Here is a 44,884-nt window from a genome sequence, read left to right as displayed (position 1 = left end):
CGCCCCGCCGCCCCCCCCCCCCCCCGCGGGGGGGGGGGCGGGGGCGGCGCGCGGCGGCCCCCCGCGGGGCGCGGGGGGGCGGCCTGGCCCGCCCCCCCCCCCCCCCCCCCCTCCGGCGTTCCGCCGTCCGGCGCGCGCTCCGCCCGCGCGGGGTCAGGACCAGACGGCGACGAAGTAGCCCACTCCGTAGGGCGCGTCCTCGTAGAGGAGCCGTCCGCCGAGCCCGGCGCGGGCGCCCGCGCCCGCCAGTACCTGCCAGGGTGCGCGCCCGGCCGCCTTCAGCTCGTGGGCGAGGCCGGCGTCGAGGCCGGCCAGGGCGGCTGTGTCGGCGGCGCCCAGGGCGCCGGAGGCGGCCTCGTCGAAACCGGCCGCGCGCTCGTCGAGGTAGCCGGGCGCCTTCAGCGTGCGGCAGGCGCTGCCGTCGCCGAGGACGAGCAGCGCTACCCGCTGCGCCCGCGCCGCGAGGTCTTCGCCGGCGGCCAGGCACGAGCGGGGCTCCAGCTGTTCGGCGACGGCGAGTCCTTCGACGGGCCCGTCCGTCCAGCCGGCGCGCTCCAGGAGCCAGGCGCCGACCGCGAGCGACGCCGGGAGCCGTTCGGCGGTGGGCGCGGCCGGGCCGAGGCGTACCGAGAGGTCCACCCCGTACCCGGCGAACGACCCGGTCGCGCCCTCGCGGAACGCGGCGCCCTGCTCGGCCGGTCCGACGACCACCAGCAGGTCGGGGCGGGAGGCGGCGAGGACGCCGACGGCGTCGGCGCAGGCGTCACGGGCCGCGTCGAGTTCCGGCGCGGCGCCTGCGGCCACGTCGGGCACGAGGAGCGGCGGGCAGGGGCAGACAGCGGCGGCTACGAGCATGATCCGCAGCCTAGCCGCGTTCCCGGGCCCCGGCCCTGCCGCCCGCGCAATGCGGCGCCGCAGCCGCGGGGCGGGGCCGCCTCGACGAGCCGCCCGCCGACGGGTGGGGCGGCCAAGCCGTCACGCACGGGCCGAGGCCGACGGCCCAGCTGCCGGCAGGCACCACGACAGGGCCGTCGCGAGGCCGGACCGAACCGGGGCCGGGCCGGACCGGGACGGCACCGGAACCGGATCGGGGCCCGGCCGGGCCGTGCGCGGACCTACAGGACCGAGCAGCCGCCCGTGGGCTCGGGCAGCGGCGCGGGGGCGCCGATGGAGGGCAGGCCGAGCAGCACGCCGGCGGGCTTCTGCGCGGGAGCGGCGTTGCGCCTCTCCCAGGCGTCGCCCGCGCGGGTGCGGCGCACGGCGGTGGTGGGGCCCTCGGCGAGCAGGTGGTGCGGGGCCGCGTAGGTGACCTCGACGGTCACCACGTCGCCCGGGCGCACCTCCTGGTCTGGCTTGGTGAAGTGGACCAGGCGGTTGTCGGGGGCGCGGCCGGACAGGCGCCGGGTGGAGCCGTCCTTGCGGCCCTCGCCCTCGGCGACCATGACCTCGATGACCCGGCCGACCTGCTTCTTGTTCTCCTCCCAGGAGATCTCCTCCTGGAGGGCGGCCAGGCGCATGTAGCGCTCCTGCACGACCTCCTTGGGGACCTGTCCCTCCATGGTCGCCGCGGGCGTGCCGGGGCGCTTGGAGTACTGGAAGGTGAACGCGCTCGCGAAGCGGGCCTCGCGGACGGTGTGCAGGGTCTGCTCGAAGTCCTCCTCGGTCTCGCCGGGGAAGCCCACGATGATGTCGGTGGAGATGGCGGCGTGCGGGATCGCGGCGCGCACCTTCTCGATGATCCCGAGGAAGCGGTCCTGCCGGTAGGAGCGGCGCATCGCCTTGAGGACGGTGTCCGAGCCGGACTGCAGCGGCATGTGCAGCTGCGGCATCACGTTCGGCGTCTCGGCCATCGCGGCGATGACGTCGTCCGTGAAGTCGCGCGGGTGCGGGGAGGTGAAGCGGACCCGCTCCAGGCCCTCGACGGAGCCGCAGGCGCGCAGCAGCTTGCTGAAGGCCTCGCGGTCGCCGATGTCCGAGCCGTAGGCGTTGACGTTCTGCCCGAGCAGGGTGATCTCGCTGACGCCCTCGGCGACCAGTGCCTCGATCTCGGCGAGGATGTCGCCGGGACGGCGGTCCTTCTCCTTGCCGCGCAGCGCCGGGACGATGCAGAAGGTGCAGGTGTTGTTGCAGCCCACCGAGATGGACACCCACGCCGCGTAGGCGGACTCGCGGCGGGTCGGCAGCGTCGAGGGGAACGCCTCCAGGGACTCGGCGATCTCGACCTGCGCCTCCTCCTGGACGCGCGCCCGCTCCAGCAGCACCGGCAGCTTCCCGATGTTGTGCGTGCCGAAGACGACATCGACCCAGGGGGCCCGCTGCACGATGGTGTCGCGGTCCTTCTGGGCCAGGCAGCCGCCGACGGCGATCTGCATGCCGGGCCGCTTCGTCTTCATCGGCGCGAGCCGGCCGAGATTGCCGTACAGCTTGTTGTCGGCGTTCTCCCGCACCGCGCAGGTGTTGAAGACGACGACATCGGCATCCCCGTCGGCGCCCTCGGGCGCGCGGACGTAGCCGGCTCCCTCGAGGAGGCCGGACAGCCGCTCGGAGTCGTGGACGTTCATCTGGCACCCGTAGGTGCGCACCTCGTAAGTCTTCGCACTCATCTCGCCCCCCAGGGTACGGGGCCCACCACCCCCTGGTCCTCGCGGGCGGTGAACTGGCAGGATCCAGCCATGCTCCCCGCACTGTCCCGGCCCGCCCGCCGCCGCGCCCTGACGGCGGCCGCGGCCGTCCTGGCGGCCCTCGGGCTGCTCCTGTGGTGGCTGCTCCCGTTCGGCGGACCGGCCCCCACGGGGAAGATCGACTTCAGTACGGGCGTACGCACCGGGGTCTACCAGCGCTACGGCGAACTCCTCCAGCAGGCCCTGGCCGCCGACCTTCCGGACGTCCAGGTCAATCTGCGCACCAGTCAGGGCTCGCAGCAGAACCTCCAGCGCCTGGCCGACGGCGTCTCCGACTTCACCATCGCGACCGCGGACTCCGTCGACAAGTTCCGCAAGGACGGGGCGCCCGGCGCGGACCGGCTGCGCGGCTGCGCGCGGCTGTACGACGACTACGTCCAGCTGGTGGTGCCCCAGGGCTCCCCCGTGCGCTCGGCCGCCGACCTGCGCGGCAGGCGGGTCGCCGTCGGCCAGGACGGCTCGGGGGTGCGGCTGCTCGCCGACCGGCTGCTCCAGGCCGCGGGGCTCGACCCGCACAAGGACGTCAAGGCCGTGCCCACCGGCATCGACACCATGCCCGATCTGCTGCGCAACCAGCAGATCGACGCGTTCTTCTGGTCCGGCGGCCTGCCCACCAACGCCGTGCTCAAGCTGTCCGAGGCGTATCCGGTCCGGCTGGTCCCGCTGGCCGGCCTGGTGTCGGCGCTGCACCAGGCGGACGGCAGCACCGGTTACTACCGGGCGGCCACGATGCCCGCCGACGCCTACCCCAAGGCGCAGCGCGGCGTGCCCGTGCCGACGATCGCGGTGGCGAACCTGCTGGTGACCACGGACCGCACCGACACGGCGCTCACCGAGGGCTTCACCCGCACGGTGATCAACAGCCGGGACCGCATCGGGCGCGTGGTGCACGCGGCGCAGCTGGTCGATCTGCGTACCGCGATCTACACGGATCCGCTGCCGCTGCACGAGGGGGCGCGCGACTACTACCGCTCGGTGAAGCCGTAGCCTCCCGGGCCGCGGCCCTCAGCCCTCGGGCTGGGTGCGCGGCACCGTGACGGTCACGCTCAGGCCGCGCGGTGCGTGGTGGGCGTAGGCGATGGTGCCGCCGCCGGCCGCGAGCAGAGCGCGGGAGATGGACAGGCCGAGGCCCGAGCCCTTGACGTTCTGGTGGCGGCCCGCGCGCCAGAACCGGTCGCCGACGCGGCCCAGTTCCTCGTCGGAGAGCCCGGGGCCGCGGTCGGCGACCGTCACGCTGGTCCTGGGCCCGTCCACGCCGACGGTGACGCGGACCTCCTCGCCCTCGGGGGTGAACTTCAGCGCGTTGTCGATCACCGCGTCCAGGGCACTGGAGAGCGCCACCGGGTCCGCCCAGCCGGTGGCGGCCGCCATGCCGTCCGCGTACAGCCGTACGCCGCCGGCCTCGGCGAGGGGGCGCCAGGCCGCGACGCGCTCGGCGGCCAGCGCGCCGATGTCGGTGAGCTGGAGGTCGGCCGCGGCGTGTTCGGCGAGTGCGAGGCCGAGGAGGTCGTCGAGGACCTGCGCCAGGCGTTTGCCCTCGGTGCGTACGGAGGCGATCTCCTCGTTGCCCTCGGGGAGTTCGAGCGCGAGGAGTTCGATGCGCAGCAGCAGGGCGGACAGCGGGTTGCGCAGCTGGTGCGAGGCGTCGGCGACGAACGCCCGCTGCTGTTCGAGGACTTCCTCGACGTTGTCGGCCATCTCGTTGAACGAGCGGGCCAGCCTGCGCAGTTCGGGCGGCCCGCCGGCGGCGGCCACCCGGGACTTCATGCGTCCGGTGGCGATGTCATGGGTGACGGCGTCCAGGACGCGCACGGGACGCAGGACCCAGCCCGTCAGGCGGACCGCCGCGCCGACCGCCAGGAGCATCGCCGCCACCTCGCCCGCCCCGATCAGGAGCCAGCCGCGCAGGGTGCCCGAGCGCATGCGGCCGGTGGGCGAGTCGGTGACCACGACCGCGATCACGTCGCCCTCGCGCACCACGGGCGAGGCCACCACCAGACGGCCCTGCTGCCACGGCCAGACCTGGGCCGGGTCGTGGCTGCGGCGCCCGGCGAGCGCCTCGTTGAACGCCAGGATCCCCTGCCCCTTGGCGGGCACGCGCCAGCCGCGCGGGGCGCTCGCCATGGCGCTGCCGTTGCGGAAGAACACCCCCGCCCTGATCCCGTACAGCGAGGAGTAGCGCGACAGTTCCTCCTCCAAGGTGGTCAGGCGCTCCGCGCTGTTGGTGTCGTCGCCGTCGGGGGCGGTGACGAACTGGGCGAGGGCCGCGAAGCGGGCGGTGTCGTCGATGCGGTCGACCACGACGCGCTGCTGCTGAGCGTGGGCCACGCTCAGGGCGAGCGGGAACCCGAACGCGACCAGGACGAGCGCGAGCAGGAAGATGAGGAGGGGCAGGAGGCGGGTGCGCACCGGGCTGCTCGGGCCTCAGAGGGCGGCCGGCGCGACGAGCCGGTAGCCCACGCCGCGCACCGTCTCGATCAGTGCGGGCATGCGGAGTTTGGAGCGCAGCGAGGCGACGTGCACTTCGAGGGTGCGGCCGGTGCCTTCCCAACTGGTGCGCCACACCTCGCTGATGATCTGTTCGCGGCGGAAGACGACGCCGGGGCGCTGGGCGAGGAGCGCGAGCAGGTCGAACTCCTTGCGGGTCAGCTGCACGCCCTCGCCGTCCACGCTCACCCGGCGGGTGGGCAGCTCGATCTGCACGCGGCCCAGGCGCAGTTCGCTCTGCGCCGACTCGGGCCGGCCGCCGGGGGCGGGGCGCCGGATGACCGCGTGGATGCGGGCGATGAGCTCGCCGGTGTCGTACGGCTTGACCACGTAGTCGTCGGCGCCCAGGTTGAGGCCGTGGATGCGCGAGCGGACGTCCGCCCGGGCGGTCACCATGATCACGGGGATGGAGGTGCGCTTGCGGATCTTGCCGCACACCTCGTAGCCGTCCTGGTCGGGCAGTCCCAGGTCGAGCAGGACCACCCCGAAGGGGGGCCGGGCGCAGCGCTCGTCGGGCAGCAGGGCCTGGAGCGCCTCCTCGCCGTTGCGGGCGTGCTTCACCTCGAAGCCGTGCTTGGCGAGCACCGCGGACAGGGCGGCGGCCACGTGGTCGTCGTCCTCGACGAGCAGCAGTCTCATGACCCCCCTTCCCTGCGGGCGCCCCGTCCCCCGGGGTCCCGCGCACCGTGTGTCCACCGGCCGCATCACGGCACGTACCCCCGCATCCACGCCCATGGGCGCCACTTCGGTCAAGGGGGCGCCCGCCCTTGCGCATCATCCGTTACGGAGCCGGTATTGGGCCGGGGGGCGCGCTCACCCAGAGTGCTTCCGCGCAACCGGATCGTTATGCTCAAGTTCAGCTCAGATGTAATGACGCTGGTCACAACTCCCCACTACGTTCCTCCCCAACCGAGGAGGACGGAGCAAGAAGCCGATGAGCGGAGTATCAGTGGCCAAGGGGACCGAGGACGCCGTACCCGCGTCGGGTGACCTGGTCGTGCTGAACAACGTCAACAAGCACTTCGGCGCGCTGCATGTGCTCCAGGACATCGACCTGACCATCGCCCGCGGCGAGGTCGTCGTCGTCATCGGGCCCTCCGGGTCCGGGAAGTCCACGCTGTGCCGCACCATCAACCGCCTGGAGACGATCGATTCCGGGACGATCTCGATCGACGGCAGGCCGCTGCCCCAGGAGGGCAAGGAGCTGGCACGGCTGCGCGCCGACGTCGGCATGGTCTTCCAGTCGTTCAACCTCTTCGCCCACAAGACGGTGCTCGAGAACGTCATGCTGGGTCAGGTGAAGGTCCGCAAGACGGAGAAGCCTCTCGCCGCGGAGAAGGCCCATGCCCTGCTCGACCGGGTCGGTGTGGGCACCCAGGCCGACAAGTACCCGGCGCAGCTCTCCGGCGGCCAGCAGCAACGCGTGGCGATCGCACGGGCGTTGGCGATGGACCCGAAGGTGATGCTCTTCGACGAGCCCACCTCGGCGCTCGACCCGGAGATGATCAACGAGGTCCTCGAAGTCATGCAGCAGCTGGCGCGGGACGGCATGACGATGGTCGTGGTCACCCACGAGATGGGCTTCGCCCGTTCCGCGGCCAACCGGGTCGTCTTCATGGCCGACGGCAGGATCGTCGAGGAGGCCACGCCCGACCAGTTCTTCAGCAACCCGCGCAGCGACCGGGCCAAGGACTTCCTCTCGAAGATCCTGCACCACTGACGGCCAGGCGGCCCGCTCCGTCAACCCCCCGTGTTCCGCGGGCGGTTGAGGGTCCTTCGACGACGCCGTGACGCCCACCGACCAACGACGCAAGGAATGTTCGCCATGATGCTCCGCAAGTCCGCCGCCGTCGCGGCGATCGCCGTGTTCGCCCTGACCGCGACCGCCTGTGGCGGCAAGTCCGGCTCGGCCGGCGACAAGCAGTCCGCCCAGCCCGGCGCCAGCGGCGCGCCGCAGCTGCCGACGTACACCGTCGCCTCGAACGTCACGCTCGACTCGCCGACCTTCAAGGCGGCCAAGGCGCGCGGCAAGCTGATCATCGGCTCCAAGGCCGACCAGCCCTACCTCGGCTTCGAGGACCAGTCGACCAAGGAGCGCTCCGGCTTCGACGTCGAGATCGCCAAGATGATCGCGGCGGACCTGGGCTTCAAGGCCGACCAGATCGAGTGGAAGACCGTCGACTCCGGCGTGCGCGAGACCGCGATCTCCAAGGGCCAGGTCGACTACTACGTCGGCACCTACACGATCAACGACAAGCGCAAGAAGCAGGTCGGGTTCGCCGGTCCGTACTACAAGGCGGGCGCCGACCTGCTGATCCGCAAGGACGACACCTCCATCACGGGCAAGGACACGGTCAAGGGCAAGAAGGTCTGCTCGATCGTCGGCTCCACGCCGCTCCAGGAGATCAAGAAGCCCGAGTACGGCGCGTCCGTCGTCGAGCTCGCCAAGTACTCCGACTGCGTGCAGCAGCTCCTGTCCAAGCAGGTCGACGCGGTCACCACCGACGACGCGATCCTCAAGGGCTACGCGGCGAAGAACTCGGGCAAGCTCCACGTGGTCGGCAAGCCGTTCACCGAGGAGCCGTACGGCGTCGGCATGAACAAGGACGACAAGGCGCTGCGCGACTTCATCAACTCCTCGCTCGAAAAGCACGAGCAGGACGGCACCTACAAGAAGATCTACGACGCGACGCTCGGGCTGTCCGGCTCGACGTACCAGGCCCCGCCGGCCGTCGCGCGTTACTGACCGACGCCGCTCCGGGCGCCCCGTACCCGGTACGGGGCGCCCGGCCCCGCCCCACCCGACGCCCCAGCCGCTGCCCGCCGACGCGGAGACCCCATGAACGTACTGCTCGACCATTTCGCGGAGTTCCGCGACGGCTTCATAGGCACCGTGGAGATCACCGCCGTCAGTTCGGTCATCGCCCTGGTCCTCGGGCTGCTGCTCGCCGGATTCCGGGTCTCGCCCGTGCCGCCCCTGCGGTTCTTCGGCACCGCCTGGGTGACGCTGCTGCGCAACACCCCGCTGACGCTGCTCTTCCTGGTGTTCTTCTTCGTGGTCCCGGAGATCTTCTTCCCCGGTATGAGCCCGTTCCTGCTCGGCTCGCTGGCGCTCGGCTTCTACACCGCGTCGTTCGTGTGCGAGGCCGTCAGGTCCGGCATCAGCACGGTGCCGCTGGGGCAGGCGGAGGCGGCGCGTTCGCTCGGCATGTCCTTCCCGCAGACCCTGAGCCTGATCGTGCTGCCGCAGGCGACCCGGACGGTCATCCCGCCGCTGAGCTCGATCTTCATCGCGCTCACCAAGAACTCGGCGATCGCCGGTGCCTTCAGCGTGACCGAGATGTTCGGCTGGCAGAAGCTGATGAGCGAGGACGGCTACGACATCGTCCCGGTCTTCCTCTTCGTCGCCCTCGGCTACCTGGTCATCACGTTCGCCATGAGCGGTCTCTTCCGTCTCCTTGAGCGCCGCATGGAGGTCGCCCGATGAGTGCCAGCGTTCTGTTCGACGCGCCGGGCCCCCGGGCCGTCCTGCGCAACCGGATCTACGCCGCCGTCGGCTCCCTCGCCCTGCTCGCGCTGATCGCCGTGGCGGTCGTGCGGCTCGCGGACAAGGGCCACCTCGACTACGCGATGTGGGACATCTTCAACTACGCCGGCATCCGGCAGAACATCGCGGACGCGGTGCTCGCCACGCTCAAGGCGTTCGGTCTCGCCGCGGTCGGCTCGCTGGTCCTGGGCGTGCTGCTGGCCGTCGGCCGGCTGTCCGACCACAAGCCGGTGCGGTGGGCGGCGACCGCGTTCATCGAGCTGTTCCGCTCCATCCCGCTGCTCATCACGATCTACGCGGTCTGGGTCGGCTTCCTCACCGACTACTCGATGTGGGCGCTGGCGCTCGGTCTGTCGATCTACAACGGCTGTGTGCAGGCGGAGGTGCTGCGCGCCGGTGTCAACGCGGTGCCCAGGGGCCAGCGCGAGGCCGCGTACGCGCTCGGCATGAGCAAGACGCAGGTCATGATCAGCGTCCTGATGCCGCAGGCCGTCCGGGCGATGCTGCCGACGATCATCAGCCAGCTCGTCGTGACCCTCAAGGACACCTCGCTCGGCTTCATCATCCTGTACCCGGAACTGCTGCAGACGGCCCGTCTGATCGCGAGCAACACGCAGGTCAACGGCCAGTACCCGTATGTGTCGACGATCGTGGTGATCGGCACGATCTACGTGGCGATGTGCCTGCTGCTCTCGGCGCTCGCCACCTGGATCGAGAAGCGGGGGCGCCGGGCGAAGACCGGCATCGCCATGGGCACGGCCGCCGCGCCGATCACGGCCGACGGTCCGGCCGCGGTACGGGCCGAAACGGGGGCCGAAGGGCCGGACGGGGCGCCTGCCACCACGAACTGACGGCATATGAGGCAGTGACGTCCGCGTCGCTGCCTCCGTCACTTGACGCAAGCACGCGCAGTGGGTTGCATACGTTCTGTGATCGTGCACCGGGTTCCTCGCGCCACCTGCAAGCCGCCCCGACGCGTCTCGGGGGCCACGCCGTGGACCCGGTGATCGTCGTCGGCGCCGGTCCGGTGGGCCTGGCGCTCGCGCTGTCCCTCGCCGCGCAGGGCGTGCCGTCCGTCGTCCTGGACGAGGGGCCGGGCAACGAGGAGCCCCGAGCGGTGCGCACGGTCGTACTGCGCCCGGAGACGGCGTCGTTCGTGGCGCGCCTGGGCTGCCGCGCGGTGCGCGAGGAAGGGGCGCGCTGGGCGGGTCTGCGATCGATGCGGCGGGGCCGGCTGGTGCGCGAGGTCGCGTTCGGCGAGGGCCCCGCGGCGCAGCCGTCCCCCGTCCACCTGGCGCAGCACGCCCTGACCCGCGGGCTGCGCGAGGCGCTGGCCGCGTCGGGCCTGGTACGGATCGTGACGGACAGCCGCCTGGACGGCCTGGAGCAGGACGCGACGGGCGTCTCCGCGCACACCTCGGGACCGGGTGGAAGCTGGTGGCGCGGCAGCTTCGCGGTGGGCTGCGACGGTGCGCGCTCCACGGTCCGCAAACTCCTCGACATCCGTTTCACCGGCCGCACCGCGGTGGAGCGCCAGGCGGTGGTGGCCCTGCGCGCCGAACTGCCGTGGCCCGGCCACGAGGTGCTGCACCGGCTGCCGCCGTGGCGGGCGGGCGGCGACGAGGTGACGGCCCGGCCGCTCGGGGACGGAGCGTGGCGCGTGGACTGGCTGCTGCCGCCGCGCGCCGAACTGGTCACCCCCGACGCCCTGTTGGGGCGGGTCCGCGACACACTGGCGGGCTGGTGCGGCGAGGTCGTGCCGTACGAGCTGCTCGACACCGGTGTCCACACGGTGCACCACCGGCTGGCCAGGCGCTGGCGGGTGCGCCGCGCCTTCCTCGCCGGGGACGCCGCGCACCTGCTGGGCGCGCTCGGCACCCAGGCGCTCGACGAGGGGCTGCGCGACGCCCAGAACCTCGCCTGGAAGCTGGCCGCGGCCTGGCACCACGGGGCCTCGGAGGTCCTGCTCGACAGCTACCAGGAGGAACGGCGTTCCGCGGTCGCGGCCCGGCTGCGGGCGGCGGACCAGTCGCTGCCGATCCTGCGGGGCGGGGCGGGTGTGCGGGGGTGGGTGCCCGGGTCCGGCCGGGGCCATGACGCGCTGGTGACCGACGGGCACCTGGGGCGCGGTCCGCTCGGCGCGGCGCCCGCGTACGCCCGCTCACCGCTCGCCCCGGAGCCGGCCGCCTCGCACCTCACGGTGGGTACGGAGCCGGGCGCACCGGCGGCGGACGTGCCGGTCACCGCTCCGGACGGCTCGGCCGCGACGCTGTGGGGCCGGCTCGGCACGGGCCGGCTGCTGGTGGTCCTGGTGGCGCCGGGCACGGCGGTGTGGGACCGGCGCCACTGGCTGACGGCCGGGGTGATGCCCGCGCTGGACGAGGCGGTGTCCGGGCTCGCGCAGGACGCGGAACTCCTGGTGGCGGAGGACTACCCGGGCGCTCCGGCCCATGCGGTGCTGCTGGTACGCCCCGACGGCCATCTGGTGGCGGCGTTCAACGGCGTCCACCCGGCGGACCTGCGTGCGGCGGCGGACGCGTGCGGCGGGGGTGGCGGAGCGGGCGGGGCCGGGGCGGAGGACGACGGCGGGCGGCCGGAGACGGCGGAGCGGCTTCGGCCCACCGAGGTGGGCCGATAGGGGCCGGCGGGCCGGGGCCGGTCGGCCGGTGACGTCCATCATCTGAGATCTGTCAGCTGTGATCTGCCCTGTGCGAGGGGCCGATTGACCGTCGCGGGCGTCCATGGTCTACTCCGGAACGTGACCGACACCGATGTGCGCCTGTGGCGGAGGGTCCATATGGACCTGCTCCGCTATGCGGGCTGCGTGTGTCGTCCGTCCTGCTGATTCGCCTTCTCCCCCGCGCCGTGCCGCCGCGCCCTGTGACGCCGTCGGCCGTGCGCGCGCCTTCGCGAACTCCCTCAGGACGGTCCTCCGTGTCGCCTTCCCCCAGCACGTCCACGCGTACTTCCACAGCCGTGCCCCCGCCCCCGGCCACGCCGACCGAGGCGGAGTTGCTCGCCTTCGCCCGGCGTACCGCCCAGGACACCGCTCTCATCGCCTCGTTGCCGCTCGATCCCGAGGGGCGCACCTGGATCCGTCTGGACGGTCCGGGCGGAAGTGAGGCCTGGTTGATCGGCTGGCCGCCGGGGACCGGGACGGGCTGGCACGACCACGGCGGCTCGCACGGGGCGTTCGCCACGGCGGCCGGTGTGCTGCGCGAGGACTCGCTCGCGGCGCGGCTGCCCACGGAGGGCTGGAAGACCCTGGAGCTGGCCGAAGGGGTGGACCGTTCACGGCAGTTGGGGCCGGGACGGAGCCGGGCGTTCGGGCCGCACCATGTGCACGAGGTGAGGAACGAGTCGGCGTCCGAGCACGCGGTCTCGGTGCACGCCTATTTTCCGCCGCTGCCGCTGATCCGGCGCTACAGCCGGACGGGCGCGGTGCTGCGGGTCGAGCAGGTCGAGCGTCCGGAGGACTGGCAGTGAGCGCGCAACACGAACGGCCGGAGGGCATCGACGAGCTCCTCGCACGCGTCCGGACCGGCCTTGACCGGGTGACGGCGCGGGAGGCGTTCGCCGAGGCGGCCGAGGGGGCGCTGTTGGTGGACATCCGTTATGCGGCGCTGCGGGAGCGGGACGGGTTGATTCCGGGGGCGCTGGTGGTGGAGCGCAACGAGCTGGAGTGGCGGCTGGATCCGCAGGGCAGCCATCGCGCGGCCGAGGCTACGGGGCACGGTCTGCGGGTGGTGGTGGTCTGCAACGAGGGATATGCCTCGTCGCTCGCGGCGGTGTCGTTGCGGCAGTTGGGGCTCTGTCGGGCGACGGATCTGATCGGCGGGTTCCAGGCCTGGCGGGCGGAGGGCCTTCCGGTCACCCCGCCGGCGGGTCGGGAAACGGGCTGAGCGAGGGGGCCGTACGCGGGCGTGCCGGGGGCTCGGCCGCGTACGGCTCAGGTCTCGTACAGGTCGTCCGCGTCGTCGCCCTCGTTCTGCAGTGCCTGGCGGACCACTCTGAGGGCCATGCCCTCGGGGTAGCCCTTGCGGGCGAGCATGCCGGCGAGGCGGCGGATGCGGCGGTCGCGGTCGAGGCCGCGGGTGCCGCGGAGTTTGCGCGCCACGAGTTCGCGCGCGGTCTCTTCCTCCTGGTCGGTGTCGAGCTGGGCGACGGCTTCGTCGATGACCGCGGAGTCCACGCCTTTGGTGCGCAGTTCGCGTGCCAGGGCGCGACGGGCGAGACCCCGGCCGTGGTGGCGGGACTCGACCCAGGCGTCGGCGAAGGCGGCGTCGTTGATCAGGCCGACCTCTTCGAAGCGGGAGAGGACTTCTTCGGAGATCTCGTCGGGGATCTCGCGTTTCTTGAGGGCGTCGGCGAGTTGTCTGCGGGTGCGGGGGGTCCCGGTGAGCAGGCGCAGGCAGATGGCCCGCGCCCGCTCAGCCGGGTCCTGTGACGGCGGCTCCTTCTCGGCCCTCGACGAGTCGGTGCCGTCGCCCGTTCCTTCGGGGCCGCGCCGTCGGGAGCGGGCCCGCGGGGGGCCCTGCTCCTCGGGTTCGGCCCATTCGGTCCTGCGGGTCACGGTCAGCTCTTGGCGGCGGTGGCCTTGGCCGTCTTGGCCTTGGTGGCCGGGGCCGGCACGGCGGCGGCGTCGGCCGCGGGGGCCGTCTCGCCGGCGGCGTCCTTGGTGTCCTTGCCGTCCTTGGCCGGGTCGGCGGGCTGCTCGGGACGGACGCCGACGCCCAGCTTCTCCTTGATCTTCCTCTCGATCTCGTTGGCGAGGTCGGGGTTGTCCTTGAGGAAGTTGCGGGCGTTCTCCTTGCCCTGGCCGAGCTGGTCGCCCTCGTAGGTGTACCAGGCGCCGGCCTTGCGGACGAAGCCGTGCTCGACGCCCATGTCGATCAGGCCGCCCTCGCGGCTGATGCCCTGGCCGTAGAGGATGTCGAACTCGGCCTGCTTGAAGGGCGGCGCGACCTTGTTCTTGACGACCTTGACGCGGGTGCGGTTGCCGACCGCGTCGGTGCCGTCCTTGAGCGTCTCGATACGGCGGATGTCCAGACGCACGGAGGCGTAGAACTTCAGGGCCCGGCCACCGGTGGTGGTCTCGGGGGAGCCGAACATGACGCCGATCTTCTCGCGGAGCTGGTTGATGAAGATGGCGGTGGTCTTGGACTGGTTGAGCGCGCTGGTGATCTTGCGGAGGGCCTGGCTCATGAGGCGGGCCTGGAGGCCCACGTGGGAGTCGCCCATCTCGCCCTCGATCTCCGCGCGCGGCACGAGGGCCGCGACGGAGTCGATGACGATGAGGTCGAGGGCGCCGGAGCGGACCAGCATGTCGACGATTTCCAGGGCCTGCTCGCCGTTGTCCGGCTGGGACAGGATCAGGTTGTCGATGTCGACGCCGAGCTTCTTGGCGTACTCGGGGTCGAGGGCGTGCTCCGCGTCCACGAACGCCACCGCGCCGCCGGCCTTCTGGGCGTTGGCCACCGCGTGCAGCGTCAGGGTCGTCTTGCCGGAGGACTCCGGGCCGTAGACCTCCACGACGCGGCCGCGCGGCAGGCCGCCGACGCCGAGTGCCACGTCGAGCGCGGTCGACCCGGTGGGGATGACCTCGATGGGCTCATTGGGCCGCTCGCCCAGGCGCATGACCGCGCCCTTGCCGAATTGCCGTTCAATCTGTGCGAGCGCGGCGTCGAGCGCCTTCTCGCGGTCGGTTCCTGCCATGGGTTCCACCCGATTTGCTTGAGTCGATCGCTTCACGTCAATGACGCTAACCCCTGCCACTGACAATGGGCTCCGACGTCCTTCCAGCCTGTGGACAACTCCGCCGGAAACGCGGGGGAACCCTCGCTGGCACAGGGCCGGAATCCCATGAGAATGGATGTTCGATTTTGGTGTCAAGCGCACCACGCGGGTGCGGAGCGACCGGTTCCCCGCGCGTCAGGACGCGCCGCGCGTCCGGTGCCGCCCGTGCACGCGCGGGTCGTCCGTCACGTCGTAGCGCTTCACGTAGGCGCCGAGGAAGGCCTGCAGGGTCGCGACCGCGGGGATGGCGATGAGGGCGCCGACCGCGCCCATCAGGGCGGTCCCGGCGATGACCGAGCCGAAGGCTACGGCGGGGTGGATGTCCACGGTCCTCGCGGTGAGCTTGGGCTGGAGCATGTAGTTCTCGAACTGCTGGTACACCACGACGAAGCCGAGCACCCACAGCGCGTACCAGGGGTTCACGGTGAAGGCGAGCAGCATGGGCAGGGCGCCCGCCAGGTAGGTGCCGATGGTGGGGATGAACTGGGAGACCAGGCCCACCCAGACCGCGAGCGCGGGGGCGTAGGGCACGCCGAGGATCTGCAGCAGGACGTAGTGCGCGATGCCGGAGATGAGGGCCATGAGGCCGCGCGAGTAGAGGTAGCCACCGGTCTTGTCGACCGCGATCTCCCAGGCCCGCAGCACCTCGGCCTGCCGGGCCGGCGGCAGGACGGAGCAGATCGTGCGGCGCAGCCGGGGGCCGTCGGCGGCGAAGTAGAACGAGAACAGGAAGATCGTCAGCAGCCGGAAGAGGCCGCCGAGGACGGTGGCGGAGACGTCGAGCACGCCGGTCGCGCTGTTCTGGACGTACTTCTGCAGCCAGTCGGAGTGCAGCAGGCTGTCCTGCACCTCGACGCGGGAGAGGTCGGTGTGGAAGGTGTGGTTGATCCAGTTGATCACCGAGTCGAGGTACTTGGGGAACTGCTCGACCATGTCGACGATCTGGCCCGCCAGCATCGAGCCGAGCAGCACGACGAAGCCGACGGTCGCGATCACCAGGGCGAGGAAGACCAGGAAGGTGGCCAGGCCGCGGCGCATGCCGCGGGACGCCATCCGGCCGACGGCGGGTTCCATGGCGAGCGCGACGAAGAACGCGATCAGGATGTTGATCAGCAGCCCGATGAGCTGGTGGAAGGCCCAGCTGCCCAGCTGGAAGCAGGCGTACAGGGCGAGCACCAGGACCACGGCGCGCGGCAGCCAGCGCGGCATGCGGGCCGGGCCGCTCGCTCCCGCCGGCCCGGCGGGCGGCTCCCCGCGGCCGGCCGCCGCACCGCCCCGGCCGTCCCCGGCGCCGTCACCCCGGCCGTCCTGCGAGCCGTCCGCGTCCTCGCCGGCGAGGTCGTTGGCCGGGCCCGCGGCCGGGCTGCCCTGCGGCCCGGCGCCGGGGGCCGCCGCCGGGTGCTCGGCACGGCGCTCGTCGGGGTCCGCCGGCCCGCCCGCGGGGCGGGCGGCGGCGCGGTCGTCGGTGTCGGTCTCATCAGTGGGTGCCACGGGGCAAGTCTCGCCCATGCGTCCGACAGCCAGGTGCCATCTGGTCCCGGGCGGGCGGCGGGGGCCGCTCGTCACCCGTGGCCGCGCCGTTCACCCGAAGGCGGGTCCCCCGGTGTGCGGGGGCCGCGGCCGGCCGCGGCGCCGGCCAGTGCCGGGGCCCGGGCGGGGATTCGCGCGCGCGTGCTCACCTGCGGTCGGCGGGGACGTCCACGGCGGCGCAGACCGCCCGCCAGACGTCCTTGGCCTCCCAGCCCGCGTCGAGCGCCTCGTGCACGGTGCGCCCGCCCAGTTCCGCCATCACATGGTCGCGCGCGAAGGAGTCCGCGTATCCGGCGCCGAAGTGGTCGGCCATCCGCTCCCAGAAAATCGTCAACCGCATGACTCCAGTATCCCGCCCCTGGGAGTGCAGCCGGGGCCGTCGGGCCGTCCGGCGGCCCCGGGGGCCCTACCGTCTGGAACATGGCTGGTTCCGGAGCATCCCCCCACTCCCCCGACTCCCCGCTGGCGCGGGCCGGGCACTTCATCTGGCTGACGGCCAGGGTGCTCGAACAGCGCCGGTACGCCCACCACTTCCTCGGCAGCGACGCCGACGCCGTCGAAACGGCGCTGAGTGCCTATCAGGGCGGCGACGGCGGCTACGGCCACGCGCTCGAACCCGATCTGCGCGGCCCCGTCAGCCAGCCGCTGCACACCGCGCACGCGCTGAAGGTCCTGGACTCGGTGGGGCGGCTCGGCGGGCAGCGGGTGGAGCGGGTGTGCCGCTATCTGACGGAGGTGTCCACCAGGGACGGCGCGCTTCCCGCGGTGCACCCCTCGCAGCGCGGCTATCCGGCGGCGCCGTTCGTGCCGGTCGTCGACGACCCGCCCAGCGCGCTGCTGACGACGGGCCCCGTGGTGGGGCTGCTGCACCGCAACCAGGTGTGGCACGCCTGGCTCTTCCGGGCCACCGACTTCTGCTGGGCGGCCGTCGACTCCCTGGAGAGGTCGCACCCCTACGAGGTGCAGGCGGCCGTCGCGTTCCTGGACGGCGCGCCCGACCGCTCCCGGGCGGAGGCCGCGGCCGACCGGCTCGGCCGGCTCGTCAGGGAGCAGCGGCTCGCGGTGCTGGACCCGGCGCGGATCGCGCAGGCACCGGTCGCCGAGGGGTACGCCCCGGGCGAGCACCACTTCCCGCACGACTTCGCGCGGGTGCCGGAGTCGCTGGCGCGGCGCTGGTTCACCGACGAGGAGATGCGGCGCTCCCTCGACCATCTGGAGGCCGAGCAGCGCGAGGACGGGGGCTGGCCGGTCCACTGGCGTCAGTGGGCGCCGGGCACGTCCCTCGAATGCCGTCCGATGGTGACGATCGAGGCGCTGCGCACCCTGCGCGCCCACGGCCGCACGATCGGCTGACGCCCCGCCCGCGCCGGGCGTACGGGGCCGGGGCGCACGGGGCCGGGCGTGGGGTCCGGGGCACAAAGCCGGGCCGGGCTCAGCCGCCCAGCGCCCGGGCGCCCGCGGTGACGAGCACGGCGGCGCCGACGATCACCAGGAACGGGGCGCGCAGGACGAGGGCGACGGCCGCCGCGGCGAGACCGGCGGCCCGGGCGTCGAGCAGGACCTGGTGGCCTGTGCTGAAGGTCTGCTGTGCGGTAAGCGCGGCCAGCAGGGCCACCGGCAGCAGTGCGGCCAGCCGCTGGACCAGGGGGCGTTCCAGGGCGCCCGCGGGGACGAGCAGGCCCAGGAGTTTGACGAGGTAGCAGCCGAGGGCGGTGGCCGCGATGGCGATCCAGACGTTCAACGTGCTTGTCCCTTCGGGGAGTTCCCGGCTCCGGTGCCGGCGTGTGCGCCGGTGGCGTTTTGGGGGCGGCCCGGCGGTGTGCGGCGTCCCTTCAGGAAGAGCACGGCGGGGGCGGCCAGCGCGGCGGCCAGGACGGGCACTCCGGCGGGCAGCACCGGGAGCAGCCCGAGGACGAGGACGACCGCGAGGGCGGCGGTGAGGCGTTCGCTCGCGGACTTCAGCATGGGGGCGAGCAGGGCGAGGAAGACGGCGGGGCTCGCGGCGTCGAGCCCCCAGGCGTCGGTGTCTCCGAGCGCGCGGGCGCCCAGCGCTCCGGCCAGGGTGGTCAGGTTCCACAGCACGTAGAGGGTGAGGCCGGTGACGGTGAAGCCGATGCGGGCGGCGCGCCGGGTGGGCTGGGCGAGGGTGACGGCGGTGGTCTCGTCGATGACCCACTGGGCGGCGAGCGGGCGCAACGCCTTGGGCAGGGCGAGCAGTTGGGACAGGCGCAGCCCGTAGAAGGCGTTGCGGATGCCGAGGAAGAAGGCGCCGGCCGCCGCGGTGAAGGGGTTCCCGCCGGCCGCGAGGGCGCCGACGAGGGCGAACTGCGAGGCGCCGGTGAAGACGAGCAGGCTGAGGGCGCAGGTCTGCAGGAGGCCGAGCCCCGAGCCGGCCGAGGTGACGCCGAAGGCGAAGCCCGAGAGCCCGACCGCCACGCCGACGCCGAGGGCGTCGCGGACGACGGCCGCGTCGTCCCGCCCGGGCGCCCCGCTCTGCTCGCTGGTCCCGCCGTGCTCCCTGGTCCCGCCGTGCTCGGGGGTCCCGCCGTGCTCTCGGGCGCCTGCGGGTCCTTCGGTGCCGGGAGGTGCCCCGGCGCCGGTTCCCGCTCCGGTGCGGGTCTCTGGGGATGCTGTCTGTTCCGTTGCCACGCCTGGACGGTAGAGGAGGGCGGCGGGCCCGTTCTTGTACGTTCTTGCGTCCCGCCCGCCTGCGGGCCGGGTGGGCCAAAGGCGCCTCAGGGCGTGGCGGTGCGTTCGCGGCGGTAGGCGCCGGGGGTGACGCCGACGATGCGGGTGAAGTGGCGGTTGAGGTGGGGCTGGTCGCTGAAGCCGACCGTGACGGCGGCCTCGGCGAGGGGTGTCCCCTGCTCCAGGAGGCGCTGGGCGCGGCGCACCCGCTCCCCCGTCAGCCAGGCGTGCGGGGGCAGTCCGTAGGCGGCCTTGAAGGCGCGCAGCAGGGCGAAGGGGCTGGTGCCCAGGCCCTGGGCGAGCTGCTCCAGGGACGGCGGGTCGGCGAGCCGTTCCACCAGCAGGAGGCGGGCCGCGGCGGCGGCGCTCGCCCCGGCCGACGCGGGGGTGCGTTCGGGCATGCGGTGGCCGTGGCGGCGCAGCAGCCGGGCGACGGCGATGCGGAAGACGCTGTCGGCGGCCAGCGCGTTGCCCTGTTCGGCCGCACGGTGGACGTCCTGGATGAGCCGTGAGGTGTCGGGGTCCTCGACGATGGTCGCGGCGAACCCGGCGGTGCCGCGCAGCGTGGTCGTCTCGGCCGCTATGGCGCCGATGAGCCGGGCGGAGGGGTAGAGCGTGCCGTACGTCCAGCCTTCGGGGACGCCGGCGTGCGCGGCGTGCGGCACCTCGGGGTTGATCATGACGACGGTGCCGGGGCGGGCCCGCAGGGTTTCGCCGGGCATCACCACGTCCTCGACCCCGGTGCGCACGGCGCCGAGGACGAAGCCCTCGTGGGCGTGGCGGGGGAAGGTGTGGCGCACGTAGCGGGCGCGCAGCAGGTCGAGGCCGGGCAGCTCCGCGTACCGCCAGTGCCGTGCCCATTCCTCGACGCCGTTCACCCGTCCATTCTCGCAGCTCCGGGCCATTGTCAGTGGCGGGGTGCACGATGGGGTCCATGGCACGGACAGCGCTGGACTCCTTCTCGCCCGCGACCCGCGGCTGGTTCACGGGGGCGTTCACCGCGCCCACCGCGGCGCAGGAGGGCGCGTGGCGGGCGATCGCCGAGGGTTCGGACGTCCTGGTGGTGGCGCCGACGGGTTCGGGCAAGACGCTGGCGGCGTTCCTGGCGGCGCTCGACCGGCTGGCCGCGGTGCCGCCGCCCGCGGAGGCGCAGAAGCGCTGCCGGGTGCTGTACGTGTCGCCGCTGAAGGCGCTGGCGGTCGATGTGGAGCGCAATCTGCGCTCCCCGTTGACGGGGATCCGTCAGGAGTCGGTGCGGCTCGGGCTGCCGGAACCCGAGGTGCGGGTCGGGATCCGGTCGGGGGACACCCCGCCGGCGGAGCGGCGGGCGCTGGTGACGCGCCCGCCGGACATTCTGATCACGACGCCCGAGTCGCTGTTCCTGATGCTGACGTCGGCGGCGCGCGATGCGCTGGCCGGTGTCGAGACGGTGATCCTCGACGAGGTGCACGCGGTGGCGGGCACCAAGCGGGGCGCGCATCTGGCGCTGTCGCTCGAACGGCTCGACGAACTGCTGCCGCGGCCCGCCCGCCGGATCGGCCTGTCGGCGACGGTGCGTCCGGTGGACGAGGTGGCGCGCTATCTGTCGCCGCAGCGCAGGGTGGAGATCGTCCAGCCGCCCTCGGCCAAGGAGTTCGACCTGTCGGTGGTCGTGCCGGTGGAGGATCTGGCCGAGCTGGGCGCCGCCCCCTCCGCCGACGGGCAGGACGGGGCGGAGAAGCCGTCGATCTGGCCGCATGTGGAGGAGCGGATCGTGGATCTGGTGCAGGCGCACCGCTCGACGATCGTGTTCGCGAACTCCCGCCGTCTCGCGGAGCGGCTGTGCAACCGCCTCAACGAGATCGCGTACGAGCGGGCCATGGGCGAGCCGCTGCCGGAGGCGCACTCGCCGGCGGATCTGATGGGCGGCTCGGGTGCGGCGACCGGCGCTCCCCCGCTGCTGGCGAAGGCGCACCACGGTTCGGTCTCCAAGGAGCAACGGGCGCTCGTGGAGGAGGACTTGAAGGCGGGCCGGCTTCCCGCGGTGGTGGCCACCTCCAGTCTGGAGCTGGGCATCGACATGGGCGCGGTGGATCTGGTGGTGCAGGTCGAGTCGCCGCCGTCGGTGGCCTCGGGGCTCCAGCGGGTGGGCCGCGCCGGGCACCAGGTGGGCGCGGTCTCCACGGGCGTGGTCTTCCCCAAGTACCGGGGCGACCTGGTGCAGTCGGCGGTGGTCACCGAGCGGATGCGTACGGGGGCGATCGAGTCGCTGCGCATCCCCTCCAATCCGCTGGACGTACTGGCGCAGCAGCTGGTCGCGATGACGGCGCTGGACAGCTGGCAGGTCGACGACCTGCTGGCGCTGGTGCGCCGGGCGGCCCCTTTCGCGGCGCTCCCGGAGTCGGCGTTCACCGCGGTCCTGGACATGCTGGCGGGCCGCTACCCCTCGGACGCCTTCGCGGAGTTGCGTCCGCGGGTGGTGTGGGACCGGGTGGCGGGCACCATCACGGGCCGCCCCGGCGCCCAGCGGCTCGCGGTCACCTCCGGCGGCACCATTCCCGACCGCGGCCTGTTCGGCGTCTTCCTCGCGGGGGCCGATCCCAAGAAGGGCGGCGGCCGGGTCGGCGAGCTCGACGAGGAGATGGTGTACGAGTCGCGGGTGGGCGATGTGTTCACCCTGGGCACCACCTCGTGGCGGATCGAGGACATCACGCGTGACCGGGTCCTGGTGTCGCCGGCGCCGGGAGTGCCGGGCCGGCTGCCGTTCTGGAAGGGCGACCAGCTGGGCCGCCCCCTCGAACTGGGCCGTGCGCTGGGCGCGTTCCTGCGCGAGGTCGGCTCGCTGACGCCCGAGGACGCGCGGCTGCGGCTGTCGAGCGCGGGCCTCGACGCCTGGGCGGCGGACAACGTGATCGGCTACCTCGACGAGCAGCGCCGCGCCTGCGGCCACATTCCGGACGACCGGACGATCCTGGTGGAGCGTTTCCGTGACGAGCTGGGTGACTGGCGCGTCGTCATCCACTCCCCCTTCGGCGCGCAGGTGCACGCCCCGTGGGCGCTGGCCCTCGGGGCCCGCCTGGCCGAGCGCTACGGGATGGACGCGCAGGTCATGCACGCCGACGACGGCATCGTCCTGCGGCTGCCCGACGCGGACCTGATGGGTCTCGACCTCCTCGACCAGGACCCGGCGCAACCGGATGCGGCGTACGACAGCGAGCAGGCGCCGGTGGGGGCGGCGGACGCGGTCTTCGACAAGGGCGAGATCGAGCAGATCGTCACCGACCAGGTCGGCAGCTCCGCGCTGTTCGCCTCGCGCTTCCGGGAGTGCGCGGCCCGCGCGCTGCTGCTGCCGCGGCGCAGCCCGGGCAAGCGCACCCCGCTGTGGCAGCAGCGCCAGCGGGCGGCCCAACTCCTGGAGGTGGCGAGCGAGTTCGGGTCGTTCCCGATCGTCCTGGAAGCGGTACGCGAGTGCCTCCAGGACGTGTTCGACGTGCCGGGTCTGACCGAGCTGATGGGCGATCTGGAGGCGCGCCGGGTGCGGCTGGTGGAGGTCACCACGCCGGAGCCGTCCCCGTTCGCCCGCTCGCTCCTGTTCGGCTATGTCGCGCAGTTCCTCTACGAGGGGGACTCACCGCTGGCCGAGCGGCGCGCGGCCGCGCTCTCCCTGGACTCACGGCTGCTGGCGGAGCTGCTCGGCCAGGCCGAGCTGCGCGAGCTGCTCGACGCGGAGGTCCTGGCCGAGCTGGAGCAGGAGCTCCAGTGGCTCACGGAGGACCGCCGCATCAAGGACGCGGAGGGCGTGGCCGACCTGCTGCGCGTCCTGGGGCCGCTCACCGACGCCGAGTTGGGGCGGCGCGGCGCCGAGCCGGGCTGGGCCGGCGAGCTGGAGACGGCGCGCCGCGCCATCCGGGTCCGCATCGGCGGCGCCGAGCACTGGGCGGCGATCGAGGACGCGGGCCGGCTGCGGGACGCCCTGGGCACGGCCCTGCCGGTCGGGGTCCCCGAGGCGTTCACCGAGCCGGTGAAGGATCCCCTGGGCGATCTGCTGTCCCGCTACGCGCGCACGCACGGCCCGTTCACCTCCGAGACGGCGGCGGCCAGGTTCGGCCTGGGCAGCGCGGTCACCGACGGGGCGCTGCACCGCCTGGCGGCGGCCGGCCGGGTCGTGCAGGGCGAGTTCCATCCGGCCGGCATCGGCCAGGAGTGGTGCGACGCGACGATCCTGCGCAGGCTGCGGCGCCGTTCGCTGGCCGCGCTGCGCCAGGAGCTGGAGCCGGTGCCGCCCGCGGCGCTCGCCACGTTCCTGCCGCAGTGGCAGCACCTGGGCAGCAACAGTCTGCGCGGGATCGACGGGCTGGCGCGTGCGGTGGAGCAGTTGCAGGGCGCCGCGGTGCCGGCGTCGGCCCTGGAGAAGCTGATCCTGCCGTCCCGGGTGTCGGACTACGGCCCGGCGTTCCTGGACGAGCTGACCACGACCGGCGAGGTCCTGTGGGCGGGCGCGGGCGCCCTGCCCGGCAAGGACGGCTGGGTCTCGCTCTATCTGGCCGACGCGGCACCGCTGCTGCTGCCCGCGCCGCACCCGCTGGAGACGACGGCGCTGCACGAGTCGGTGCTGGCGGCGCTGGCCCCGGGCTACGGCCTCTTCTTCCGCCAGCTCGTCGACCAGGTCAGGGCGACCACCCATCCGGAGGCGAGCGAGGCCCAACTCGCCGACGCGGTATGGGATCTGGCGTGGTCGGGGCGGCTCACCAACGACACCCTCGCGCCGCTGCGGTCGCTGCTCGGTTCGGGGCGCACCGCGGGCTCGACCGCCCACCGAGCCAAGCGTCCGGTGCCGCGCGGCCGGTACGGCACGCTGACCGCGGCGGCCCGCACCGCCTCGCGCACCGGGCCGCCGACGGTCTCGGGCCGCTGGTCCCTGCTCCCGGCGCGCGAGCCCGATCCGACGCACCGGGCCCACGCCCTGGCCCGTACGCTTCTGGACCGGCACGGCGTGGTGACGCGCGGCGCGGTGCAGGCCGAGGGCGTGGAGGGCGGTTTCTCGGCGACGTACCGGATCCTGGCGGCGTTCGAGGACAGCGGGCAGGCGCGGCGCGGCTACGTGGTGGAGGGTCTGGGCGCCGCCCAGTTCGCGATGGACGGCGCGGTGGACCGGGTGCGCGCCGCCGCCACCGCCCGCGACCGCGGGGCCGACGCGCGGACCGCCCCCCAGGCGGTCCTCCTCGCGGCCGCCGATCCGGCCTGTGCGTACGGTGCGGCGCTGCCGTGGCCGGAGGCGCCCAACGGGGCCGGGCACAAGCCGGGCCGCAAGGCGGGCTCCCTGGTGGTGCTGGTCGACGGCGAGCTGGTGCTGTATCTGGAGCGCGGCGGCAAGTCGCTGCTCGCCTGGGCCGCCGAGCCCGACGATCCGGCCCTGGTGGCCGCGGCGGGCGTGCTGGCCGGGGCGGCGCGGGCGGGCCGGCTCGGCACGATCACCGTGGAGCGGGCCAACGGGGACCCGGCCCTCACCTCGCCGCTGGCCCGCCCCCTGGAGGCGGCGGGCTTCATCGCCACCCCGAAGGGCCTGCGCCTGCGGCCCTGAAAAGGCCGGGCCGGTCTGCGGAGGCCGGCCGGCGCTCACCCCACCCGGCTCCCGACCCCCCGCCCGGCCCACCCCGATCCAGGGCCGCCCCACCGCGCGGCGGCGCCCCGCCCCCATCCCCGGCAGAATTGGCCCATGCCCGAAGGAGACACCATCTACCAGGCCGCGCGGCGGCTGCACACCGCGCTGGCCGGTGAGGTCCTCACCCGGTCCGATCTGCGGGTGCCGCGGTTCGCCACGGCGGATCTGACCGGGCGCACGGTCCTGGACGTGACCCCGCGCGGCAAGCACCTGCTGACCCGGATCGAGGGCGGGCTCACGCTGCACTCGCATCTGCGGATGGACGGATCGTGGCGGATCTTCCGGCCCGGCGAGCGCTGGAACGGCGGCCCCTCGCACCAGATCCGCGCCATCCTGGCCAACGCGGAGCACACCGCGGTGGGCTACCGGCTGCCCGTGCTCGAACTCCTGCGTACGCGGGACGAGTCGAAGGCCGTCGGCCATCTCGGCCCGGACCTGCTGGGTCCCGACTGGGACGCGGAGACGGCCCTGCGCAACCTCCTGGCGGAGCCGGACCGTCCGGTCGGTGAGGCGCTGCTCGATCAGCGCAACCTCGCCGGGGTGGGCAACGTGTTCAAGTCGGAGATCTGTTTCGCGCTGCGGATCGTGCCGTGGCTGCCGGTGGGTGAAGTCCCGTCCCCCGAGCGGCTGGTGAGTACCGCGAAGCAGTTCCTGGAGGCCAACAAGGACCGCCCGCGGCGCCAGACGTACATCTACGGCCGGGCCGGCCGGCCGTGTCCGCGCTGCCGCACCGCGCTGCGGCACACCGCGCAGCGTGACCCGTCCGGACGGGAGAGGCCGACGTACTGGTGCCCCACGTGCCAGCCCGCGCCCGCCCTGTGAGGACGGATCAGCAGCCCCGCACGCTTATTGACGACCCGTCAGGTCCGGCCGTACCGTCCGGGCATGTCCCTCACGGCGTACGACCTCAGTGACCGTACGGCCTTCGTCACCGGTGCGGCGAGCGGGATCGGCCGGGCCAGTGCTCTGCTGCTCGCGGAAGCCGGCGCCGTGGTGCACTGCGCCGACCGCGACGAGGCGGGCCTGGCCGAAACCCTGGCGCTGATCGCGAAGGCGGGCGGCGCCGCACACGCGCATCCGCTGGACGTGGCGGACCGCGCGCAGGTGAAGGCGGCCGTCGAGGCGGCCGGGCCCGTCCATGTGCTGGCGGCGATCGCGGGCGTGATGCACACCAGCTCGGTCCTGGACACCGAGGACGCCGATCTCGACCGGGTGCTCGCCGTCAACTTCCGGGGCGTGCTGCACGCCTGTCAGGAGGTGGCCCGCTCGATGATCGCCCACGGCATCGGGGGCTCCCTCGTCACGATGGCGTCGGGCGCCGTGGACTCCTCGCGGCCGGGCCTGTTCTGCTACAGCGTCTCGAAGGTCGCGGTCGTGCAGCTGACCCGCACCCTCGCGGCCGAGCTGGGTCCGCACGGAATCCGGGTGAACGCGGTGGCGCCCGGCTGGGTCCGTACACCCATGACCGACCAGCACGCCGCCGAGCAGCAGGAGCAGATCGAGTCGATGATGCTGCGGCTCTCGCCGCTGGGCCGGCTCGGGCGGCCCGAGGACGTCGCGCAGGCGGTGCTGCATCTCGCGGCGGACGCCTCGGCGTTCACGACGGGTCAGATCCTGCGTCCGAACGGGGGCGTCTCGATGCCCTGGTAGTGCGGCGGGCGGCACGGCGCGACGGGCCGGGCTCGGGTGTGACATGGACGGGCAGCAGGCTCAGGCCCCAGCCGCCCGCGACCATCGCCCCTTCGACGAACCCCGCCTCACCGGGGGCCGTCGCCATCCGCAGCACGGCCCACCACCACAGTGCCGCCACCACCAGCGCGGGCACCCAACGCACCGCCACCGCCATGGGCCGCCTCCTCGGGCCGACGCTAGACCGCCGGGTAACCGGCCGGGAGGGCGCACCGGGTGCGGGCCCGGCGCGCTCCGGATCCCATGCGCCCGGTGGCGTGCGATTCGGTCGCGGTACGGCGTGCGGCGGCACGGGCGTCCGTGCCGCCGGCTATGCCCGCGGTTGCGCCGTCGGCCGTGCCGGTGGCGGTGCCGATGTCCGTGCCGGAGCCGGGGTGCACGACCGGCTCAGACCGTCTCGGCCTGGAACATCCAGGCGTGCTTTTCGAGGTCGGCGGTCAGGCCGATGAGGATGTCCTGGCTGATGGGGTCCGGGTCGGCGGTGGCCTCGATGCGCTCGCGCATCCGGGCGACGACCGCGCCCAGCGCGTCCACCAGGATCTTCACCGCGTCGGTGTCCTTGATCCAGCCGTCCTGGACGGTGCCGATGGCACTCGACCCGGCGACGGTCGCGGCCCGTCCGTCCGGGCTGACGCCGACGGCGGAGGCCCGCTCGGCCACGGTGTCCGAGTGCAGTCGCGCGGTGTCGACGACCTCGTCGAGCTGCAGGTGCACGGAGCGGAACCGGGGGCCGACCACGTTCCAGTGAACCTGCTTGGAGACCAGCGAGAGATCCACGAGGTCGACGAGCGCGCCCTGCAGAGCGTCGCCGACCACCTTGAGGTCGGCGTCGGACAGCGGGCTCTTGATGTAGGACATGCATTTCCTCCACTCGGACGGAACGCCCGCGGCCTCCGAGCAGGGGAACACCTGTACGGAACATGCGGACATATGCGCGATCTCCTACCACCCTGCCACAGAAGCCCCGAATCGGGCGCGGCGGGAAGGGGAGCGCGAGCGCGGGAAAAGGGCTGAGCCCCGGCCGGTCCCAGGGGACCGGCCGGGGCTCAGTACAAGCCTGGGCACGCGCCTTGATCAGGCGGCGACGACGTCCACCGCTTCCGCGGGCGCCTTGATCGTCACCCGCTCCGTCGGCACACCGGTCACCGACGTCACGGAAATCGAATTGAGCATCGGACGTACCGGCGCACGCACCGGCACCGGATCACTCGCCGCCGCAGAGGCGGCGAGCTCGGCGAGTGCCAGCTCGTCGCTCACTTCGCGCATGAGCTCGGACATCCGTACGTCAAGCGCGTCGCAGATCGCGGAGAGCAGCTCGGAGGAAGCCTCCTTCTGCCCCCGCTCCACCTCGGAGAGATAGCCGAGTGAGACTCGGGCGGACGAGGAGACTTCGCGCAGAGTACGGCCCTGGCGCTGGCGCTGCCGACGCAGCACGTCACCCAGCAGGCGACGGAGCAGAATCATCGGTGGCTCCCTCCTCGGACCGCGTAGCCGCATCCTTCACGCCCCACCGTACCGCCTCGCGCCGCGGCCGTGCGGGGAGCGATGTCGTGTTCACTCAGGGCTGCAAACATCAAATCCCCCCGTTCTGTTCCGTATCCTGTGCCCGCTCATCCTCGCGGAGTTCACTGGAGAGCAGTTCGAGCACGCTGCGTACACTCTCCCTACGGATTTCCGCACGGTCACCGTTCAACCTCAACGCGACGGTTTTCTTCGCTCCGGCCGGGCCAACGGCCGAAACGTACACCGTCCCGACGGGCTGTCCGTCCTGGGGATCGGGGCCGGCGACGCCGGTGGTCGCGATTCCCCAGCTGGCTTTGAGCACCCGGCGCACCCCTGCCGCCATCTGCGCCGCGACCTCGGGATCGACCGCCCCGCGCTCGCTCAGGAGGCCCGCGTCGACGCCCAGGACGTCCCGCTTGAGCTCGGTCGCGTACGCGGTCACCGAGCCGCGGAAGGCGCGGGAGGCGCCCGGCACCGAGGTCAGCTCGGCCGCCACCAGGCCGCCGGTCAGCGACTCGGCCACCGCGAGCGTCTGGTCACGCTCGGTGAGCAGCTGGAGGAGCCGGGCCGCCGCGCTCATGACGCGGGCCCCCCGGCGGCCCGCTGCGCGGCGAGCCCCTTGCGCCTCAGGACGATCGCCTGGCGCACGTAGTCGAGCCCCGTGACGACGGTGAGGACCACGGCGAGGGCCATCACCCAGAACCGCAGGGTGGCGAGCGGCCCGGTCAGCGCGAGGACGTACATGCCGGTCGCGGTGCCCTGGGCGAGGGTCTTGAGCTTGCCGCCGCGGCTGGCCGGAATCACTCCGTGCCGGATGACCCAGAAACGCAGGAGCGTGATGCCGAGTTCCCGGAACAGGATGACGCCGGTGACCCACCAGGGCAGGTCGTCGAGCAGGGAGAGGCAGATCAGCGCGGATCCCATGATCGCCTTGTCGGCGATGGGGTCGGCGATCTTCCCGAAGTCGGTGACCAGGTTGTAGGTGCGGGCCAGATGACCGTCGAAGATGTCGGTGATCATGGCGACGGCGAAGGCCGCCCAGGCCCAGGCCCGCATCGCCGGGTCGTATCCGCCGTCCGCGAGCAGCAGCACCACGAAGCCCGGCACGAGGACGAGCCGGATCATGGTCAGGATGTTGGCGATGTTCCAGAGGCTGGCCTGGTTGACGGCCGCAGCACCCAGCTTGCCGCCGGGCGCCGGCGCCCGGCCGGTACCGCCCGCCGCCGATGCCGGGACTCCGGTCATCTGCCCGCCTCCTCGGCCCCGTCGAGCCACTCGACCACGAGGTCCACGCCTTCGGTGGCGACGACCTTGGCCTCGACCATACGGCCCGGGGTGAGCCCCGCGCTCTCGGTGAAGATCACCTGTCCGTCGGTCTCGGGTGCCTGGTGTTCGGCCCGGCCGACCGCGCCGTCCTCGTCGTCGACGCTCTCGACCAGGACGCGCACGGTGTCGCCGATGCGCTCCTCGGCGCGCTGCGCGGTGAGCTCCTCGGCCAGGCGCGACAGGTGGTCGAGCCGTTCGGCGATGGTGTCGGCGTCGAGCTTGTTCTCGTAGCCGACCGCCTCGGTGCCCTCCTCGTCGGAGTAGCCGAAGACGCCGATGGCGTCCAGGCGGGCCGAGGTGAGGAAGCGTTCCAGCTCCTTGAAGTCCTCCTCGGTCTCACCGGGGAAGCCGACGATGAAGTTGGACCGCACGCCGGCCGTCGGCGCCTTGGAGCGGATCGTGTCGAGCAGTTCGAGGAACCGGTCGGTGTCGCCGAAGCGGCGCATCGCGCGCAGCACGGCGGGCGCCGAGTGCTGGAAGGACAGGTCGAAGTAGGGCACGACCTTGTCGGTGGAGGTGAGGACGTCGATGAGGCCGGGGCGCATCTCGGCGGGCTGGAGGTAGCTCACGCGGACCCGCTCGATGCCCTCGACCTCGGCGAGCTCGGGGAGCAGCGTCTCCAGGAGCCGGATGTCGCCGAGGTCCTTGCCGTAGGAGGTGTTGTTCTCGGAGACCAGCATGATCTCCTTGACGCCCTGCTCGGCCAGCCAGCGCGTCTCGCCGAGCACGTCGCTGGGGCGGCGCGAGATGAACGAGCCGCGGAAGGACGGGATGGCGCAGAACGAGCAGCGCCGGTCGCAGCCGGAGGCCAGCTTCACCGAGGCGACGGGGCTGGTGTCCAGGCGCCGGCGCAGCGGGGCGCGCGGCCCGGAGGCGGGCGCGAGGCCCTCGGGGAGGTCCTCGGGCGGGGTGTCCTGCGCGTGGCCGGGCAGCGCCACGTCCGGCGCGGCCTGGCGTTCGGCGGGGCTGATCGGCAGCAGCTTGCGCCGGTCGCGCGGGGTGTGGGAGGCGTGGATGCCGCCGTTGAGGATGGTCTGGAGGCGGTCGGAGATGTCGGCGTAGTCGTCGAAGCCGAGGACGCCGTCGGCCTCCGGGAGCGCTTCGGCGAGGTCCTTGCCGTACCGCTCGGCCATGCAGCCGACCGCGACGACGGCCTGGGTCCTGCCGTGGTCCTTGAGGTCGTTGGCTTCGAGGAGGGCGTCGACGGAGTCCTTCTTGGCGGCTTCGACGAATCCACAGGTGTTGACGACGGCGACGTCCGCGTCCGATGCGTCCTCGACGAGCTCCCAGCCGTCCGCTGCCAAGCGGCCTGCGAGCTCCTCCGAGTCCACCTCGTTACGGGCGCAGCCAAGAGTGACAAGGGCGACGGTGCGGCGTTCGGGCATGGACTCAAGACTACTTTGTCCTGGCCCACGCCCCCGCCGCGAGGGTCGTGGGCCGCCGGACTCAGCCGACCTGGGGGTCGCCCTTGGTGTAGCTCAGGCGCTCGACCTGGCCGTCCTCGAATTTGCTGTCGATCTTCTTGCCGTTGACGTAGAGCTCGACGGCCCCGGCGTTGCCCAGCACGAGGTCGACCTGCTGGCCGTCCTGGAACGTCTGGGCCTCGCCCTTCTGGAGCAGTCCGTCGAAGAGCATCTTGCCGCTGTGGTCCTTGGCCGAGATCCAGCTCTTGTCGTTGGTCGCGGTGACCTTGACGGTGACCTTGTCGGCCGGGACGGCCGCGATCGCGCTGTCCGAGGGCGTCGGGGTCGGCTGCGGCTGGGCGGGCTTGGCGGGGCTGGGACTGGCCGACCGCGAGGGCGGCTTCTGCTGCGCCGGTCCCTCGGCGACGGAGGTGTGGCTCTTCTTGTCGTTGCCGCCGCTGAACATGGTGAAGCCGACGAAGCCGACCACCACGACGATCGCGGCGACCATGGCGGCGGTCCAGTTGGGGCGGCGGGCCTCGGGGCGGATACGTTCCGCCTCGAAGAGGGGGGCCGCGGGGGTGGGGGCCGGCCGGCCGCCGTGGTCGGCGTCGTACTGGTCGACCAACGGGTTCGGGTCGAGGCCTACGGCCTGGGCGAAGGTGCGGATGTGTCCGCGCGCGTACACATCACCGCCGCACCGCGAGAAGTCGTCCTGCTCGATCGCGTGCACGATGGGGATGCGCACCCGGGTGGCGGAGCTGACCTCGTCGACGGTGAGTCCGGCGGCGATACGGGCCTGCTGGAGGACACGACCGATCGATGGCCCGTCGTCTGCGGTCGAAGGCCGGTCGTCTTCGGGAGAGTTGCCGATGGACACGGGGGCGCCTTTCGAGCGTGAGCCACCTGCTGGGTGTTCAGTCTAGGGGGGGTACGAAAGAGTGGGGCAACCGGTGGAGCGCAGTTTGTACGCCATCGGTATGGCCATGTGACCCTGGCAATGGGCCGGTGACCACAGGTGCTTCCACTCCTCCCTCAACTGGACGTGCGGCCGGGGGAAACGGTTGCCCGGGCATCCCGTACGAGTGCTTTGCGGGCCGGACGGCCGCACGGCGTGCTCAGGGAGCCTCCCCGCGGATCACCGCGAGCACTCCGTCGAGTTCGTCCGGCTTGACCAGGACGTCGCGGGCCTTGGACCCCTCGCTGGGCCCGACGATGTTCCGCGACTCCATCAGGTCCATGAGGCGCCCGGCCTTGGCGAAGCCCACGCGCAGCTTGCGCTGGAGCATCGACGTGGAGCCGAACTGGGTGGAGACCACCAGCTCGGCGGCCTGGCACAGCAGGTCGAGGTCGTCGCCGATCTCCTCGTCGATCTCCTTCTTCTGCTTGGTGGAGACGGTGACGTCGTCCCGGAAGACCGGGGCCATCTGGTCCTTGCAGTGCTGGACGACGGCCTGGATCTCGTCCTCGGTGACGAAGGCGCCCTGGAGGCGGGTCGGCTTGTTCGCGCCCATCGGCAGGAACAGTCCGTCGCCCTTGCCGATCAGCTTCTCGGCGCCGGGCTGGTCGAGGATGACGCGGCTGTCGGCGAGCGAGGAGGTCGCGAAGGCGAGCCGGGACGGCACGTTCGCCTTGATCAGACCGGTGACGACGTCGACCGAGGGGCGCTGGGTGGCGAGCACCAGGTGGATGCCGGCGGCGCGGGCCAGCTGGGTGATGCGGACGATCGCGTCCTCGACGTCGCGCGGGGCGACCATCATCAGGTCGGCGAGCTCGTCGACGATCACCAGCAGGTACGGATAGGGCGTCAGCTCGCGCTCGCTGCCCTCGGGCAGCTTGACCTTGCCGTTGCGGATGGCCTCGTTGAAGTCGTCGATGTGGCGGAACCCGAACGCCGCGAGGTCGTCGTAGCGCAGGTCCATCTCGCGGACGACCCACTGCAGTGCCTCGGCGGCCCGCTTGGGGTTGGTGATGATCGGCGTGATCAGGTGCGGGATGCCCTCGTAGGCGGTGAGCTCGACCCGCTTGGGGTCGACCAGCACCATGCGGACGTCCTCGGGGGTGGCCCGCACCATCACCGAGGTGATGAGGCAGTTGATGCAGGAGGACTTTCCGGAACCGGTGGCTCCGGCGACCAGGACGTGCGGCATCTTCGCGAGGTTGGCCATCACATAGCCGCCCTCGACGTCCTTGCCGAGCGCCACCAGCATCGGGTGGTCGTCCTCGGCGGCGTCCGCGAGGCGCAGCACGTCGCCGAGGTTGACCATCTCGCGGTCGGTGTTGGGGATCTCGATGCCCACCGCGGACTTGCCGGGGATGGGCGAGATGATCCGCACGTCGGGGCTCGCGACCGCGTACGCGATGTTCTTCGCGAGGGCGGTGATCCGCTCGACCTTGACGGCGGGCCCGAGTTCGACCTCGTAGCGGGTGACCGTCGGGCCGCGCGTGAAGCCGGTGACGCTGGCGTCGACCTTGAACTCCATGAAGACGTTCTGCAGCGAGGCGACGACGGCGTCGTTGGCGGCGCTGCGGGTCTTGCCGGGGCCGCCCTTCTCCAGCAGGTCGAGCGAGGGCAGGGCGTAGGTGATGTCACCGGCGAGCCGGAGCTGCTCGGCGCGCGGCGGCAGGGCCTCGGTGGTCTCGCGCGGCGGCTTCGTGAGGTCGGGCACGACGGGGGGCGCGCCGGGCGTCGCCCGGGGCGCGTCCGGTGTCTTCGTCCCGGCCGGCGTCTTCGTCCCGGCGGGCGTCTTCGTCCCGGCGGGCGTCTTGGCCTCGGCGGCGCGGGCGGTGGGGACGGGGGTGGCCTGGTCGCGGTGCTGCTCGGCGGTGACGCCCTGGGTGAGGTCGGCGACGACGGGCGAGGGGGGCAGGCCGTTCATGACGGCGCCGTCCAGGGCCGCGGCCGCCGCGGCGGCGACGTCGACGGGGTCGAGGCCGTTGTCGAAGGCGGGCTGGACGGAGCCGCGGCGGGGCCTGCGGCGCCGCGTGAGCGCCTCCTCCTCGGCCTGGTCCGGGCCGTGCTCGACGGGCGGGGCGGGGCGGCGCCGGGCGCGCGGGGCCGGGTCGACCTCCTGCCAGTCGTCGTCCGCCGGCTCGTCCTCGGCGAGCTCGCCCGGCAGCGGTTCGAGGACGCCGAGCTTCACGCCGAGCAGGTGCAGGCGCTGCGGGATCGCGTTCACGGGCGTCGCGGTGACGACGAGCAGCCCGAAGACGGTGAGCAGCACGAGCATCGGCACGGCGAGGACGTCGCCCAGGGTGAATTCGAGGGGCTTGGAGGCGGTCCAGCCGATGAGGCCCCCCGCGTCCTGCATGGCGTCGGTGCCGTCGTTGCGGCCGGGTGAGCCGCAGGCGATGTGGACCTGGCCGAGGATGCCGAGGACGAGCGCGGACAGGCCGATCACGATGCGCCCGTTGGCCTCGGGCTTCTCGGGATACAGGATGAGCCGGATCGCGACGGCGCCGAGCAGCAGCGGCACGACCACGTCCAGGCGGCCGAAGGCGCCGGTCACCAGCATCTGCACGAGGTCGCCGACGGGTCCGCGCAGGTTGGACCACGTGCCGGCGGCGACGATCAGGGCGAGCCCGAGCAGCAGCAGGGCGACGCCGTCCTTGCGGTGGGCGGGGTCGAGTCCCTTGGCTCCGCGTCCTATGCCGCGGAACAGGGCGCCGACCGCGTGGGCCGCGCCGAGCCAGATCGCCCGCGCGAGCCGGTAGACGCCTCCGGTCGGCGAGGGCGCCGTTCTGGGCGCGGGCCTGGGGGCCACGGCCTTCTTGACGGGCGCCCTCCTGGGGGCGGCCTTCTTCGCGGGCGCCTTGGGGGCCGCGACCTTCTTGGCGGGCGCAGCCTTCTTCGCCGGGGTACGGCCGGTGCGCTTCGCGGTGCCCGCCGTGCCCTGGGAACCCTTGCCGGACGTACGTGAGGCCATGGTGCTGAGGTTACCTGGGTCGGCGCCGGTGGACACGTGTGCCTACCGCTTCACCCGTCCGTGTCGTGGCCCGTAAGCACGCTGACGCCACGTCAGCCGGACGTGGCGTCAGTTCCGCACGCGGGCCCGGATGTCCCGCCGTGGGGGGGTCAGCTCTGCGAGGGCAGGGTGGGCGCGCCGCCGGTGCCGGGCTCCAGGGCGTCCAACGCCCGGCGCAGGCCGGTGAGCTTGCGCTCCAGGTGGGCCGCGGTGGCGACGGCCGCCGCGTCCGCCGAGTCGTCGTCGAGCTGCTTGGAGAGCGCCTCGGCCTGTTCCTCAACTGCCGCGAGGCGTGCGGAGAGTTCGGCGAGCAGGCCCGCGGACTCCTTGGCCGCGCCGCCGTGTCCGCCGCCCTCCAGCTGGAGCCGCAGCAGCGCGGCCTGTTCGCGCAGCTGGCAGTTCTTCATGTACAGCTCCACGAAGACCGACACCTTGGCGCGCAGCACCCAGGGGTCGAACGGCTTGGAGATGTAGTCCACGGCGCCCGCCGCGTATCCGCGGAAGGTGTGGTGGGGGCCGTGGTTGATCGCCGTGAGGAAGATGATCGGGATGTCGCGGGTGCGCTCGCGCCGCTTGATGTGCGCGGCGGTCTCGAACCCGTCCATTCCCGGCATCTGGACGTCCAGCAGGATGACCGCGAAATCGTCCGTAAGCAGCGCTTTGAGCGCTTCCTCCCCTGACGATGCCCGCACCAGTGTCTGATCGAGCGCAGAGAGGATGGCCTCCAGCGCCAGCAGATTCTCCGGCCGGTCATCGACCAGGAGGATCTTGGCCTTCTGCACCATGGCCCGTCCTCCTCGCCCCGGCAGTGCACCGGGCGCCGCCCCAGGGGACGACTCCCTTGCGTCGCCCGTCCTTGTGCCGGTCATGGTAGCCGCACCCCGCCTGTCGCCACACCCTGTCACCGCGATGTCACTGTGCACGAAGCAGAAACGTAAGGGGAGACCAGAAGGTTCCCCGAGCACCGCCTCCTCACACCCCGACGGCCACGGTCCGTCAGCAACGCCCGTTCCCGCGCCCGCTCAGGGATCACTTGCCCCGCATCCACTGCTCCATCACCGAGAGCAGATGATCGGGGTCGACCGGCTTGGTCACGTAGTCGGACGCGCCGGATTCGATGGCCTTCTCCCGGTCGCCCTTCATCGCCTTGGCGGTGAGCGCGACGATGGGCAGACCGGCGAACTGCGGCATCCTGCGGATGGCCGAGGTCGTCGCGTAGCCGTCCATCTCCGGCATCATGATGTCCATCAGGACGACCGCGGTGTCCTCGTGCTGTTCGAGGACCTCGATGCCCTCCCGCCCGTTCTCCGCGTACAGCACCGCGAGCCCGTGCTGCTCCAGGACGCTGGTGAGCGCGAAGACGTTGCGCACGTCGTCGTCGACGATCAGCACCTTCTCGCCGGCGAAGTGGAACGTGCGGGCGGGTTCGCGCTCCGCCTCCTCCGCCTCCCAGCTCTGGCCGGCTCCGCCGCGCTCGGCGGGCGCCTCTTCCCTCCGGCTCTCCGTACCGAGCGCCTTGCGGCGGCGCCGGAACAGTCCGGCCGTGGCCGGCTGGCCGCCGCCGGGCCCGAACTCCGCACCGCCGCCCTGCTGCGTGGGCTCCGGACGGACCGCCGCCTCCAGGGCGCGGCCCGCCGCGGCCTCCATGCCGCCGGGGGCGAGCTGCGGGTAGCCCTGCGGGGGCAACTCGCCGAGGTGGAGCGGGAGATAGAGGGTGAAGGTCGAGCCGCGGCCCGGTTCGCTCGCCGCGTGGATCTCGCCGCCGAGCAGGCGGGCGATCTCGCGGCTGATGGACAGGCCGAGGCCGGTGCCGCCGTACTTGCGGCTGGTCGTGCCGTCGGCCTGCTTGAACGCCTCGAAGATCACCCGCATCTTGCCGGCCGCGATCCCGATGCCGGTGTCGGTGACCGAGAAGGCGATCAGGTCGGAGTCGGCGTCGCGCAGCGAGCCCGCCTCCAGGAGCTGCTCGCGGATGGCGTGCGGGACGTCCGTCCCGGCCGGGCGGATGACGAGTTCGACGGCCCCGCTGTCGGTGAACTTGACCGCGTTGGACAGCAGGTTGCGCAGCACTTGGAGCAGGCGCTGCTCGTCGGTGTGCAGCGTGGCGGGCAGTTCGGGCGAGACCCGTACCGAGAAGTCGAGGCCCTTCTCCGCGGTGAGCGGACGGAAGGTGGCCTCCACGTAGTCGACGAGCTGCACCAGCGCGATCCGGGTCGGCGAGACGTCCATCTTGCCCGCCTCGACCTTGGACAGGTCCAGGATGTCGTTGATCAGCTGAAGCAGGTCGGAACCGGCCCCGTGGATCGTTTCGGCGAACTCGACCTGCTTGGGCGAGAGGTTGCCCTCTGCGTTGTCGGCGAGCAACTTGGCGAGGATCAGCAGGGAGTTGAGCGGGGTGCGCAGCTCGTGCGACATGTTCGCGAGGAACTCGGACTTGTAGCGCATGGAGACGGCGAGCTGTTCGGCGCGCTCCTCCAGGACCTGCCGGGCCTCCTCGATCTCGGTGTTCTTCACCTCGATGTCCCGGTTCTGCTGGGCCAGCAGCTCGGCCTTCTCCTCCAGTTCGGCGTTGGAGGCCTGGAGCGCCCGCTGCCGGTTCTCCAACTCGGCCGAGCGCTCGCGCAGTTGCTCGGTGAGTTCCTGCGACTGCTTGAGCAGCACCTCGGTCTTGGAGTTGACCGAGATGGTGTTGACGCTGGTGGCGATCATCTCGGCGATCTGGTTGAGGAAGTCCTTCTGGATGTGCGTGAACGGCTGGAACGACGCCAGTTCGATCACGCCGAGGACCTTGCCCTCGAACAGGACCGGCAGCACGATCACATGCGCGGGCGGCGCCTCGCCGAGCCCTGAGGAGATCTTGAGGTAGCCCGGCGGCACGTTCTCGACCAGGATCGTCCGCTTCTCCTCGGCGGCCGTGCCGATCAGCGTCTCGCCGGGCCTGAAGGACGTCGGCATGGAGCCCGCCGAATAGCCGTAACTCCCGCGCATCCGCAGCTCGTACGAGCCGTCGCCCTCGGGGCCGACCTCGGGGGCACCGCCCGTCGGCATGGCCAGGAAGAACGCGCCGTGCTGCGCGGAGACGACCGGGGTGAGCTCCGTCATGATCAGGGAGGCCACGTCGTCGAGGTCGCGGCGGCCCTGCATCAGGCCCGAGATGCGGGCCAGGTTGCCCTTGAGCCAGTCCTGCTCCTTGTTCGCCACGGTGGTGTCGCGCAGGTTGGCGATCATCGTGTTGATGTTGTCCTGGAGGGCCTGGATCTCGCCCGCCGCGTCCACGTCGATCTTCAGGTTGAGGTCGCCGCGGGTCACCGCGGTGGCGACGGCCGCGATGGCGCGGACCTGCCGGGTCAGGTTCCCGGCCATCTCGTTCACCGATTCGGTGAGGTCGCGCCAGGTCCCGTCGACGTCACGGACCCGGGCGTGGCCGCCCAACTGCCCCTCGGTGCCCACCTCGCGGGCGACCCGGGTCACCTCCTGACCGAACGAGGACAGCTGGTCGACCATCGTGTTGATCGTGTTCTTGAGTTCCTGGATCTCGCCGCGCGCATCGATGTCGATCTTCTTGGTGAGATCGCCCTGCGCGATGGCGGTGGTGACGGTGGCGATCTGGCGCACCTGGCCGGTGAGGTTGTCGGCCATGGAGTTCACCGATTCGGTGAGGTCCTTCCAGGTGCCGGAGACACCCGGCACCCGGGCCTGACCGCCCAGGATGCCGTCCGTGCCCACCTCACGGGCCACCTTGGTGACCTGCTCGGCGAAGGAGGACAGCGTCGTGACCATGGTGTTGACGGTGTCGGCGAGTTCGGCGACCTCGCCGCGCGCCTCGACGGTCACCTTCTTGGTGAGGTCGCCGTTGGCGACCGCCGCGGAGACCCGGGAGATGTTGCGCACCTGGGTCGTCAGGTTCGCGGCCATCAGGTTGACGTTGTCGCTGAGGTCCTTCCAGATGCCGGTGACCCCGCGCACCCGGGCCTGACCGCCCAGGATGCCCTCGGTGCCCACCTCGCGGGCGACGCGGGTGACCTCGTCGGCGAAGTTGGACAGCTGGTCGACCATCGTGTTGACGGTCGTGACCAGCTCCAGGATCTCGCCCTTGGAGTCGACGGTGATCTTCTTGGAGAGGTCGCCCTCGGCGACGGCCGTCGTCACCTCGGCGATGTTGCGCACCTGCGACGTCAGGTTGTTGGCCATGGAGTTGACGGACTGGGTGAGGTCCTTCCAGGTGCCGGACACGCCCTGCACCTCGGCCTGCCCGCCCAGGATGCCCTCGGTGCCGACCTCCCGGGCCACCCGGGTCACCTGCTCGGCGAAGCTGGACAGCTGGTCCACCATCGTGTTGAGGGTGTTCTTCAGCTCCAGGATCTCGCCGCGGGCGTCCACGTCGATCTTCTGCGACAGGTCGCCGCGGGCCACCGCGGTGGCGACCTGGGCGATGTTGCGCACCTGGGCCGTGAGGTTGCCGGCCATGCCGTTCACGGAGTCCGTCAGGTCGCGCCACACCCCGGCCACGCCCGGCACCTGCGCCTGCCCGCCGAGCCGGCCGTCGGTGCCGACCTCACGGGCCACCCGGGTCACCTGCTCGGCGAAGGCGGAGAGCTGGTCGACCATCGTGTTGATGGTGTTCTTCAGCTCCAGCATCTCGCCGCGGGCGTCCACGTCGATCTTCTGCGACAGGTCGCCGCTGGCCACCGCCGTGGTCACCTGGGCGATCTGGCGCACCTGCGACGTCAGGTTCCCCGCCATGAAGTTGACGGAGTCGGTGAGTTCCTTCCAGGTGCCCGAGACGCCGTCGACCCGCGCCTGCCCGCCGAGCCGGCCCTCGGTGCCCACGTCCCGCGCCATCCGCGTGACCTGGTCGGCGAAGTTGGACAGCTGCGCCACCATCGTGTTGACGGTGTTCTTCAGCTCCAGCATCTCGCCCGCGACGTCCACGGTGACCTTCTGCGACAGGTCACCATTGGCGACCGCCGTGGTCACCTGCGCGATGTCGCGGACCTGCCCGGTGAGGTTGCGGAAGGCGGTGTTGACGGAGTCGGTGAGGTCCTTCCAGGTGCCGGCCGCGCCGGGCACCTCGGCCTGACCGCCGAGCCGCCCCTCGATGCCGACCTCACGGGCGACCCGGGTCACCTCGGAACCGAACGCCTGGAGCTGGTCCACCATCGTGTTGACGGTGTTCTTCAGCTCCAGCATCTCGCCGGCCACGTCCACCGTGACCTTCTGGCTCATGTCACCGCTGGCGACGGCCGTGGTCACCTGCGCGATGTCCCGCACCTGGGTCGTCAGATTGCGGAAGACGGTGTTGACGGAGTCCGTCAGGTCCTTCCAGGTGCCGGCCGCGCCGGGCACCTGCGCCTGACCGCCGAGCAGGCCCTCCGCGCCGACCTCGTTGGCCACGCGGGTGACCTCGTCCGCGAACGTGCGCAGCGTCTCGGTCATCTGGTTGATGGTCTCGGCGAGCTGCGCGACCTCGCCGCGCGCGTTGACCGTGACCTTCTGCGACAGGTCGCCGCTGGCCACCGCCGTGGTGACCTGGGCGATGCCGCGCACCTGCGCGGTCAGGTTCGTCGCCATGACGTTGACGGAGTCGGTGAGGTCCTTCCACACCCCGGCCACACCAGGCACCTGCGCCTGGCCGCCGAGCTCGCCCTCGGTGCCCACCTCGCGGGCCACCCGGGTCACCTCGGAGGAGAAGGAGGACAGCTGGTCGACCATCGTGTTGACGGTGTTCTTCAGCTGGAGCATCTCGCCGGCCACGTGCACCGTCACCTTGCGCGACAGATCGCCCTTGGCGACCGCGGTGGTGACGAGAGCAATGTCACGTACCTGGGCCGTCAGCCGGTACGCCATCGTGTTGACGGAATCCGTCAGATCCTTCCAGGAACCCGACATTCCGCGCACCTGGGCCTGGCCGCCGAGCTTGCCCTCCGTACCGACTTCGAGGGCGACGCGCGTGACCTCGTCGGTGAACGCCGACAGCTGGTCCACCAGGTTGTTGACGGTCCGCCCGACCTTGAGGAACTCGCCGCGCAGCGGCCGCTCGGCGCCGTCGCTGCCGTGCGAACGCAGGTCCATGCGCTGTTCCAGATCGCCGTCGGCCACCGCCGACAGGACGCGTCCGACCTCCGAGACCGGGCGCGCGAGATCGTCGACCAGCGCGTTGGACGCGTCGATCGCGGTCGCCCAGGACCCCTCGCAGGCGCCGTTCTCCAGGCGCTCGGTGAGCTTGCCCTCGCGCCCCACCATCCTGCGCACCCGGGCGATCTCGCCGGTCAGATGCAGATTGCGGTCCGCCACCTCGTTGAAGACGGCGGCGATCTCCGCCATCACTCCGTCCCCCGAGACCGTCAGGCGCTTGCGGAAGTTGCCGTCCCGCATCGACGCGAGGGCAGCGAGCAGCCGTTGCAGCGCCGCCGTGTCCACCTCGGTCGTCCCCTGACCGCCACGCTGCCGGTGACGCCGGGCCTGCCCAGTCCGGGACTGATCGTCTTTCGCGCGCGTGCTTACGCCCCGCGCCGCTGCGCCAGACTCCACCGTGTCCCTCCCGCAAGGGTTGACCGCACTGCCCGGGCTGTCTCCGGAAGCATGCCCAGTGTTTCACCATGGCCGAACCAGGCCATAACAGTTCGGCAGCTTCGCATATCCGTCCCCGCCCACGGAGGGCGGAAACACTGGTGACCGGCATCCGCTCGGACAGCGAAGGTAAGTAACCTGGCTTCCGGCTGTCCAACCGCCCCGGTCCGCCCGGCATGGGGCGCTTGATCCCCTTTGCCCGGTAAAGCTTGGGGGCGGGCGGCACAAAGGACGACCACGGGGCACCGGAGGGGGCGGCCGGCATGGGACTGTTGTGGCCCGGAGGGCACGTTCCGGAGCCCCGGCAAGGAAATCCGGGCGTCGAGACGCGTACGAGGAGTTCTGTGATCACCGCGCGGGCGGCAGCCAGCTTCGACCCTGTCGGGCGGTCGGTCGCGACCGCCCGCGCCTTCGTCCGGGACACCCTCCAGGGCTGGGGGTACGCCGATGTCGTCGACGACGCCGTCGTCCTGACCAGTGAGCTCGTCACCAACGCGGTGGTCCACGCGGGCACCAAGGCCGACGTCCTGTGCCTGCGCTCGGAGGACGGCGTACGCGTCGAGGTCGCCGACCGCTACCCCGAACGCGAGGTTCCGCTCCTCGGCTCCCCCGCGGACATCGCCGGGCCCGACCGTGAGAACGGCCGCGGGCTGCTGCTGTGCGCGGCCCTCGCCTCGCGCTGGGGCGTCGAGTACACCCCGACCAGGAAGAACGTCTGGTTCCAGCTCGATCTGCCCAACCGCGCGGTCGGCACCCGCTCGGCCGGCCCGGCCCTGCCCCCCGAACTCCTCCCGGTCGCCGACGGCCGGGTCCGGGTCGCCGTCGTGCAGATCGACCGCACCGGCGCCGTACGCGCCTGGAACGAGGACGCCGAGGAACTCTTCGGCTACCCCGCCGAGCAGGTCACGGGCAAGGCGCTCACCGACTTCGCGGCCTGGCCGCACACCCCCGGCACCTCCACCGGCATCGTCGAAGCCCTCCAACTCTCGCGCTGGGAAGGCACGTACGGGATAAGGGGCGCCGACGGCCGGACCGTCCCGGTGTACGCCTCGCACCTGCGGGTGCGCGACACCGAGGGCGAGCCGTCCACGGTCTGCCTGCTGGTGCGTGACGACGAACGGGCCGTCCTGCAGACCCCCACCCGCCAGCCCGCCGCCGACCCGGCCGCGCTGGGCGAGAACCGCAACGTCGACCCGTTCGAGGTCTTCATCGGCTCCCCCGCCCCCGACGACCTGGACGGACTGCTCCAGCGCACCGTGGAGCGCGCCCGCGACATGCTGGACGGCGACTCCGCCTTCCTGCTGCTGGCCACCGACGACGAGACCGAACTGGAGGTGCGGGCCACCACCGGCCTGCCCTCCGCCCGCCAGCGCTTCGCCCGCGTGCCCGTCGAGGCCGGCACCGGGCGGTACGGATCGGCCCGGATGCCCGCCGTCCACGAGGACCTCGCGGCCGTGCCCGGCGCGGTGCCGCTCCTCGACAGCACGGGCATGCGGTCGGTGGTCACCGTCCCCCTGAAGGTCGAGGGACGTCTGACCGGCTCGCTCGGCGTGGCCGCCGAATCCCCCGGCCGCTACTCCAACGAGGAGGCCCTGCGCCTCCAGTTCGCCGCCGACCGCATCGCCCTCGCCGTCGAATCGGCCCGCCTGGGCGAGCTGGAACGCCTGCGCCGGGGATCGCTCAGCTTCCTCGTCGAGGCCTCCGACCTGCTGGCCGGCACCCTGGACCGCGATCAGACGCTGGCGCTCATGGCCCAGATGACCGTGCCGACCCTCGCCACCTGGTGCGCGGTCTACACGATCGCCGACCAGGCGTCCGAGCCGTACCTCTCCTACGTCCTGCACGAGGACGAGGAGCGCATCGACGGCCTCAAGGCCCTGCTCTCCAAGATCAATCCGCCCGAACCGGTGCCGACCCCCGGCGCCCGGGTGTGGAACGCGCCCGGCGAAGCCGCGCACCAGGCCGCCCTGCGCGTCTCGATGCGCGACTTCGGCCGCTCCGGCGGCCCGCACACCGGCGGGCTGGGATCCACCCTGTCGACGGCGGCGGCGGTCGGCGGCGAGACGGTCGTCCTGCCCCTCGTCGCCCGTAACCGCGTCATCGGCATGCTGACCCTCGGCAAGCCCTCCGACGACCACTTCCGCCAGGAAATCCTGGAGCTCGCCGAGGACCTCTCGCGCCGGGCCGCCCTCGCCCTGGACAACGCCCGTCTGTACTCCGAGCGCATGGCCATCAGCCGCTCGCTCCAGCGCTCCCTGCTGCCGCCCGGCCTCCCGCAGATCCCCGGCGTCGAGGTCGAGGTGATCTACCGCGCGGCCGGCGAGGGCAACGAGGTGGGCGGCGACTTCTACGACCTCTTCCCGATCCGCGACGGCGCGTACGGCTTCGCGATCGGTGACGTCTGCGGCACCGGCCCGGAGGCCGCCGCGGTCACCGGCCTGGCCCGGCACGCCCTGCGCCTGCTGGCCCGCGAGGGCTTCGGCGGCCCCGCGGTCCTGGAACGCCTGAACGCGGCCATCCTGGACGAAGGCGCCCGCAGCCGCTTCCTGACCCTGCTCTACGGGGAGTTGTGGCCCCAGGAGGACGGCAGCGCCATCCTGAAGATCGTCTGCGCGGGCCATCCGCTCCCGTTGCGCCTGCGCCAGGACGGCACGGTCGAGCCGGCGGCCGACCCGCAGCCGCTCCTCGGGGTGATGGACGACCTGGAGCTGTACGAGCAGACCATCACGCTCGACCCGGGCGACGTCCTGCTCTGTGTGACCGACGGCATCACCGAACGCCGCGAAGGCACCCGCATGCTGGGCGACGACGGCCTCACGGACGTCCTCGCCACCTGCACGGGGCTCACCGCGGGCGCGGTCGCGGCCCGCGTCCTGCGGGCGGTCGAGCGCTTCGCCGCCGAACCCGCGTCGGACGACATGGCGATCCTGTCCATGCGCATTCCCGAGCAGGCCAAGCGATAGCCCCGAGGGGCGCCCCGGACACACGAAAGGCCCCGCCCAATGGGCGGGGCCTTTCGCATTGCTGAGCCCCCATGCGGAATCGAACCGCAGACCTTCTCCTTACCATGGAGACGCTCTACCGACTGAGCTATAGGGGCCGGTTGTTGTTTCGGGGTTTCCCCCTCACCAACGAGATAAAGCATACCCCGAATCAGACGGTGGTCCGAACCGCGGTCACCGGTTCCGCCTAGGCGGGTTGCAGCAGCCCACCGAGCGCATTGCAGACCGAGACCAACCGCCGCAATTCGGCCGGGGAAAGCCCGTCGAGCGCCGGCAGCGCAAGCGTCTCGTCCACCGCCCGCTCGGTCTCCGGCAACCGCACCCCATCGCGCCGGAACTCCCGCATCCGGTGTACGGGGATGGGCACCGGCACCTCGCACGCGACTCCGCGCCGCCGCAACAGCCGCGCGAACGCGTCCCGATCGGGCCTCCCGTTGCCGGGCACCCGCACGACGTACCGCTGATAGCGGTGGCCTTCGACCGGCGCCGGCGTCCGCACGCCGACGAGGCGCCGGTCCAAGTACCGCGCCCGCTCGCGCCGTTGAGCCAGATCCCCCCCGAGGTCCACCGCGTCCTCCCCCTCGACCGTCAACACCCCACGCCCGGTGGCGAGTTCGGCGAAGGCCGCGCTGTCCACCGGATGGCCGAAGCGCGGTACGAGGACGACGGCCGCGGTTCTGGGGGTGACGGCCCGGTCGACGGTGTCCGGGGACAGGCAGTAGGTCAGCGGATCGATGTCGGCGAACACCGGCACCGCCCCGACGGCGACGACGGCCCCGGCCAACTCGGCGCTGTCATAAGCCGGCACGATCACCTCGTCCCCCGGCGCGACACCGGCAGACCTGAGCGCTCCTGTCATCTCCATGACAGCGAATCGTGCTCGCGCCACATGAACGCCAGGTGAGCGGGCACAAAAAAACGCTGGCCCCCGAACCGAAGTTCAGGGACCAGCGTTGAAAGATTGTTCGGCGGCGTCCTACTCTCCCACAGGGTCCCCCCTGCAGTACCATCGGCGCTGAAAGGCTTAGCTTCCGGGTTCGGAATGTAACCGGGCGT

At 72.4% G+C, this 44,884-nt stretch carries 35 protein-coding genes, 1 tRNA gene, 1 rRNA gene and 1 pseudogene; 14 read left to right on the top strand and 24 right to left on the bottom strand.

Annotated elements, in window-relative coordinates; all coding sequences use genetic code 11:
* Nucleotides 1-153: 153 nt before the first annotated feature.
* Both ACGF3I_RS10475 and miaB read right to left on the bottom strand, forming a co-directional pair.
* Nucleotides 154-855 carry a class III extradiol dioxygenase subunit B-like domain-containing protein gene (locus ACGF3I_RS10475; protein WP_393130250.1) on the bottom strand — a complete coding sequence of 234 codons (702 nt, stop codon included), beginning with the start codon at nt 853-855 and terminating at the stop codon, nt 154-156.
* A 260-nt stretch (nt 856-1,115) separates the two neighbouring features.
* Nucleotides 1,116-2,603 carry a tRNA (N6-isopentenyl adenosine(37)-C2)-methylthiotransferase MiaB gene (gene miaB, locus ACGF3I_RS10470; protein ID WP_393130249.1) on the bottom strand — a complete coding sequence of 496 codons (1,488 nt, stop codon included), beginning with the start codon at nt 2,601-2,603 and terminating at the stop codon, nt 1,116-1,118.
* Nucleotides 2,604-2,672: 69 nt separating this feature from the next.
* Between miaB and ACGF3I_RS10465 the strand changes: the two genes are divergently transcribed.
* A complete protein-coding gene (locus tag ACGF3I_RS10465; RefSeq protein WP_393130248.1) occupies nt 2,673-3,668 on the top strand; it encodes a TAXI family TRAP transporter solute-binding subunit in 996 nt (331 codons plus the stop codon).
* Nucleotides 3,669-3,686: 18 nt separating this feature from the next.
* Here the strand turns inward: ACGF3I_RS10465 and ACGF3I_RS10460 are convergent, their stop codons facing one another.
* Together ACGF3I_RS10460 and ACGF3I_RS10455 are read right to left on the bottom strand one after the other, a co-directional pair.
* Nucleotides 3,687-5,090 carry an ATP-binding protein gene (locus ACGF3I_RS10460; RefSeq protein ID WP_393130247.1) on the bottom strand — a complete coding sequence of 468 codons (1,404 nt, stop codon included), beginning with the start codon at nt 5,088-5,090 and terminating at the stop codon, nt 3,687-3,689.
* A gap of 15 nt (nt 5,091-5,105) precedes the next feature.
* Nucleotides 5,106-5,807 carry a response regulator transcription factor gene (locus ACGF3I_RS10455; RefSeq protein ID WP_393130246.1) on the bottom strand — a complete coding sequence of 234 codons (702 nt, stop codon included), beginning with the start codon at nt 5,805-5,807 and terminating at the stop codon, nt 5,106-5,108.
* 295 nt (nt 5,808-6,102) lie between these two features.
* Between ACGF3I_RS10455 and ACGF3I_RS10450 the strand changes: the two genes are divergently transcribed.
* From ACGF3I_RS10450 to ACGF3I_RS10415, 8 genes are all read left to right on the top strand, one after another.
* Entirely contained in the window at nt 6,103-6,888 is a 786-nt protein-coding gene (locus ACGF3I_RS10450; protein ID WP_393130245.1) for an amino acid ABC transporter ATP-binding protein, read from the top strand.
* 105 nt (nt 6,889-6,993) lie between these two features.
* Nucleotides 6,994-7,914, top strand: coding sequence for a glutamate ABC transporter substrate-binding protein (locus ACGF3I_RS10445; RefSeq protein WP_393130244.1), 921 nt, complete (start codon nt 6,994-6,996; stop codon nt 7,912-7,914).
* A 93-nt stretch (nt 7,915-8,007) separates the two neighbouring features.
* Nucleotides 8,008-8,655, top strand: a complete 648-nt coding sequence (locus tag ACGF3I_RS10440; RefSeq protein ID WP_393130243.1) for an amino acid ABC transporter permease — start codon at nt 8,008-8,010, stop codon at nt 8,653-8,655.
* Nucleotides 8,652-9,566: an amino acid ABC transporter permease gene (locus ACGF3I_RS10435; protein ID WP_393130242.1), complete on the top strand. Its 915-nt coding sequence runs from the start codon at nt 8,652-8,654 to the stop codon at nt 9,564-9,566. The genes ACGF3I_RS10440 and ACGF3I_RS10435 overlap by 4 nt, the downstream gene beginning before the upstream one ends.
* Before the next feature lie 143 nt (nt 9,567-9,709).
* Nucleotides 9,710-11,353, top strand: coding sequence for an FAD-dependent monooxygenase (locus ACGF3I_RS10430; protein WP_393130241.1), 1,644 nt, complete (start codon nt 9,710-9,712; stop codon nt 11,351-11,353).
* 120 nt (nt 11,354-11,473) lie between these two features.
* Nucleotides 11,474-11,560, top strand: coding sequence for a putative leader peptide (locus ACGF3I_RS10425; RefSeq protein ID WP_311307652.1), 87 nt, complete (start codon nt 11,474-11,476; stop codon nt 11,558-11,560).
* A 131-nt stretch (nt 11,561-11,691) separates the two neighbouring features.
* Nucleotides 11,692-12,201: a cysteine dioxygenase gene (locus ACGF3I_RS10420; protein WP_393130240.1), complete on the top strand. Its 510-nt coding sequence runs from the start codon at nt 11,692-11,694 to the stop codon at nt 12,199-12,201.
* On the top strand, nt 12,198-12,617 hold the full coding sequence (locus ACGF3I_RS10415) for a rhodanese-like domain-containing protein (protein WP_393130239.1): 420 nt from the start codon (nt 12,198-12,200) through the stop codon (nt 12,615-12,617). Before ACGF3I_RS10420 ends, ACGF3I_RS10415 begins: the two co-directional genes overlap by 4 nt.
* Nucleotides 12,618-12,664: 47 nt before the next feature.
* Here the strand turns inward: ACGF3I_RS10415 and recX are convergent.
* From recX to ACGF3I_RS10395, 4 genes and pseudogenes are all read right to left on the bottom strand, one after another.
* Nucleotides 12,665-13,339 (bottom strand): annotated as a pseudogene (recX, locus tag ACGF3I_RS10410) (recombination regulator RecX); the annotation flags it as partial.
* Nucleotides 13,291-14,430: a recombinase RecA gene (gene recA, locus ACGF3I_RS10405; protein WP_393130238.1), complete on the bottom strand. Its 1,140-nt coding sequence runs from the start codon at nt 14,428-14,430 to the stop codon at nt 13,291-13,293. The pseudogene recX and the gene recA, both read right to left, overlap by 49 nt.
* A 216-nt stretch (nt 14,431-14,646) precedes the next feature.
* Nucleotides 14,647-15,720: an AI-2E family transporter gene (locus ACGF3I_RS10400; protein ID WP_393130614.1), complete on the bottom strand. Its 1,074-nt coding sequence runs from the start codon at nt 15,718-15,720 to the stop codon at nt 14,647-14,649.
* A gap of 466 nt (nt 15,721-16,186) precedes the next feature.
* Nucleotides 16,187-16,381 (bottom strand): DUF3046 domain-containing protein, encoded by a 195-nt coding sequence (locus ACGF3I_RS10395; RefSeq protein ID WP_393130237.1) that lies wholly within the window; start codon nt 16,379-16,381, stop codon nt 16,187-16,189.
* Nucleotides 16,382-16,461: 80 nt separating this feature from the next.
* Here ACGF3I_RS10395 and ACGF3I_RS10390 point away from each other — a divergent pair, with 80 nt between their 5' ends.
* Entirely contained in the window at nt 16,462-17,394 is a 933-nt protein-coding gene (locus ACGF3I_RS10390; protein WP_393130236.1) for a hypothetical protein, read from the top strand.
* Nucleotides 17,395-17,473: 79 nt separating this feature from the next.
* On the opposite strand, the gene ACGF3I_RS10385 is transcribed toward ACGF3I_RS10390, so the two are convergent.
* The 3 genes from ACGF3I_RS10385 to ACGF3I_RS10375 all read right to left on the bottom strand — a co-directional run bounded on the left by ACGF3I_RS10385 (nt 17,474) and on the right by ACGF3I_RS10375 (nt 19,607).
* On the bottom strand, nt 17,474-17,782 hold the full coding sequence (locus tag ACGF3I_RS10385) for an AzlD domain-containing protein (protein WP_393130235.1): 309 nt from the start codon (nt 17,780-17,782) through the stop codon (nt 17,474-17,476).
* Nucleotides 17,779-18,690 (bottom strand): AzlC family ABC transporter permease, encoded by a 912-nt coding sequence (locus tag ACGF3I_RS10380; protein WP_393130234.1) that lies wholly within the window; start codon nt 18,688-18,690, stop codon nt 17,779-17,781. The genes ACGF3I_RS10385 and ACGF3I_RS10380 overlap by 4 nt, the downstream gene beginning before the upstream one ends.
* 86 nt (nt 18,691-18,776) lie before the next feature.
* Nucleotides 18,777-19,607: an AraC family transcriptional regulator gene (locus tag ACGF3I_RS10375; protein ID WP_393130233.1), complete on the bottom strand. Its 831-nt coding sequence runs from the start codon at nt 19,605-19,607 to the stop codon at nt 18,777-18,779.
* A 56-nt stretch (nt 19,608-19,663) separates the two neighbouring features.
* Between ACGF3I_RS10375 and ACGF3I_RS10370 the strand changes: the two genes are divergently transcribed.
* The 3 genes from ACGF3I_RS10370 to ACGF3I_RS10360 all read left to right on the top strand — a co-directional run bounded on the left by ACGF3I_RS10370 (nt 19,664) and on the right by ACGF3I_RS10360 (nt 26,020).
* Entirely contained in the window at nt 19,664-24,289 is a 4,626-nt protein-coding gene (locus ACGF3I_RS10370) for an ATP-dependent helicase (protein ID WP_393130232.1), read from the top strand.
* A 135-nt stretch (nt 24,290-24,424) separates the two neighbouring features.
* Nucleotides 24,425-25,192: a DNA-formamidopyrimidine glycosylase family protein gene (locus ACGF3I_RS10365; protein ID WP_393130231.1), complete on the top strand. Its 768-nt coding sequence runs from the start codon at nt 24,425-24,427 to the stop codon at nt 25,190-25,192.
* A gap of 63 nt (nt 25,193-25,255) precedes the next feature.
* Nucleotides 25,256-26,020: an SDR family NAD(P)-dependent oxidoreductase gene (locus tag ACGF3I_RS10360; RefSeq protein ID WP_393130230.1), complete on the top strand. Its 765-nt coding sequence runs from the start codon at nt 25,256-25,258 to the stop codon at nt 26,018-26,020.
* Here the strand turns inward: ACGF3I_RS10360 and ACGF3I_RS10355 are convergent.
* The 10 genes from ACGF3I_RS10355 to ACGF3I_RS10310 form a co-directional block, all read right to left on the bottom strand.
* Nucleotides 25,968-26,210 (bottom strand): hypothetical protein, encoded by a 243-nt coding sequence (locus tag ACGF3I_RS10355; RefSeq protein ID WP_393130612.1) that lies wholly within the window; start codon nt 26,208-26,210, stop codon nt 25,968-25,970. The two genes, ACGF3I_RS10360 and ACGF3I_RS10355, sit on opposite strands and share 53 nt — an antisense overlap.
* 236 nt (nt 26,211-26,446) lie before the next feature.
* On the bottom strand, nt 26,447-26,917 hold the full coding sequence (locus tag ACGF3I_RS10350) for a Dps family protein (protein WP_393130229.1): 471 nt from the start codon (nt 26,915-26,917) through the stop codon (nt 26,447-26,449).
* A gap of 216 nt (nt 26,918-27,133) precedes the next feature.
* Complete coding sequence (locus ACGF3I_RS10345; RefSeq protein ID WP_053726410.1) at nt 27,134-27,523, bottom strand: helix-turn-helix domain-containing protein; 390 nt, start codon at nt 27,521-27,523, stop codon at nt 27,134-27,136.
* A gap of 109 nt (nt 27,524-27,632) precedes the next feature.
* On the bottom strand, nt 27,633-28,142 hold the full coding sequence (locus tag ACGF3I_RS10340) for a CinA family protein (RefSeq protein ID WP_393130228.1): 510 nt from the start codon (nt 28,140-28,142) through the stop codon (nt 27,633-27,635).
* Nucleotides 28,139-28,807, bottom strand: coding sequence for a CDP-diacylglycerol--glycerol-3-phosphate 3-phosphatidyltransferase (pgsA, locus tag ACGF3I_RS10335; RefSeq protein WP_393130227.1), 669 nt, complete (start codon nt 28,805-28,807; stop codon nt 28,139-28,141). The genes ACGF3I_RS10340 and pgsA overlap by 4 nt, the downstream gene beginning before the upstream one ends.
* The gene (gene rimO / locus ACGF3I_RS10330) at nt 28,804-30,273 is read right to left on the bottom strand and encodes a 30S ribosomal protein S12 methylthiotransferase RimO (protein ID WP_393130226.1); all 1,470 of its coding nucleotides are present in this window, start codon (nt 30,271-30,273) and stop codon (nt 28,804-28,806) included. Before rimO ends, pgsA begins: the two co-directional genes overlap by 4 nt.
* A gap of 61 nt (nt 30,274-30,334) precedes the next feature.
* A complete protein-coding gene (locus ACGF3I_RS10325) occupies nt 30,335-31,171 on the bottom strand; it encodes a helix-turn-helix domain-containing protein (protein ID WP_393130225.1) in 837 nt (278 codons plus the stop codon).
* Nucleotides 31,172-31,409: 238 nt separating this feature from the next.
* Entirely contained in the window at nt 31,410-34,217 is a 2,808-nt protein-coding gene (locus tag ACGF3I_RS10320) for a DNA translocase FtsK (RefSeq protein WP_393130224.1), read from the bottom strand.
* Nucleotides 34,218-34,366: 149 nt separating this feature from the next.
* The gene (locus ACGF3I_RS10315; protein WP_393130223.1) at nt 34,367-35,041 is read right to left on the bottom strand and encodes a two-component system response regulator; all 675 of its coding nucleotides are present in this window, start codon (nt 35,039-35,041) and stop codon (nt 34,367-34,369) included.
* 244 nt (nt 35,042-35,285) lie between these two features.
* Complete coding sequence (locus tag ACGF3I_RS10310; RefSeq protein WP_393130222.1) at nt 35,286-40,787, bottom strand: HAMP domain-containing protein; 5,502 nt, start codon at nt 40,785-40,787, stop codon at nt 35,286-35,288.
* A gap of 302 nt (nt 40,788-41,089) precedes the next feature.
* Between ACGF3I_RS10310 and ACGF3I_RS10305 the strand changes: the two genes are divergently transcribed.
* Nucleotides 41,090-43,789, top strand: a complete 2,700-nt coding sequence (locus tag ACGF3I_RS10305) for a SpoIIE family protein phosphatase (protein WP_393130221.1) — start codon at nt 41,090-41,092, stop codon at nt 43,787-43,789.
* 64 nt (nt 43,790-43,853) lie between these two features.
* Here the strand turns inward: ACGF3I_RS10305 and ACGF3I_RS10300 are convergent.
* The 3 genes from ACGF3I_RS10300 to rrf all read right to left on the bottom strand — a co-directional run.
* Nucleotides 43,854-43,926 (bottom strand) — tRNA-Thr (locus ACGF3I_RS10300).
* A gap of 89 nt (nt 43,927-44,015) precedes the next feature.
* Nucleotides 44,016-44,693 carry a DegT/DnrJ/EryC1/StrS family aminotransferase gene (locus tag ACGF3I_RS10295; protein WP_393130220.1) on the bottom strand — a complete coding sequence of 226 codons (678 nt, stop codon included), beginning with the start codon at nt 44,691-44,693 and terminating at the stop codon, nt 44,016-44,018.
* A gap of 98 nt (nt 44,694-44,791) precedes the next feature.
* Nucleotides 44,792-44,884: ribosomal RNA gene (rrf, locus tag ACGF3I_RS10290) — 5S ribosomal RNA — on the bottom strand; the annotation flags it as partial.

The organism is Streptomyces sp. NPDC048111 (assembly GCF_043202815.1).
Taxonomy (GTDB): Bacteria; Actinomycetota; Actinomycetes; order Streptomycetales; family Streptomycetaceae; genus Streptomyces.
The sequence above is the reverse complement of the archived record's forward strand: the minus strand, read 5'-3'. Positions and strand labels throughout refer to the sequence as shown.

Coding starts and splice junctions, on each gene's coding strand:
- ACGF3I_RS10365 (WP_393130231.1), top strand. CDS start 24,425: ATGCCCGAAGGAGACACCATCTACCAGGCCGCGCGGCGGCTGCACACC.
- ACGF3I_RS10315 (WP_393130223.1), bottom strand. CDS start 35,041: ATGGTGCAGAAGGCCAAGATCCTCCTGGTCGATGACCGGCCGGAGAAT.
- ACGF3I_RS10295 (WP_393130220.1), bottom strand. CDS start 44,693: ATGGAGATGACAGGAGCGCTCAGGTCTGCCGGTGTCGCGCCGGGGGAC.
- ACGF3I_RS10305 (WP_393130221.1), top strand. CDS start 41,090: ATGGGACTGTTGTGGCCCGGAGGGCACGTTCCGGAGCCCCGGCAAGGA.
- ACGF3I_RS10320 (WP_393130224.1), bottom strand. CDS start 34,217: ATGGCCTCACGTACGTCCGGCAAGGGTTCCCAGGGCACGGCGGGCACC.
- ACGF3I_RS10345 (WP_053726410.1), bottom strand. CDS start 27,523: ATGATTCTGCTCCGTCGCCTGCTGGGTGACGTGCTGCGTCGGCAGCGC.
- ACGF3I_RS10340 (WP_393130228.1), bottom strand. CDS start 28,142: ATGAGCGCGGCGGCCCGGCTCCTCCAGCTGCTCACCGAGCGTGACCAG.
- ACGF3I_RS10360 (WP_393130230.1), top strand. CDS start 25,256: ATGTCCCTCACGGCGTACGACCTCAGTGACCGTACGGCCTTCGTCACC.
- ACGF3I_RS10475 (WP_393130250.1), bottom strand. CDS start 855: ATGCTCGTAGCCGCCGCTGTCTGCCCCTGCCCGCCGCTCCTCGTGCCC.
- pgsA (WP_393130227.1), bottom strand. CDS start 28,807: ATGACCGGAGTCCCGGCATCGGCGGCGGGCGGTACCGGCCGGGCGCCG.
- ACGF3I_RS10370 (WP_393130232.1), top strand. CDS start 19,664: ATGGCACGGACAGCGCTGGACTCCTTCTCGCCCGCGACCCGCGGCTGG.
- ACGF3I_RS10450 (WP_393130245.1), top strand. CDS start 6,103: ATGAGCGGAGTATCAGTGGCCAAGGGGACCGAGGACGCCGTACCCGCG.
- ACGF3I_RS10440 (WP_393130243.1), top strand. CDS start 8,008: ATGAACGTACTGCTCGACCATTTCGCGGAGTTCCGCGACGGCTTCATA.
- ACGF3I_RS10445 (WP_393130244.1), top strand. CDS start 6,994: ATGATGCTCCGCAAGTCCGCCGCCGTCGCGGCGATCGCCGTGTTCGCC.
- ACGF3I_RS10395 (WP_393130237.1), bottom strand. CDS start 16,381: ATGCGGTTGACGATTTTCTGGGAGCGGATGGCCGACCACTTCGGCGCC.
- miaB (WP_393130249.1), bottom strand. CDS start 2,603: ATGAGTGCGAAGACTTACGAGGTGCGCACCTACGGGTGCCAGATGAAC.
- recA (WP_393130238.1), bottom strand. CDS start 14,430: ATGGCAGGAACCGACCGCGAGAAGGCGCTCGACGCCGCGCTCGCACAG.
- ACGF3I_RS10455 (WP_393130246.1), bottom strand. CDS start 5,807: ATGAGACTGCTGCTCGTCGAGGACGACGACCACGTGGCCGCCGCCCTG.
- ACGF3I_RS10390 (WP_393130236.1), top strand. CDS start 16,462: ATGGCTGGTTCCGGAGCATCCCCCCACTCCCCCGACTCCCCGCTGGCG.
- ACGF3I_RS10435 (WP_393130242.1), top strand. CDS start 8,652: ATGAGTGCCAGCGTTCTGTTCGACGCGCCGGGCCCCCGGGCCGTCCTG.
- ACGF3I_RS10400 (WP_393130614.1), bottom strand. CDS start 15,720: ATGCCGCGCTGGCTGCCGCGCGCCGTGGTCCTGGTGCTCGCCCTGTAC.
- rimO (WP_393130226.1), bottom strand. CDS start 30,273: ATGCCCGAACGCCGCACCGTCGCCCTTGTCACTCTTGGCTGCGCCCGT.
- ACGF3I_RS10350 (WP_393130229.1), bottom strand. CDS start 26,917: ATGTCCTACATCAAGAGCCCGCTGTCCGACGCCGACCTCAAGGTGGTC.
- ACGF3I_RS10465 (WP_393130248.1), top strand. CDS start 2,673: ATGCTCCCCGCACTGTCCCGGCCCGCCCGCCGCCGCGCCCTGACGGCG.